57 protein-coding genes and 1 riboswitch (2 of these 58 cut by a window edge) are annotated in these 57,671 nt (G+C 42.6%); of the genes, 17 read left to right on the plus strand and 40 right to left on the minus strand.

Going from position 1 to position 57,671, the window contains the following annotated elements; all coding sequences use genetic code 11:
- Positions 1-50, minus strand: the 5' portion of a protein-coding gene (locus tag PU629_RS17845) for a hypothetical protein (protein WP_275281385.1). 643 nt of this gene lie to the left of the window's left edge; 50 of the gene's 693 nt are visible here — the first part of the coding sequence; it begins with the start codon at positions 48-50; its stop codon lies beyond the left edge, outside the window.
- A gap of 143 nt (positions 51-193) precedes the next feature.
- Positions 194-880, minus strand: a complete 687-nt coding sequence (locus tag PU629_RS17850; RefSeq protein WP_275281386.1) for an MOSC domain-containing protein — start codon at positions 878-880, stop codon at positions 194-196.
- Positions 881-1,027: 147 nt separating this feature from the next.
- Here PU629_RS17850 and PU629_RS17855 point away from each other — a divergent pair, with 147 nt between their 5' ends.
- Together PU629_RS17855 and fabL are read left to right on the plus strand one after the other, a co-directional pair.
- Positions 1,028-2,146, plus strand: coding sequence for a copper resistance D family protein (locus PU629_RS17855; RefSeq protein ID WP_275281387.1), 1,119 nt, complete (start codon positions 1,028-1,030; stop codon positions 2,144-2,146).
- A 52-nt stretch (positions 2,147-2,198) separates the two neighbouring features.
- On the plus strand, positions 2,199-2,945 hold the full coding sequence (fabL, locus tag PU629_RS17860) for an enoyl-[acyl-carrier-protein] reductase FabL (RefSeq protein WP_275281388.1): 747 nt from the start codon (positions 2,199-2,201) through the stop codon (positions 2,943-2,945).
- Between the two features lie 102 nt (positions 2,946-3,047).
- Here fabL and PU629_RS17865 read toward each other — a convergent pair whose 3' ends face one another.
- The 4 genes from PU629_RS17865 to PU629_RS17880 all read right to left on the minus strand — a co-directional run bounded on the left by PU629_RS17865 (position 3,048) and on the right by PU629_RS17880 (position 5,372).
- Positions 3,048-3,332 carry a hypothetical protein gene (locus PU629_RS17865; protein ID WP_275281389.1) on the minus strand — a complete coding sequence of 95 codons (285 nt, stop codon included), beginning with the start codon at positions 3,330-3,332 and terminating at the stop codon, positions 3,048-3,050.
- A gap of 89 nt (positions 3,333-3,421) precedes the next feature.
- Entirely contained in the window at positions 3,422-4,243 is an 822-nt protein-coding gene (locus PU629_RS17870) for a hypothetical protein (RefSeq protein WP_275281390.1), read from the minus strand.
- 2 nt (positions 4,244-4,245) lie between these two features.
- Positions 4,246-4,749, minus strand: a complete 504-nt coding sequence (locus tag PU629_RS17875) for an anti-sigma factor family protein (protein ID WP_275281391.1) — start codon at positions 4,747-4,749, stop codon at positions 4,246-4,248.
- Entirely contained in the window at positions 4,746-5,372 is a 627-nt protein-coding gene (locus PU629_RS17880) for an RNA polymerase sigma factor (protein WP_275281392.1), read from the minus strand. Before PU629_RS17880 ends, PU629_RS17875 begins: the two co-directional genes overlap by 4 nt.
- A 509-nt stretch (positions 5,373-5,881) precedes the next feature.
- Between PU629_RS17880 and PU629_RS17885 the strand changes: the two genes are divergently transcribed.
- Together PU629_RS17885 and PU629_RS17890 are read left to right on the plus strand one after the other, a co-directional pair.
- The gene (locus PU629_RS17885) at positions 5,882-6,805 is read left to right on the plus strand and encodes a DMT family transporter (protein WP_275281393.1); all 924 of its coding nucleotides are present in this window, start codon (positions 5,882-5,884) and stop codon (positions 6,803-6,805) included.
- 267 nt (positions 6,806-7,072) lie between these two features.
- On the plus strand, positions 7,073-7,297 hold the full coding sequence (locus PU629_RS17890; protein ID WP_275281394.1) for a YdbC family protein: 225 nt from the start codon (positions 7,073-7,075) through the stop codon (positions 7,295-7,297).
- Here the strand turns inward: PU629_RS17890 and PU629_RS17895 are convergent.
- A complete protein-coding gene (locus PU629_RS17895; protein ID WP_275284489.1) occupies positions 7,294-8,787 on the minus strand; it encodes an o-succinylbenzoate--CoA ligase in 1,494 nt (497 codons plus the stop codon). The two genes, PU629_RS17890 and PU629_RS17895, sit on opposite strands and share 4 nt — an antisense overlap.
- Positions 8,788-9,160: 373 nt before the next feature.
- On the opposite strand from PU629_RS17895, the gene PU629_RS17900 reads away from it, so the two are divergent.
- Both PU629_RS17900 and PU629_RS17905 read left to right on the plus strand, forming a co-directional pair.
- A complete protein-coding gene (locus tag PU629_RS17900) occupies positions 9,161-9,499 on the plus strand; it encodes a hypothetical protein (RefSeq protein ID WP_275281395.1) in 339 nt (112 codons plus the stop codon).
- Positions 9,500-9,809: 310 nt separating this feature from the next.
- Positions 9,810-10,229 carry a hypothetical protein gene (locus PU629_RS17905; RefSeq protein WP_275281396.1) on the plus strand — a complete coding sequence of 140 codons (420 nt, stop codon included), beginning with the start codon at positions 9,810-9,812 and terminating at the stop codon, positions 10,227-10,229.
- Positions 10,230-10,449: 220 nt separating this feature from the next.
- Here PU629_RS17905 and menB read toward each other — a convergent pair whose 3' ends face one another.
- The 4 genes from menB to PU629_RS17925 are packed head-to-tail and all read right to left on the minus strand — an operon-like array spanning position 10,450 to position 15,286.
- Entirely contained in the window at positions 10,450-11,268 is an 819-nt protein-coding gene (gene menB, locus PU629_RS17910; RefSeq protein WP_275281397.1) for a 1,4-dihydroxy-2-naphthoyl-CoA synthase, read from the minus strand.
- A gap of 28 nt (positions 11,269-11,296) precedes the next feature.
- Positions 11,297-12,142, minus strand: coding sequence for a 2-succinyl-6-hydroxy-2,4-cyclohexadiene-1-carboxylate synthase (menH, locus tag PU629_RS17915; RefSeq protein WP_275281398.1), 846 nt, complete (start codon positions 12,140-12,142; stop codon positions 11,297-11,299).
- A gap of 5 nt (positions 12,143-12,147) precedes the next feature.
- Positions 12,148-13,893 carry a 2-succinyl-5-enolpyruvyl-6-hydroxy-3-cyclohexene-1-carboxylic-acid synthase gene (menD, locus tag PU629_RS17920; protein WP_275281399.1) on the minus strand — a complete coding sequence of 582 codons (1,746 nt, stop codon included), beginning with the start codon at positions 13,891-13,893 and terminating at the stop codon, positions 12,148-12,150.
- On the minus strand, positions 13,880-15,286 hold the full coding sequence (locus tag PU629_RS17925) for an isochorismate synthase (protein ID WP_275281400.1): 1,407 nt from the start codon (positions 15,284-15,286) through the stop codon (positions 13,880-13,882). The genes menD and PU629_RS17925 overlap by 14 nt, the downstream gene beginning before the upstream one ends.
- A gap of 719 nt (positions 15,287-16,005) precedes the next feature.
- On the opposite strand from PU629_RS17925, the gene PU629_RS17930 reads away from it, so the two are divergent.
- Both PU629_RS17930 and PU629_RS17935 read left to right on the plus strand, forming a co-directional pair.
- Positions 16,006-16,923, plus strand: a complete 918-nt coding sequence (locus PU629_RS17930; protein ID WP_275284490.1) for a 1,4-dihydroxy-2-naphthoate polyprenyltransferase — start codon at positions 16,006-16,008, stop codon at positions 16,921-16,923.
- Positions 16,924-17,084: 161 nt separating this feature from the next.
- Positions 17,085-18,020 (plus strand): acetamidase/formamidase family protein, encoded by a 936-nt coding sequence (locus PU629_RS17935; protein WP_275281401.1) that lies wholly within the window; start codon positions 17,085-17,087, stop codon positions 18,018-18,020.
- Between the two features lie 392 nt (positions 18,021-18,412).
- Here PU629_RS17935 and PU629_RS17940 read toward each other — a convergent pair whose 3' ends face one another.
- Entirely contained in the window at positions 18,413-18,880 is a 468-nt protein-coding gene (locus tag PU629_RS17940) for an NUDIX hydrolase (protein WP_275281402.1), read from the minus strand.
- A 118-nt stretch (positions 18,881-18,998) separates the two neighbouring features.
- Positions 18,999-20,369 (minus strand): FAD-binding oxidoreductase, encoded by a 1,371-nt coding sequence (locus PU629_RS17945; protein ID WP_275281403.1) that lies wholly within the window; start codon positions 20,367-20,369, stop codon positions 18,999-19,001.
- Positions 20,370-20,525: 156 nt separating this feature from the next.
- A riboswitch (FMN riboswitch) is annotated at positions 20,526-20,662 on the plus strand.
- Between the two features lie 182 nt (positions 20,663-20,844).
- Here PU629_RS17945 and PU629_RS17950 point away from each other — a divergent pair.
- The gene (locus PU629_RS17950) at positions 20,845-21,447 is read left to right on the plus strand and encodes an ECF transporter S component (RefSeq protein WP_275281404.1); all 603 of its coding nucleotides are present in this window, start codon (positions 20,845-20,847) and stop codon (positions 21,445-21,447) included.
- A 61-nt stretch (positions 21,448-21,508) separates the two neighbouring features.
- Here the strand turns inward: PU629_RS17950 and PU629_RS17955 are convergent, their stop codons facing one another.
- The 10 genes from PU629_RS17955 to PU629_RS18000 form a co-directional block, all read right to left on the minus strand.
- The gene (locus tag PU629_RS17955; RefSeq protein WP_275284491.1) at positions 21,509-23,182 is read right to left on the minus strand and encodes a M3 family oligoendopeptidase; all 1,674 of its coding nucleotides are present in this window, start codon (positions 23,180-23,182) and stop codon (positions 21,509-21,511) included.
- 381 nt (positions 23,183-23,563) lie between these two features.
- Entirely contained in the window at positions 23,564-24,082 is a 519-nt protein-coding gene (locus PU629_RS17960; RefSeq protein WP_275281405.1) for an acyl-CoA thioesterase, read from the minus strand.
- Positions 24,083-24,992: 910 nt separating this feature from the next.
- A complete protein-coding gene (locus PU629_RS17965; protein WP_275281406.1) occupies positions 24,993-25,619 on the minus strand; it encodes a class I SAM-dependent methyltransferase in 627 nt (208 codons plus the stop codon).
- Between the two features lie 529 nt (positions 25,620-26,148).
- A complete protein-coding gene (locus PU629_RS17970) occupies positions 26,149-27,135 on the minus strand; it encodes an ABC transporter ATP-binding protein (RefSeq protein WP_275281407.1) in 987 nt (328 codons plus the stop codon).
- Positions 27,136-28,128, minus strand: coding sequence for an ABC transporter ATP-binding protein (locus PU629_RS17975; protein WP_275281408.1), 993 nt, complete (start codon positions 28,126-28,128; stop codon positions 27,136-27,138).
- Positions 28,094-29,050 (minus strand): ABC transporter permease, encoded by a 957-nt coding sequence (locus tag PU629_RS17980; protein ID WP_275281409.1) that lies wholly within the window; start codon positions 29,048-29,050, stop codon positions 28,094-28,096. The genes PU629_RS17975 and PU629_RS17980 overlap by 35 nt, the downstream gene beginning before the upstream one ends.
- Entirely contained in the window at positions 29,040-30,035 is a 996-nt protein-coding gene (locus tag PU629_RS17985) for an ABC transporter permease (RefSeq protein WP_275281410.1), read from the minus strand. The genes PU629_RS17980 and PU629_RS17985 overlap by 11 nt, the downstream gene beginning before the upstream one ends.
- Before the next feature lie 101 nt (positions 30,036-30,136).
- Entirely contained in the window at positions 30,137-31,825 is a 1,689-nt protein-coding gene (locus PU629_RS17990; protein ID WP_275281411.1) for an ABC transporter substrate-binding protein, read from the minus strand.
- A 139-nt stretch (positions 31,826-31,964) separates the two neighbouring features.
- Positions 31,965-33,008: a LacI family DNA-binding transcriptional regulator gene (locus PU629_RS17995; RefSeq protein ID WP_275281412.1), complete on the minus strand. Its 1,044-nt coding sequence runs from the start codon at positions 33,006-33,008 to the stop codon at positions 31,965-31,967.
- Between the two features lie 310 nt (positions 33,009-33,318).
- Positions 33,319-33,492, minus strand: a complete 174-nt coding sequence (locus tag PU629_RS18000; RefSeq protein WP_275281413.1) for a hypothetical protein — start codon at positions 33,490-33,492, stop codon at positions 33,319-33,321.
- 124 nt (positions 33,493-33,616) lie between these two features.
- Here PU629_RS18000 and PU629_RS18005 point away from each other — a divergent pair, with 124 nt between their 5' ends.
- Positions 33,617-33,820: a DUF1657 domain-containing protein gene (locus PU629_RS18005; protein WP_275281414.1), complete on the plus strand. Its 204-nt coding sequence runs from the start codon at positions 33,617-33,619 to the stop codon at positions 33,818-33,820.
- 228 nt (positions 33,821-34,048) lie between these two features.
- On the opposite strand, the gene rpiA is transcribed toward PU629_RS18005, so the two are convergent.
- The 5 genes from rpiA to PU629_RS18030 form a co-directional block, all read right to left on the minus strand.
- Entirely contained in the window at positions 34,049-34,732 is a 684-nt protein-coding gene (gene rpiA, locus PU629_RS18010) for a ribose-5-phosphate isomerase RpiA (RefSeq protein WP_275281415.1), read from the minus strand.
- A gap of 120 nt (positions 34,733-34,852) precedes the next feature.
- A complete protein-coding gene (locus PU629_RS18015) occupies positions 34,853-36,130 on the minus strand; it encodes a M48 family metallopeptidase (RefSeq protein ID WP_275281416.1) in 1,278 nt (425 codons plus the stop codon).
- Positions 36,131-36,672: 542 nt separating this feature from the next.
- Positions 36,673-36,810, minus strand: a complete 138-nt coding sequence (locus PU629_RS18020) for a hypothetical protein (protein ID WP_275281417.1) — start codon at positions 36,808-36,810, stop codon at positions 36,673-36,675.
- Between the two features lie 98 nt (positions 36,811-36,908).
- Positions 36,909-37,241 (minus strand): AzlD domain-containing protein, encoded by a 333-nt coding sequence (locus PU629_RS18025; protein WP_275281418.1) that lies wholly within the window; start codon positions 37,239-37,241, stop codon positions 36,909-36,911.
- Complete coding sequence (locus tag PU629_RS18030; protein ID WP_275284492.1) at positions 37,231-37,935, minus strand: AzlC family ABC transporter permease; 705 nt, start codon at positions 37,933-37,935, stop codon at positions 37,231-37,233. The genes PU629_RS18025 and PU629_RS18030 overlap by 11 nt, the downstream gene beginning before the upstream one ends.
- Before the next feature lie 100 nt (positions 37,936-38,035).
- On the opposite strand from PU629_RS18030, the gene PU629_RS18035 reads away from it, so the two are divergent.
- Positions 38,036-38,593 carry a helix-turn-helix domain-containing protein gene (locus PU629_RS18035; protein ID WP_275281419.1) on the plus strand — a complete coding sequence of 186 codons (558 nt, stop codon included), beginning with the start codon at positions 38,036-38,038 and terminating at the stop codon, positions 38,591-38,593.
- A 75-nt stretch (positions 38,594-38,668) separates the two neighbouring features.
- Positions 38,669-38,983, plus strand: a complete 315-nt coding sequence (locus PU629_RS18040; protein ID WP_275281420.1) for a zinc ribbon domain-containing protein — start codon at positions 38,669-38,671, stop codon at positions 38,981-38,983.
- A 98-nt stretch (positions 38,984-39,081) separates the two neighbouring features.
- Here the strand turns inward: PU629_RS18040 and PU629_RS18045 are convergent, their stop codons facing one another.
- Positions 39,082-39,858 (minus strand): enoyl-CoA hydratase-related protein, encoded by a 777-nt coding sequence (locus tag PU629_RS18045; RefSeq protein WP_275281421.1) that lies wholly within the window; start codon positions 39,856-39,858, stop codon positions 39,082-39,084.
- A 550-nt stretch (positions 39,859-40,408) separates the two neighbouring features.
- On the opposite strand from PU629_RS18045, the gene PU629_RS18050 reads away from it, so the two are divergent.
- From PU629_RS18050 to PU629_RS18060, 3 genes are all read left to right on the plus strand, one after another.
- Positions 40,409-40,825, plus strand: coding sequence for a DUF4395 domain-containing protein (locus PU629_RS18050; protein ID WP_275281422.1), 417 nt, complete (start codon positions 40,409-40,411; stop codon positions 40,823-40,825).
- 245 nt (positions 40,826-41,070) lie between these two features.
- Positions 41,071-42,201, plus strand: a complete 1,131-nt coding sequence (locus PU629_RS18055; protein WP_275281423.1) for an HAD family hydrolase — start codon at positions 41,071-41,073, stop codon at positions 42,199-42,201.
- A gap of 423 nt (positions 42,202-42,624) precedes the next feature.
- Positions 42,625-44,277 carry an FAD-binding dehydrogenase gene (locus PU629_RS18060; protein ID WP_275281424.1) on the plus strand — a complete coding sequence of 551 codons (1,653 nt, stop codon included), beginning with the start codon at positions 42,625-42,627 and terminating at the stop codon, positions 44,275-44,277.
- 164 nt (positions 44,278-44,441) lie between these two features.
- Here PU629_RS18060 and PU629_RS18065 read toward each other — a convergent pair whose 3' ends face one another.
- From PU629_RS18065 to PU629_RS18085, 5 genes are all read right to left on the minus strand, one after another.
- Positions 44,442-45,776 carry a DUF4179 domain-containing protein gene (locus tag PU629_RS18065; RefSeq protein WP_275281425.1) on the minus strand — a complete coding sequence of 445 codons (1,335 nt, stop codon included), beginning with the start codon at positions 45,774-45,776 and terminating at the stop codon, positions 44,442-44,444.
- Complete coding sequence (locus tag PU629_RS18070) at positions 45,760-46,233, minus strand: sigma-70 family RNA polymerase sigma factor (RefSeq protein ID WP_275281426.1); 474 nt, start codon at positions 46,231-46,233, stop codon at positions 45,760-45,762. Before PU629_RS18070 ends, PU629_RS18065 begins: the two co-directional genes overlap by 17 nt.
- A 265-nt stretch (positions 46,234-46,498) precedes the next feature.
- Positions 46,499-46,969 (minus strand): GNAT family N-acetyltransferase, encoded by a 471-nt coding sequence (locus tag PU629_RS18075; protein ID WP_275281427.1) that lies wholly within the window; start codon positions 46,967-46,969, stop codon positions 46,499-46,501.
- A 2-nt stretch (positions 46,970-46,971) separates the two neighbouring features.
- Positions 46,972-47,616, minus strand: a complete 645-nt coding sequence (locus tag PU629_RS18080; RefSeq protein WP_275281428.1) for an NUDIX hydrolase — start codon at positions 47,614-47,616, stop codon at positions 46,972-46,974.
- Between the two features lie 21 nt (positions 47,617-47,637).
- Complete coding sequence (locus PU629_RS18085) at positions 47,638-48,183, minus strand: GNAT family N-acetyltransferase (RefSeq protein WP_275281429.1); 546 nt, start codon at positions 48,181-48,183, stop codon at positions 47,638-47,640.
- 428 nt (positions 48,184-48,611) lie between these two features.
- On the opposite strand from PU629_RS18085, the gene PU629_RS18090 reads away from it, so the two are divergent.
- Positions 48,612-50,159 carry an APC family permease gene (locus PU629_RS18090; protein ID WP_275281430.1) on the plus strand — a complete coding sequence of 516 codons (1,548 nt, stop codon included), beginning with the start codon at positions 48,612-48,614 and terminating at the stop codon, positions 50,157-50,159.
- A 618-nt stretch (positions 50,160-50,777) separates the two neighbouring features.
- On the opposite strand, the gene PU629_RS18095 is transcribed toward PU629_RS18090, so the two are convergent.
- From PU629_RS18095 to PU629_RS18105, 3 genes are all read right to left on the minus strand, one after another.
- The gene (locus PU629_RS18095; protein ID WP_275281431.1) at positions 50,778-52,346 is read right to left on the minus strand and encodes a glycoside hydrolase family 43 protein; all 1,569 of its coding nucleotides are present in this window, start codon (positions 52,344-52,346) and stop codon (positions 50,778-50,780) included.
- 215 nt (positions 52,347-52,561) lie between these two features.
- Positions 52,562-53,281, minus strand: coding sequence for a YebC/PmpR family DNA-binding transcriptional regulator (locus PU629_RS18100; protein WP_275281432.1), 720 nt, complete (start codon positions 53,279-53,281; stop codon positions 52,562-52,564).
- A 638-nt stretch (positions 53,282-53,919) separates the two neighbouring features.
- Positions 53,920-54,543: a LysE/ArgO family amino acid transporter gene (locus tag PU629_RS18105; RefSeq protein ID WP_275284493.1), complete on the minus strand. Its 624-nt coding sequence runs from the start codon at positions 54,541-54,543 to the stop codon at positions 53,920-53,922.
- 304 nt (positions 54,544-54,847) lie between these two features.
- Here PU629_RS18105 and coaA point away from each other — a divergent pair, with 304 nt between their 5' ends.
- Positions 54,848-55,738 (plus strand): type I pantothenate kinase, encoded by an 891-nt coding sequence (gene coaA, locus PU629_RS18110; RefSeq protein ID WP_275281433.1) that lies wholly within the window; start codon positions 54,848-54,850, stop codon positions 55,736-55,738.
- Positions 55,739-55,783: 45 nt separating this feature from the next.
- On the opposite strand, the gene PU629_RS18115 is transcribed toward coaA, so the two are convergent.
- The 3 genes from PU629_RS18115 to PU629_RS18125 all read right to left on the minus strand — a co-directional run.
- Complete coding sequence (locus PU629_RS18115; protein ID WP_275281434.1) at positions 55,784-56,158, minus strand: hypothetical protein; 375 nt, start codon at positions 56,156-56,158, stop codon at positions 55,784-55,786.
- A gap of 148 nt (positions 56,159-56,306) precedes the next feature.
- A complete protein-coding gene (locus PU629_RS18120; RefSeq protein WP_275281435.1) occupies positions 56,307-57,044 on the minus strand; it encodes an MBL fold metallo-hydrolase in 738 nt (245 codons plus the stop codon).
- Between the two features lie 564 nt (positions 57,045-57,608).
- Positions 57,609-57,671: the end of a GNAT family N-acetyltransferase gene (locus PU629_RS18125; protein ID WP_275281436.1), read on the minus strand. 417 nt of this gene lie beyond the right edge of the window; the window shows 63 of its 480 coding nt (coding positions 418-480); the start codon falls outside the window, past its right edge — the gene reads right to left on this strand; its stop codon occupies positions 57,609-57,611.

The raw sequence follows: 57,671 nt of genomic DNA on the forward strand, positions 1-57,671 counted from the left end.
AGATAAATAGTGAATTCTCTTTGTCTTCTCTGCCTTGTTTCTTCGTCCAATCAAGGCACCCCCTTCGCGTCAGCAGTCCTTAACAGTCTATGCAGGGCTCAAGACAAATGTTTGGGGGGACAATAAGCAAATTCGAGTGTTCATCATACACTATCTTTTTATCCGTTTTTTCTTAAAAAAACTTTAGTATTCATTAACGTCTGGCTTCTTCCTTTGCAATCTTACTGATGAGGTAGTCTTTCAGGGATTGGGCTAGGCCTTCTTCTGCGAGCACACTCTTCAAACCCTCCATTTGAATGGGTTTGGAAACTAACGCTCTATTGATTTTCTCAAGCGTCATGGACCCGCTTCCTTTATGAAGCAGAGTGAACTTTGGTTCTGGCGTGACCCAGCCTTCTTTAAGCACTCTAAAGTAAATACCTGATTTCCCGGTCTCTTCAACCCAAAGCGGCATTGCTTTCACTCGATGCTTATAAGCCAATTTAAAACATGGCTTGCGAGGCTGTGAAACTTGAATAACCGCCTCATCAAGCTGAAATGTATCCCCAATATTGATGGTCGACTCACTTAAACCAGAAAACGTCAGATTCTCACCAAACGCGCCATACTCGATTGGCTGACCTAATTTTTCTTCCCAAAAAGCATAGTGATCAAAGCTGTATCCGAGGACGGCTTTATCAACACCGCCATGATTTTTCTGATCGGCTTGCCTATCTCCTATAAAATGGGTGGTTGTTAAGAAGATGGGATGACTTACGACGGTTTTATTAATGGCCGAACGGACTACATGACCTTGTCCGTCACTCAAGTCTTTTGGCTCCCCGACCAAAATCGCTTTCACTTTTAAATTAGGTTGGACTTGCCCATCTGACAGACTCATGACACCTCTCCTTTATTCACAAACTCATACTAACTTCTAACAATTATACACCCAAAAATGATATCATCATTAATAGAATAAAAGAGTATTGGCGGTTTTGTAAAAAATAATAAAAATACAGAAATCATTTTCGAGAGGAATCCTGCCATGGTCCCAATTACCGAAACACTCACTTACATATGCTTTAGTTGCTTAATGGGAAGTCTTCTATTCGCGAACCTGTCCCCTGCCCAAAAGCCTGATTTGATTTATTCAAGGCGTTTATTGCTGTGGTCAACGGCCGGTATTGGAATCCTGTCTTTCTTCCCGATCTTAACCGTCATTATTGAGCTATCAAAAGATATGGGATTTTGGACGAGCTTCCAAAGTGTCCTTTTCACCTTTCAGATCGGGCAGGCATGGACACTCACACTTGCTATTTCGATCCTGCTCCTCTTCTTAATTTATTTTAACCCCGTTAATGAAGACCCTATTCTTGCCAAACTTGCCTTTTTACTAGGGATTCTCCTCATTGGAACCTATGTTAAAAGCGGACACGCGGCAAGCTTATCACCTGTTTGGGGATTTACCGCCCATTTCTTTCATTTATTGGCCGTCTCGATTTGGGGTGGCGCTCTCCTTATCGCTGCATGGGGAACTAAGAGTGACCGAAATTGGCTCAAGTTTTTGAAATGGTTTACCCCTTTAGCCATGATTTCAATTGTTGTCGTGATTGTAGCTGGTTTTTTTACAATGGTGATTGACATCTCTCCTTCTCTTAACCGAACGATTCCAGGAGCATTAGCTAACTATAAAAATGGGCTCGTTGTTAATTACGGGCAAGCCCTTCTGATTAAGCATTTGCTGATCATTCCACTAATCCTATTAGCTTTTTTTAATGGGATCTATTCTCGCACACAACTTCGTGCCGAGAAACCCTTTACCCCTATAAGGTGGGCACGGCTAGAATCGATTGTTCTTCTCGTCATTTTCGCTGTCACCGCTTATATGGGGCAGCAGAATCCGCCTCACGAACTGAGCCAAGTGCTTCATTTCTATGGCGCTTCTCCTTTGATTCAAAAGATTTATGGGCACACCATTACGCAAGCTTTTACTGTTCATCTTCAATTTGGTATGATTAGCTTTGTGTTTGCACTGATTAGTGTCTTATTGTTAATTCTTATCGGGCTAGGAATTTTAAAAAAGCTGTCCAATGCGATGATAGTCCTCTTTCTATTTGGCTACTTATGCAGCGCTTATTTCGCTGTGAGTCTCGCAATTCAATAATCTGGATGGCTGAAATTTGGTCTAAACAACTATTAATCAAGAGGTGACGATCATGTCAAAGGTTGCTTTGATTACAGGTGGGACAAGGGGTATTGGACGTGCCATTGCAGAGAAGTTTGCTCAGAACGGCTATGACCTTGTCTTAAACTATATGAGGAAAAAAACACCTGCTGAAGAAGCTAAGAAATCACTGGAAGAGGCTTATGGCGTCCGTGTTCATTTAGTGAAAGCGAATGTTGGTGAACAAGAGCAAATAAAAGCTTTATTTGAAGAAATTGAAAAAGAGTTTGGCCGCTTAGATGTCTTCATCAATAATGCGGCATCGGGTGTTCTTCGTCCTCTAATGGAAATTGAGGAACACCATTGGGATTGGACACAAAATATTAATGCCAAAGCTTATCTGTTTATTGCTCAGCAAGCGGCTCTCTTAATGGAGAAAAATGATGGCGGTTATATGGTTGCGATATCAAGTTTAGGCTCAATCCGAGCTTTGCCTAATTATGTGGCTGTTGGAACCTCCAAGGCTGCGGTTGAGGCGATTACCCGCTACTTGGCAATGGAACTTGCGTCAAAGAATATTGTTGTCAATGCTGTTTCCGGCGGTGCTGTGGATACCGATGCCTTGACTCATTTTCCTAACCGCGAGGAATTATTACAAGAGGCTCGCGAACAGAATCCAGCAGGACGGATTGTTGAACCAGAAGACCTCGCCAATGCCGTTTATTTCTTATGCACGAAAGAAGCATGGATGATCCGCGGACAGACCCTTATTGTCGATGGCGGGTTTTCACTAAGATAATTAGCTTCTGAATCGTCTAATCAAACTCACCCGTATATAAAAACAGGACGCACACTAAATAAAGTGAGCGTCCTGTTTTTCAATATAGACTATTTTACTTTATTAATGCTTAATGGAATCGGTCTGGGGCCTGCCTGAGGTAAGCAGGACATCAATTTGGTCGTGCAACCGTTTAATGGCCTCGTCCAAATAACTCACGGCAGATTCCCTGTTTGCTAATTTCATGTAAGCATTTAATACTGAATCTGCCAAGGGGGGATCCCCCACTTCCTGTATGACCTCTAAAACCATGCGGCCCATTTGTTCTGGTTCATTATCAAGTAAGATCGCTGTTCGAAATTCGCCAATAATTTCAGTGATTACTTGTAACCTATGAAGCTGATCCACAGATTAAGTCCCCTTTATGTCTAATTTTCTCTTCCCACTATATCACACTTCATCACTTCTCACCGTGATCCACAACCGCTCCCAATTGCCTAAGCAGTTCTTTTTCGCCTTTGCCAGAAGCCCGCGATGAACAGGATTAAATGGCCCATTGATAAAATCAATAACCCCAAAGCAAGCAAGAAGCCGACAAGTGGAAATTCTAAAAGAGCCGTTAAGAAAAAGGCACCAACCAATGAGGTCAGCCAGTTCTCTGACCTTGCTGGAAGGATTCGTCTCCCTAGCTCTCGGCTCATTCTTCCCGAAACCATAAAAAATCCAAAGGCAGGAAGGAGTAACAGGAGCAAAGCAAATGGGATACCAATAATCGTAATGGCTAAGAGAACTACCAAAATAACAAGCCAGACTCCGGCGATCAAACCGGTCAGCCATAGTTTCCAAGAGCCAAACAGGTCTTCTTTATTAAAGGAATCTGGAACCAACAAGGCGCCAATAGTCGAAACAATAATAATAATCAAGGCAAGGATCAGCTTTACTACCCAGCTAGAAAGTAAAATGGCCCCTCCAAACAGAAAAGCATCCATCACCCTTTTGTTCCAGGCAAAAGCAACTAAATTTTCTGTGACATGAGTGCCCGGATCTTGAATGACAGAGCCGTCTATGACAATAATTAATTCTTTAACCTTTGCCGTTGAGTGGACGTGAAGATCACCGCCAACGACCAAAACAAGATTGCGTACGGTGCCATCAATGACCGCATTATGACCGATTGAAAAGAAGTTATCAACCGTATGCCCCTCAGGTACACGGATCACTTTTGAAGAGTCTGTCTTATCTTTCGCATAGGACAATGAGAGGCCGCTAAATATAAATAAAATAACGAGTCCACAAATACACAAAAGCCGAATTTTCATCGTTACCAGCCTCTCCGTTCCTCGACCGTCATAGAGCGAAGCAATTTCCAAAGTATTGGAAGCGTTAGACCAAGGATGATCGCACCGCTTACCATTACACTGATCGTAGGAAATAGAGGAAACCCAACCAATTGGGGAAGAGCCAGAAGAACGCTTCGAGTCATTCGATAAACAACGACCAAGACATTTAATCCATGATTAAAATAAGGGTGAATCCCAACGAAAAGCGAAATGAGTGCCATAAAGATGACCCCAATCCCTGCTTCGAGCTGATGACTCGCCTTTTGAAGAAGCTGGATCTCAGACATTATTTTTTCACTAAGAAAATCCGGGACAGGTTCTTCATTATAGAGATGAATCGTCCACTCTTTGACCTCTAAAAGAGAGCGGTGTTCATCCCGGCACTCCGAACAAGTAGCAAGATGTTGTTCGACCTGCTCCTCTTCTTTTAGAGACAATTCTCCGTCTATATAGGCATTCAAAAGATCCTCTACATGATGTGTCATCCTTCTTCACCTTCCAGAAGAAAACTTTTTAAACTAGTTCGGGCGATGTTAATTCGCGATTTAACTGTTCCAAGCGGAATGTTAAGCTGATCGGCTATTTCTTGGTAAGAGAACCCTTGAATGTCTCTTAGGATAATCACTTCACGATGTTCAAGGGATAAACGGCTTAGACCTTCTTGAATCATAAGCCGATTAACCGATTGCCCTTCTGATTGAGACGTTGCGGATGATTCAGGCTGTTCGAGCCAAACGTCATCTGTTGTCGTCTCACGTTTCGCCTTTTTTAGATAATCCAGGCAAAGATTGCGAACGATTCGGGTAAGCCATGCCACAAACGCTACCTCTTCTTCAAGCTTTCTGAGCTGAAAGAAAGCCTTCACAAACGCTTCCTGTGTGATATCCTCGGCAGCCAATGGATCTCGAACCATGGCAAGAGCATGTCGATAAACCTTGCCCTTATACAAACGGACGAGCTCTTCAAACGCCTCTCGATTGCCATGCTTGGCTTTACGAATCATCTTTTTTAATTGTTGGTGTTCCACACAGGTCCCGCCCCCAATTTTTGACCCCAGCTCTTCTTTACTTGTCTTATCCACATCTACATGCTCCATTAAAATGATCATTTTTTTAACCTTCATTTTAATCAAATGGCGATTGTTTTTCTATAAGTCCTCGTCATCTGAAACTGACGGGAGAAACAACTTAAATAAAGGCTCTTTTCTAAAAGATTGTTGCTAGTTGATAAAAATAGGTAGAAATAGGCGAGACTCCTGCGGGAATAGCAAGCCAGGTGAGAACCCGCAGGCGTATTTTGCCGAGGAGGCTCACGGATTGCCCGCGGAAAGCGAGCTTATTGGAGCCTAAAAAAACAACAAAGTTTACGAAAACAGCCTAAATAAAAGACATGCCAATTGCCTAAAAAGTTCATCTGATAACGGATGGGTTTAAAAAGGAACTATTGGATCATTAAATGGACCCCTTTTTCGTCCAAAAATAAAAAAATGAATGACAGATGCAAAGCTGAAAGAGTAAGATGAATTTTGATAGTCTTGTTTTGCCATGGTCACTCTCACACCACTTTTGCACTAAGTCTAGCCTGTCCATACAGATTAACATGAATTGAGGAACATCTATGAAATCACCCACTTACCTTAAAGCTTATATAGGCTTATTTATAGGCATTATTACGGTGTCTGCTTCTGCTATATTGGTTAAACTTGCTGATGCACCGGCCGGCATAACTGCTTTTTACCGGCTATTCTTTACGGTAGTCGTTATGTTGCCATTGTTTCCTCGCTACGCCTCAACCTTTCGAAGGATACCTATGAAAGTTTGGTTCGGGTCTGCACTTGCCGGAATCAGCTTAGCCTTGCATTTTATTTTATGGTTTCGATCATTGGATCTCACCTCTGTCACAAGCTCAGTAGTTCTCGTGACGCTCCAGCCTCTATTTGCTTTTTTGGGCTCTATGATCGTTTTCAAAACCCGGCACACGTTAGGAGCAAGCCTTGGTGTTCTCTTTTCAATTCTTGGAAGTGTCCTCATTAGCTGGGGTGATTTTGAATTGAGCACCGTCGCTTTTTGGGGAGATGCACTTGCTCTAGCAGCTTGTTTGGCCGTAACAGTTTACCTGATGATCGGTGAACGCATTCGCCAAGATAGACCGCTTTATACGTATACCTTCATTGTTTATTGCTTTTCTATGGTCACCTTGCTGATCTATAACTGCCTAACAAGTCAAGACTTCTTCCATTATCCAACAAAAGACTGGGTCCTTTTTTTGCTACTAGCTATCTTCCCTACTTTGCTCGGCCATACCATTTTCAATGGGGTCGTCAAATGGCTCGGAGTCACAACGGTGTCAATGAGTATTCTAGGCGAACCAATAGGGGCTTCCATCTTGGCCTATTTTATTTTTGGAGAAACCTTATCCGTTCTGCAAATTATAGGAAGCCTTATTATTTTGGGAGGAATCGCTGTCTATTTAATTTTTGAGAGTCGGATTCACCGTCGAACCAACCCCGCATTAGATAACGTGACTGCTGCAACAAAATAACTGGTGTAAAAAAAGGAGTCGATTCAAGCTTCTTCTTTTTACATAAATGTTTTTTAAGAAATTTGAAGGAAACGAAGGAAGGGTGTCGAATTATAGAAATAGGTATTTTTTCGAGCCCTTCCGTTACTTCTCCATCTTTTTATCCTCTTTTTTAAGCCTTCCCTATCAACCGATTCTCGCTTCTCAATCCCTGTTTCCTTATCTTTTTTCTTTACGATACGCCTTAGTCTTAACTCTGTTGGCCTTCCATGAAAGGAGGTGATAATCATGCCGGATACATTTAGCTATGAGGTTCTCGAATCATTTGGTACCTTATCAGAAGCTGAGAACGGGTGGCAAAAGGAGCTGACAATGGTGCGTTGGAACGATCGAGAGCCTAAATATGACATTCGCATTTGGTCTCCACGAAAAGAAAGGATGGGCCGCGGTGTCACGTTCTCCAAAGAAGAGCTCATCACACTTAAATCCATCCTCAATCAAATCCAGCTTTAATCCTCTTGAAAGCCCTTAGGCAAGAAAGTCATTAATTCTCGTCGCAATAGCTTTCTTGAAGCATTTCTGGGCAAATCTGTTTCCATCAAAAAGAGCTGTTTCGGAACCTTGTACCCTGCTAAACGTTCTCGACAGAAGCGAATGAGCTGTTCCTCGTCAAAAATCTTCCCCTCACGAAGAACGACAAATCCAACCGGCACACGTCCCCAACGTTCATCCGGTACGCCTATAACTCCCGCTTCTTGGACATCAGGGTGCTCCATCAGAACCGATTCCACCTCAGCTGGGTAGATATTTTCTCCCCCGGAAACGATCATATCCTTACGACGATCCAACACATAAAGAAACCCTTCTTCATCCAATCGCCCCATGTCACCCGTATGGAGCCAGCCGTCTTCAAACGCGTCTTTTGTAGCTGTCGGAAGATGGTCGTATCCTTCTGTGACATTGGGGCCTTTTACTAGAATTTCCCCCTCTTGATTGGGACCGAGCAGTTCTCCATCCTTCATAATTTTAATTTGGGCCGGAAACAGCGGCTTGCCTGCCGATCCTAGCTTTGAAAACATGTACTCTGGGGAAAGCGTCACAATTTGTGAAGACGTTTCGGTTAATCCATACGTTTGATAAACAGGGATATTTCTGTCTTTACATTTATTTAAAATAGGCAAAGGGGCAGGTCCCCCGCCTAACAAAACGCAGCGCAAAGTTTCTGGAGCGTTTAAAGGGACCTCCTGATCCTCAAGCATGGCCTGAAGCATCGTCCCAACAACTGAAACATGGGTAATTCCTTCCTGAATGATCGCCTTATTCGCACAGCTAGAGTCAAATTTGTGTAAGAGCGTCATTTTCATTCCATAGATGACGCTTTTCATCAAAATAGACAGCCCGCTCACATGAAACATTGGAACCATACATAACCAGTTATCCTGTTCACTTAACCCTAGGTTCAAAACAGAACCAATAGCACTCCACCAGTGATTGCCTAAAGTAAGGCGCACCCCTTTAGGATGACCCGTTGTCCCGGAAGTATAGATAATCGTATGCAAAGCACTTAAATCAATCTCATCTTGAAAAACATAAGCACTTACCTTCTCACTTTCTCGCCGCACTTCATGAATCGATGAACATAAGAGTGAGGATTGGTGCTCCTTTACTTGTTTTGCCTTGTCCACATGATCTTGATCATACAGCAAATAATCAGCCTCTGAATCATTTAACTGCCAGACCCATTCATTTACCGTCAAACGGATATTTAACGGGATGGTCACAGCTTCTAAATAAATCAAGGCATGGTAAGTAATAATCATTTCTATTGAATTTTGTTGTAAGAGGGCTACTCGAGAGCCTTTTTTAATCCCTTTTTTATAAAGGACTGTCGCGGCCCGTGACGCTTGTTCCTCTAACTCTTCAAAAGTGAGCGTCCGATTCTCGGTTTGTACTGCTATTCTTTTCGGCGTGAGCTGTGCACGCTGCTTGAGCCAATTTGGCATACTAGTAGAAGACAACACAGATGCAATCTCCCTTCATTCATAACCTGCCTCCATTTATCTCTATCCCTCTTATTTTACTTAAAGTGATAGGGAAAAACCAACAAGGGGACTCGGCGAAAACTCTACTCCATTCTTTCTTAGCACGAAATTAACCTTGCTAAGCGATTAAAAAACGCATCTTCACATTTTCACCCTTTTTTGATAGGAACAATCGCACACGCCGCGACTCCCTTCTTCCCAAGTATAGATTTAACCTATGAGTTTTTCTCGGGCACTGCTTTTATGTTTAAACACTTAACAAAAATGGGTGGTTGTTTAACCAATGTGGAAAATCGTCCCGTTTTAACTTTAGAAGCGTAACTAGGATACGTTATTGATCAACTTCCTGGGTAAAATGGGCCGTTCCGAGTTAAATAGAGAATGCTCGTTACGCCTAACGACTCAAATGGGCAATTGGGAGAGGAATAGCGTATTTTCGTTACCCTCAACCGAATTAGGCGTAACCTCAGTCCTTTATTTCGGCATTCTGGCCCATTTGCAAGCGGATAGCGTATTCTCGTTACGCTCAACTGAAATAGGCGTAACGACAGTCCTTTATTTCGGCATTCCGGCCGGATTCGCGGCGGATAGCGGATCCTCGTTACGCTCAACTGAAATAGGCGTAACCTCAGTCCTTTATTTCGGCATTCTGGCCCCGTTTAGCGGCGGATAGCGTATTCTCGTTACGCTCAACTGAAATAGGCGTAACCTCAGTCCTTTATTTCGGCATTCCAGCCCATTTCGCGACGGATAGCGGATCCTCGTTACCCTCAACCGAAATAGGCGTAACCTCAGTCCTTTATTTCGGCATTCTGGCCGGATTCGCGGCGGATAGCGGATCCTCGTTACGCTCAACCGAAATAGGCGTAACCTCAGTCCTTTATTTCGGCATTCCAGCCCATTTCGCGGCGGATAGCGGATCCTCGTTACGCTCAACTGAAATAGGCGTAACCTCAGTCCTTTATTTCGGCATTCCGGCCCATTTGCAAGCGGATAGCGTATTCTCGTTACGCTCAACTGAAATAGGCGTAACCTCAGTCCTTTATTTCGGCATTCTGGCCGGATTCGCGGCGGATAGCGTATTCTCGTTACGCTCAACTGAAATAGGCGTAACCTCAGTCCTTTATTTCGGCATTCTGGCCCATTTCGCGGAGGATAGCGTATTCTCGTTACCCTCAACTGAAATAGGCGTAACGACAGTCCTTTATTTCGGCATTCTGGCCCATTTGCAAGCGGATAGCGTATTCTCGTTACGCTCAATCAAAATAGGCGTAACCTCAGTCCTTTATTTCGGCATTCCGGCCCATTTGCAAGCGGATAGCGTATTCTCGTTACGCTCAACTGAAATAGGCGTAACGCCAGTCCTTTATTTCGGCATTCTGGCCCCGTTTAGCGGCGGATAGCGTATTCTCGTTACGCCTAATCGTTTGACCTGTAACGACGATTCCCTCGCTTTGCGCGGACGTATTGCCGTGCCCGCGCAAAGCGAGGTTATTTTCCACTAAAAAACGACGTTTCAATGGCGATGTATCCACAAATCCGATTTTTTTGATTTCATAAACAATAAAAAAGCACAAGTCCTCTTAACTTAAGACTTGTGCTTTTACAACTGTTAGAAATAGTTTATGGGAAACGAGGGAATTTATCGAATTGCGGCGAACGTTTTTCCTTAAACGCATCGCGGCCTTCTTTCGCTTCATCCGTTGTGTAATAGAGAAGCGTAGCGTCTCCACCAAATTGCTGCAAACCAGCGAGACCGTCTGTATCCGCATTAAAAGAGGCTTTTAAGAAGCGGATAGCTGTTGGACTTTTATCAAGTATTTCCTGACACCATTTTACCGTTTCCTCTTCTAATTGCTCAAGAGGAACAACCGCATTCACAAGCCCCATATCTAAGGCTTCTTGCGCACTGTATTGACGGCAAAGATACCAGATTTCCCGAGCCTTTTTATGTCCAACGATGCGGGCAAGATAACCGGCGCCGTAACCTGCGTCAAAGCTCCCTACTTTTGGTCCAGTTTGTCCAAAAATAGCGTTCTCTGATGCAATCGAAAGGTCACATACGACATGAAGAACATGTCCGCCTCCAATCGCATAACCATTCACCATTGCAATAACCGGCTTAGGAATAGTACGGATCAATCGTTGCAAGTCCAAAACGTTTAAGCGAGGAATTTGGTCATCCCCAACATAACCCCCATGACCGCGAACCTTTTGGTCACCGCCGGAACAAAACGCTTTGTCCCCTGCTCCTGTTAAAATAATCACGCCAATGCTTGAATCATCGCGGGCACGTGCAAAGGCATCGATCATCTCATTAACCGTTTTTGGAGTAAAGGCATTATGAACGCTTGGACGGTTCATTGTTATTTTTGCAATACCGTCATAAGTTTCGAACAAAATTTCATCATATGTACGAACTGTCTTCCATTCAATTGTCATCTTTCTGACTCCCTTTCTTTCTGAAAAATTAATCCTGGTTTAAGTAGCCAATAACCGGATAAACCTCATCCTTTATTATTTTAGCAAAAATCTCAAATTGTTCCACATGAACGGCATGTCCAGCCTCTGGGACAATCGACATATACACATGTGTAAGCCGCCCATACATCTCTTTCGCAATGTCAATAAACTTCTTATCCCATTCACCTGTAATTAACCAAACAGGCGGCTCCACCAGTTCTAAATCCTCCCATAGCGAGGGTTGAGACCCTGTGCCCATCCCTCTTAAGCTTCCTGCCAATCCTTCTGCTGTTTGGCCGAGACGTTCGCTTCGAACAGCTTCTTGAACAGGAAGAGGAAGCCGTTTCTGAGTCTCGAAAAGAGGGATCGACTCCCAGTCATTCACAAAAGAAAGAACCCCTTCATTTAAGATACGCTCAGCAAGCTCTTCGTCCCTTCGCTTACGTTCTAAGCGTTCTTCTTCTGTTTTCAAACCAGGTGAGCCGCTTTCCATGACAAGACCAATGACACGATTGGGATGGCGGCAAGTAAAATAGAGACCAAGCCTTGCCCCCATGGAATAACCGATAACAAGTACATGGTTAACCTTAAGATGTTCAAGCAGCTTAATGAGCGCAGAAGCCATCTCTTCCATGGTGTAGAAGTGCGAGTTACAAGAATCCTCGCCCTGTACTTGGCTTTCTCCATGTCCGACAATATCGACACAAATGAGTTGAAACTGGTCTTTCCATTCTTCTACAAAGGGATCCCAGGTGTGATGGGTGCCTGTAAATCCATGTAAAAGGAGAAGGGGGATTCCCTCTCCTTCCACTTTGTAAAATAAAGAAAAAGAAGAATTGATAGGAAGCTTCATCACTCTCACCTCGTCAAAAATCCCACTTTATTTTTCACTTCATTCCAATACGCCTGATGACTCGCCACATTGTCAGGACGATTCGTCACACACTCAATGAATTTAAGCCCTTTTTCATGATTGACTTTCTCGAGTGTCAATTGGTAGTCATCGCGATTGGTCACTCGATAATAACGCCCCTTGTATAGCCTTGCCACATCCGCTACTTCTAAGTCAAGAGGAGTTGCAAACAGTTCCTCAAAATGAGTGGCTGACTCAGCTTGCGGTAGAAATGAGAAAATTCCGCCGCCGTTATTATTCACAACGATGAGCGTCAAATCTAGATCATACTGTTTTCCAGCCATTAGCCCATTCGTATCGTGGAAAAAGGAGAGGTCTCCAATAACGAGATAGGTTGGCTTTTGTGAAGTCGAAAGGCCAAGTACTGTGGAGTTAATCCCATCAATACCATTCGCCCCTCGATTTCCGTAGGTTCTAATTGACTGCTCAGTGGTTTGAAAAAAGCTGTCCAAATCACGTATCGGCATGCTGTTGCCTGTGAAGAGCTTTGCCTCACTCGGTAATTTGGGAATGAGGTCCGCTATAACATGACCTTCAAACCATGCGCTAGAAGCGAGCTTTTCATTGGTCACTTCTTTTGTAAGCTCATTTACCTGTAACCATTTTTCAGACCAGACTTTATCCGTGTGCACCTCTTGATGATCCATTTCTTTTACTAGAGCATCCACGAAAGAAAGCGGGGAAGCTTTCACCCAATCTGTCACTTGCTGTGTCGGATCACTTGTCCTCCCGCCATGACTGACAACGATCGACGTCTTAAGATCAAGTCGCTCCATATACTTTAAAAATGGTTTAGAGACCGGCAGCGGACCAAATCGAATGATCCCATCTGCCTTATAAGCTTCAACCCATTCCGCTGAGCGCAAAAAAGCATCATAGCCATCCACGATCCATTTCTTAGGATGAGCCCCCGATCGCAGCTGCGATAATGGATCAGCAAGAACGGGCGCTTGCAACTTCTCCGCGAGGTCATGGATTTTAAACCCTAGCTGCTCTTCTTGTTCAGGCCCCGCGACAATAAGCGGTTTCTTTAACTTGGAAAGCTTCTCGGCAAGAATTCTCATACTTTCTTCATTTAAATGAGATTCAGAATAATGGTTCGTTATTTCCCGCCTTGTCTCTTCGTTCCATGGAATGGGCTCTCTGACTTCCGGCATTAAAGGCTCCCTAAATGGTAAATTCAAATGAACGGGGCCTTTAGGTGCCTCCATGGCCACTCGCATAGCCTTTGAAGCCTGAAGTCCCATAAAGTCATGAATGCCGCGGTTTTCTTCAGGAAGAGGTAAGTCCACTGCAAATTTTACATGATCCCCGTACAGCTTAACCTGGTCGATCGCTTGCGGTGCTCCTACCTCTCGAAGCTCATGAGGACGGTCGGCGGTCAACACGATCAAAGGGATCTCACTATATTTTGCTTCAATAATAGCTGGGTAAAAATTGGCAGATGCCGTCCCCGATGAACAGACAAGAGCCACAGGGGCTTGTTTTCCTTTTGCAATTCCTAGTGCAAAGAAAGCCGCTGACCGCTCATCCACATTCATCCAGATTTTAATATTAGGATGTTCCTTGAATAAAACAGTGAGCGGAGTACTCCTTGACCCGGGGCTGATCACGACATCTCGAACACCTGAGACATAAAGCTGATGTATGAAAGGGGCAAGAAAACTTGTAAGCATTTTAGAGTGATTCATTAAGACCTCCCCCTTCTAACGCCGCTAACATCGGCCGGAATTTCAAATGCGTTTCCTCAAGCTCATCTATTGGATTAGAGGCTTCAACCACACCGCAGCCTGCAAATAAACGCGCTTCTGCTTGATGAATGAGACCGGATCGAATGGCCACTGCAAATTCACCTTCGCCACTCGCATCCATCCAGCCAACCGGTGAAGCAAACCAGCCGCGATTAAAGGTTTCTAACTCCTTAATTAAGTTTAAAGCCTTTTCTCTCGGCTGTCCCCCTAATGCCGGGGTCGGATGAAGTCGTTCAACAATATCAAAGAGCGTTGCCCCGCTTCGAGCCTTTCCTTTAATCGGTGTATACAAATGTTGAACATCCTTCACTTTCAAGAGTTCAGGTCTATCAGGAATCATTAAATCCTCACAATACTGTTCCATCGCCTGTTGAATCATTTGGACCACAAACTGATGCTCTTCACGATTCTTATGGCTTTCAAGCAGTGTCTGTCCAAGCAACTGATCTTCTTCTTCTGTTTTGCCTCGCCCAATTGTTCCTGCGACAGCTCCCGTGAGAAGAAAAGCCCCTTGTCGCTCAATTAGCCGCTCAGGCGTTGCCCCAACAAAGGCCGCTCCGCCTCTTTCTACAGCAAAAATATAACTATTCTTCTGATCCTGACAAAGACGAGTTAAAACCGCCTTCAAATCAAAATCTGTTGTTCCCTTAACAGCGACTTCTCTTGATAAAACGACCTTATTCAGTTCACCGTTTGCAATTTTTTCTGTCGCTAATTGAACACGCTCAAGCCATGTATCGACATCAAGATCTTCTATTGACTGAATCGATACAGGATGAGGAGCGGTTACAGCCTTGTCGTCAAACAACTTCTGGACTCTCTCTTCAACTTGTTTAACAATTGTTTCAGCCTGACTTGTCGCTTGAACCAAACGATTTATGGATAAAAAAGCTTGTCCGCCTTTTAAAGTCAATAAAATTTCTGGAACAATAAAGCTTGAGTCTGAAAAGCCATCCCATAAAGAAGAACGCTTATCAGAAGGATCAAAAGAAAAGCCTCCCATAACAACAGGTCCAGTCGCTCTTTCTTCTTGATTCCAATTCGTGTTTTTTAAAAGCTCTAACCATTTAGACTTTATCTCTTGAGCACGGTTGCTGCTCTTGCCTTCTAATTGGTCGGCTGCCCCTAGCCCGACTAATGTTAATTGGTCGCCATGTGACCAAAAGAATCGATTTCCCGCATAAAAAGAACGCCCATTCTCAAAGAATAGGAGCGGATCTATATATTCTACAGCCTCAACATGCGTCACTAAGAAAGATGAGTGCAAAGCGTCAGCCTGACGAATCCCATCTAATACCGAGTGACGTAGTGTGCGTTGATTCACACTAATCACAACCTCTTCCTCCTGACCCTCACATTTTATTAATAGCCGGTTTCGGCCGCCTTGTTGTTTTTTGATGAATTCCTTTTAAAAACAGCATTATTAATAGAATGTGATGACATAAAGTAGACTTTTTTCATTAAAGGTGCCCATCGGCCCCAAAACTGAATGTTCGTTTTTTTGCTGCTCTATTAAGAATGTGCACGCTTATAGTTCTGAGCTAATCGTTACTGAATCGGACCAACAATCCCTTTGCTTGCATTAAAAAATGGCCCATGATGACCGCCTTAAAGCCGGGATCAATCCTATTGGTCATGCCACTCTATAAAGAAAACAGACTTCTATTTACTAGTTCCCGTTCATTTCAAAACAAAAACCTATTCTCTAAATTGTTTGCACATAAAAACCAGTACAACATGTGCATTCTTTCACATAATCCTTGACTTTAATAGCCATATGACCAATCCATTCAAGAATACACCTCATTGATTTACAGTGTCAATTTAACCACTCTCCGCTTTATAAATAAGAAAGAAATTGTAAAAACAGTAGAATCTTGTAAGCTGTGTTTTAAGCGAATGCCTATTTCAAACATATTTTCCATGGTAAGTCAGTTGACAGGTGATAGTGATTCTCATAAACTTGTAAGTGGCTTAGACTGTTCTTCGCGCATAAATCTTTATGCGGCAAGAACTATATTATATATTGAAGGGTGATCCCTTGTGGAAGTCATGAATAAAGAATCCATTGAGAAAAATACAGGGTGGAAAATATGGTGGCGTCTTTTACGACCTCATACATTAACCGCCTCTTTTACGCCTGTCATTCTTGGAACGGCTATGGCACTCTCGTCAGGCTCCTTCCATCTTGTTTTATTCTTAGCGATGACAGTCGCATCCTTACTCATTCAGTCCGCTACTAATATGTTTAACGAATACTTTGATTATAAACGCGGATTAGATGATGCGAATTCAATTGGTATTGGCGGTACGATTGTAAGAGATGGCATCAAACCTGAAACCGTCTTGCGCCTTGCGTTTATCTTTTGTGGGGTATCGACACTGATTGGGGTTTATATTTGTGCAGAGAGCAGCTGGTGGTTAGCCGCAATCGGTATTGTTTGTATGCTTGCTGGCTATTTTTACACTGGCGGTCCTTATCCTATTGCCTATACACCATTTGGTGAACTCGTTGCGGGAACATTCATGGGGCTTGTTCTTGTCCTTATTTCTTATTTTATCCAAGCGGGTACCGTTACCCTTTCGAGCTTTCTCTTATCCGTTCCCATTGCGTTTACTTGCGGCGGAATATTAATGGCCAACAACATTCGTGATTTGGACGGGGATAAAGAAAAAGGACGTCATACGCTTGCCATCCTTCTTGGACGAAACCAAGCGATTCGATTCCTTGCAGGTATGTTTGCCTTTTCGTACATTTGGGTAGTCGGATTAACATTATTCCATGTCGAATCATTTTGGCTACTATTTGTCTTTATCAGCATTCCAAAAGCTTTTCAGGCAACCAAACTGTTTAAAGGAAAGACAAAATCGATTCAAATGATGCCCGCCATGCAGGCAACGGCTCAAATGCATACACTATTTGGTTGCTTGTTAACCATCGGGCTCCTTCTTGACCGTCTCGTATCCTAAATGTTCAACCGGCTTATTTGTAGCAAATACAAATAGGCCGGTTTTTTTCATCGTTTAGATTTTTAAATTTTGAAAGAGTTTTAAATTATGAAGCGTGATAAGTTATCCATAATCCGATAAAATAGGTGGGAAAGAGAAAACGGATTGGGGAGGGAAACACCATGACAGAATATTGGATACGACCAGAGCAAGGGACCTTACACGGATCATTTTCAAGAGAGGCTGAACCTGTTTTAACTATTGATTCAGGTGACATTGTCCGGTTTCAAACTCTGGATGCAGGTTGGGGAGTAGAGCCGCATCCATATGGTGGAGGAAGCCGTAAACAATTTGAGCCAAGAAATCCAGAGCGAGATCGCGGTCACGCCCTTTGTGGCCCTGTTAAAATAAGAGGGGCAGAGCCTGGCATGACGCTCGAAGTTAAAATTAATGAAATTCTCCCTGGAAGCTTTGGTTGGACGAGTGCTGGCGGCTTTTCGCATCCCATCAACATTAGTTTAGGTCTTGTTGAGGGCGAGTCCTACCATCTCAATTGGAGTCTAGATACTCAAAAAATGATTGGTACAAGTGATAAGGGGCATAAGGTGACCCTTCGTCCGTTTATGGGATTAATGGGGATGCCTCCGGACGAACCGGGAATTCATCCAACAAGTCCGCCACGGTTTTGCGGGGGCAATATTGATTGTAAAGAACTCGTGGCGGGAAGTACACTCTATCTCCCTATTGCCGTATCAGGCGGACTTTTTTCAACAGGCGATGGACATGGTGTGCAAGGGGACGGGGAAGTCGCGTGTCCGGCATTGGAATGTCCGATGGATTTGGTTGAACTCAAATTGACTGTTCGTGAAGAAATGCATTTAAAAATGCCACGTGCCAACACGCCTGCTGGATGGATCACAATGGGGTTTGATGAGGACCTTAACAAAGCAATGGTACAAGCGCTCGATGGCATGCTTGATTTAATGACCGAATTTTTCGGCTATGAACGCAAGGAAGCTTTAGCGCTTGCAAGCTTAGTTGTCGACCTTAGAGTGACACAAGTTGTTAACGGCGTTCGAGGCGTCCATGCGGTTCTCCCACATGGCGCAATTAAATAATTAACTTATTTATATAAAGGGCCAGCTCTCATTGATAACAAGTTCCGTTTCGGTGGAGCAACATAACCAGAGATAAGCTGAAGTTTTCCGGTTAAACAGCAGAATCAAGCTCAGATGCGGATAAATAAGCGGAAGTTTTCCGGTTAAGCAGCAGAATCGTGCTCAGATGCGGATAAATAAGCGGAAGTTTTCCGGTTAAGCAAGGAAAAATCACTCCGATCCACCCTTTCCGGAGTCAATAGACGGAAATCTTCCGGCTATTTTAGCTATTTTCAGCGAAATTTCTTAAATAAAGGAAATTTCTCCGCTTATTTATCAAATCCGCGGAAAGCTCTCCTATTAAAGACCAACGCTTGGGGAAAATCCCAAGCGTTGGTCTGCTAATTATAGTGCTAGTTAACTTGCGCTTTTAGATTTTCTCCCACGTTTTTGGACGTCTTACATTTTTTACAGCCCACAATTGGAAACACCTGATTGGCTTCAAAATCAGCCAGAATATTGCGAGGGAGCCGTGCCATTATTTGGTTCCTATTCGCCCAGAGTGAATCGGAATGCTCATGAGACAATGAAACAGCCCTATCTTGGCAGCGGCATAAGTAAGTGAGCAGGACAACCTGTCTTAAGGGATGCGTCTTAAAAGCCGTGGCATACAGCAGCCTCTCTATGGACACCGAGAGTCCGGTTTCCTCCTTCACCTCTCGCTTTAGGGCTTTTTCAAGACTTTCACCGAAATCCAGCTTTCCGCCAGGACACTCCCATGTCCCTGCTCCGAACTCGTCGTCATCGGCCCGTTTAACAAGGAGTATCTCACCATTCGATACGATCACAGCCTTAACCGCTACAACCGTCTCTTCGTCCAATAAAGTACCCCCTTTTCCCCCAACCATCATTAGCTTCTATTTTTCATATCATGCTAAAGCGGGATTAATTAGATCCGTATCAACTGGCAAATAGCCCAAGTGTCTCGCCTTCTCATCATCAATTCTTAAATATCTTCCCAGGATTAAGGCGATTTAAAGGATCAAGGGCTTGCTTAATGAGTTTCATCGTTTGAATTGTTTCCTCATCATGCTCTTTGTAGAAATAGTCCTTCTTCCCCATGCCAATTCCATGCTCACCTGTGCACGTTCCTCCGACTGACAGGGCATAGGCAATAATTTCACCGTTAAGCTTCTTGTATTGAGCGACTTCTTCTTGTGAGTCTCGATCCACCGCGACCACAACGTGAAAGTTTCCATCCCCGACATGACCGAACAAGGCGGATACAATCGGGTAACGGTCAAGTATTTTTCGTGTTTCAATAATCGCTTTTGTCAATTCGGATATAGGAACACAGACATCTGTAGACGTCAATTGTTTACCAGGAGTTAAGCCTATAACGGACATCGCAGCTTCATGACGCGCATGCCACATTTCTTGGCGCTTCTTTTCATCCCTCTCAAAGGTAACGGATAAACAATTTTCATCCTGAAACAATTGCTTAATAAGCTCCACTTGCTCGTTTACAGCTTGTTCAGCACCATCCAATTCGATAAAAAGGGAAGGCACCTCTTCATAAGAGGTTTGACTAAAACGATTGACCGCTACGATGGTCTGTTCGTCAACAAGTTCGATCCGTTTAACCTCAACACCCGCTCTTAACAATAGTTCAGCTGCACGGCCGGCTGATGCCACATCTGAAAAAAGCGCCTTTCCTGCTTGAACGACTTCCGGGATACCATGGACTCGCAAACTAATTTCCGTAATAATTCCTAAGGTGCCTTCAGAACCGATAAAAAGGTCTTTGAGCGCATAGCCGCTCGACGACTTAAACGATAATCCGCCTGGAGTTATCACCTTTCCGCTTGCTAATACAACTTCGAGCCCCAAGACATGCTGATGCATGCCTCCATAACCCACTGTATTTGTACCGCTCGCATTAGTGGCCGTCATCCCGCCAATCGTGGCATCAGCGCCTGGGTCAACCGGAAAAAACAAGCCGTACTTCTTCAACGCTTTTCCTAACTGACGACGGGTCACTCCCGGTTCTACAATGACGATAAAGTCGTCTTCACGAATCTCCTTTATTTGATTCATCCGGCTCATGTCAAGCGTAATCCCGCCTTCAACTGGGATCGTATGACCTTCTAAACTGCTCCCAACCCCATAAGGCGTGATCGCGACATTATAGGTATTCGCAATTTTCACCACTTGTTGAACTTCTTCTACGTTTACAGGAAAAACAACCACTTCCGGCTCACTCGCGGGGTGATAAGTCAGATCTCTCCCATGATTATATCGCACCGTTTCATTGGTGCTCACCCGATCCTGATCTTTTATAAGTTGCTTCAATTCATCTAGTAAGCTCATGTCCGACACCTCAGATTTATTTGTCTAATAAGTCATTCTATATAAAACATTCTAAATGAAACCTCGAATATCCTGCTAAATCCCCTTGTTTTTCCGATAAATGTTTTTTCCTTGTTATTTTTTTTAATGGTTATTATAATATAGTTACAATTAAAGACGTTCCTTCAGGGCAGGGTGAAATTCCCGACCGGCGGTGTTGAGTCTTATAAGACTTTAAGTCCGCGAGCCGTTTTTTGGCAGGATTCGGTGCAATTCCGAAACCGACAGTACAGTCTGGATGGGAGAAGGATGATGACTCACGATTAGTCGGCTTATTTCTTATGAGCTAATTGTTGTCGTGTATGAAAGGCAAACTCCAAAAGCGCCCTGGAAACCATTTGTTTCCTAGGCGCTTTTTTAAATGATCGTGCATACTAGTCATATCTCCATCAGATACGCCCACAAAGAGAACGAAAACATTAATGAGGTGAAACTGATGAAAAACACGTCTTTAAGAAAAAACATTACGGTTGCTTTTTTGGCGGCGATCTCTTTTCTTATTATGTTAGTTCAATTTCCATTGCCCTTATTTCCATCGTTCTTACAATTTGATTTAAGTGATATTCCAGCCATCATCGGAGCGATTATTTTCGGGCCTCTTGCAGGCATTGCTATTGAAGCCATCAAGAATTTGCTTCATTGGTTAATCATTGGCTCCCCTACTGGTGTACCAGTTGGAGAAATCGCTAATTTCATTGCAGGTGCAATCTTCATTTATGTTACAACCTACTTTTACCGCCGTAAGAGAACCACGGGGCGCCTAGCACTCGGTATGGCAGTCGGTACCATAATCATGACTGTACTTATGAGTATTGCGAATTACTTCATTATCTTTCCGAGCTATGCCCTATTCCTTGGCTTTAGTGTTGACACAGCGGTAAAACTGGCCAGTGCAGCGAATCACTCCATCCATAACTTGCTCACTCTAATAGTGCTTGGCGTCTTACCTTACAACATTATCAAAGGTATTTTTGTAATTATCGTTGCTGTTCCGATTTATACACGCCTTCGCCCGCGTCTCGGCATAGCCAAACACTGATAGTAAAATAAAGTGGGGACAGACCTCTGCGAAAGAGTTCTGTCCCCACTTTGCGTTTCAATTAAGCCTTTAACTCTTCAATCTCCGTTTCAAGGAAGGCCATGAGCTCTTGAATCATATCTCCAGAGAAATCAAAACGGATTCCGGCCGCTTCATAAACTTCAGGCAATGATTTTGAGCAGCCCAATGCAAGTGCTTTTTTATAGTTTTCCAAGGCTTGTTCTGGATTTTCTTTGTATTGTTTATACATCTGCACGGCACCGAGTTGCGCAATGACATACTCCACGTAGTAGAAAGGCACCTCAAAGATATGAAGGACAAACATCCAACTGTTCTTCCGCCACTCTTCAACCCCTGACCAATCGACCACATTCGAGTTGTAAGTTTTGGACAGTTCCTCATATTTTGCGTTACGTTCTTCAGCAGAGTGATTCGGGTTTTCATATAACCAATGTTGGAAGAGATCGATGATAATCCCATTCGGCAAAAATTCAATGATGCCTTCTAACTGCTCTCGTTTGGCCCGCTTTAATTCATCCTCATCTTTATAAAAACGCTCCCATTTGTCTAAAGTTAAAAGCTCCATCGACATGCTGGCAAGCTCTGAAGATTCCATTGGCGTATCCTTATACTCATATAATGGGAGGGACTTTTTAAAATCATTATGAATGCAATGGCCCATTTCGTGAAGCAGCGTTGTCACCGCATCCTGTGTATTGGATGCATTGTTAAAAATAAAAGAAAGCTCAGTCACAGGGAGATTTGAACAAAAGCCGCCTGGTGATTTACCTTTGCGCGTTTCAAGGTCAAGCATCCCTTCACGATTCATGGTGTCAATTAACTCCGAGAAACGAGGATCCAATGTTCCAAGTATATCCGAAACACCGTCAATGAGTTCACTCACTTTTTGGAAAGGCTCAAGCGGTTTTTTCCCAGCAGGAACAGCTCCTGTATCCCATGGTCGATACGTCTCAACGCCTATTTCCGCTTGATGAGACCGCTGGATTTTCTCCTTCAATGGGACCACATATTTTCGAATAGCTTCTCCTAATTTCTTACAATCCTCAGGTGTGTAATCAAAGCGCTCATACTTTTTAAACATATAGTCCCGATAATTAGATAGACCAGCATTCTTAGCTTTTTCTTCACGGATCTTCATGAGCTGATCCATAATGGTCTGCAGCTCATCCTTTACACTTAAGAGGGCATTGTATTGCAGCGCGGTCGCTTTCTCCCTGACAGCACGATCGGCATCCTGCCTGTATTTGATGAGCTCACTTAAGGTTTTCTCCTCACCATGCCAATCAACCGTTAAATTCCCGGTAATTTCAAAATACTGAGTAGCCAAGCGGTCTTCTTCAACTTCAAGCGCGACATTTGCCTCTCTAAATAAAGAAATCGCATTCTCTTTCTTTTTAATAAACAAGGCATAAAAGGTTGGATCCAGCTCATCGCGGTAAGGAGATTGGGCAAATTTCTCATCAAAAAGCGCTTCATATTTCTTTAAAAGCGGCTGAATTTCCTCCTGATCATGCTCAAAGGCTTGTTTGGCCAACGGATCATGATTATGACATTGGAAATCAATATAGTGGCCAGATAAGGCTTCTTCGATCTCTTCAAAAATCCTTGATCGTTCTATAAGCCAAACTTCCAACTCTTCAACTGAATGAATTTCTGTCTCAAGTATCGTTCTCAAAGCCGATTCAACGCGCTCTGTTTGACTAAAATCAATCATTTCCTTGTAGAACTTTTTCACTCTAAATCCTCCATTCTATTGATTCTAATTATCACCAGACACCATTCCCTTATTTTGAGTAAACCGATTTCTCACACTCTTTGATTCTACATGGTGCATCAAGCATCGTTTTTTTGAAAAACTCGGCTTTCCATAAAGGATAACAGATTATGACATCAAGGCTGTTACAAACAGAGGGAACCGCCAAATTTTTAATGGTGAAAACCCTCGCTTTTCTTATACTATCATCCTTAATTGCTTAAGCGAAACTGTATTTCAGAAAGTAAAAAAAATAAGACGAAAAAGGCTCGCTTTTTTAAAGCGTCTCACCCTTTTCGCCTATTGAATTAGCCTTTCATATGGAAAGGCCACTTATAATGGTTAATCTCTTTCCCAAGGTTTCTTCAAGGTAAAAACACTGGCAAATTTCCGGCTGTTTTCTTTCCGAACTTTCCTGACTTCATGTCGATCTGGCCCGCTTTCATGGAGCATAATCTCCTCATCTGACTGCGGGATAACAGGCGGCACTTCAGTTGGACGGCCATTTTCATCAAGTGCCACAAAGGTTAAGAAAGAAGTGGTCGCAATTTTTCGTTCACCCGATATAAGATCCTCCGCAATGACCTTTACAAAGATCTCCATTGAACTGCGATGTGTCCAAGAGACAAAGGCTTCGAGACAAACGGATGAACCTGGCTTAATGGGATACAAAAAATCAACGGAATCCGTAGAAGCCGTTACAACCGGTCTTCTTGCATGACGAGTAGCTGTAATAGCTGCAATATCATCTATGTAAGACATGAGCTTTCCACCAAACATTGTTCCATGAGCATTCGTATCTTGGGGCATTACCCATGCCGATTTAACCGCTCTTGACTCATTCACATATTTACCTTCCATAATTAATACTTCCTTTCTAGAGTAATAACTCTAACCTTAAATCTATACTCAGCCTTATTATGTTAATAAACTCTAGCGCTTTATTCAATGTTCAGGCTCATTTTAGAAAGAGACCCACTAAAGGGATAATTACAAATAATATGACTATAAAAAAGAGGCTTTCTCGAAAAAAGTTAAAACCACCCGTTATCAAACTAACGGATTCGTTTCAGAAGTGCAAAACTCTAATTATCACTTTAAACCACACTACTATTCACAATAAAATGACAGAAAGAAAAGACTAGTAAACGTCAAAACAACCGAATCTTTTGAGATTCGGTTTGATTATTTTCATAAAAGGCAATCGATTACCTCTTTCATTAAATGGCTAGAGCGAACTTTCTAAATAAGCGGAGAAATTCCTCTTATTTAGAAATCGACATTAAAAATAGCTAAAATAGACGGAGAAATTCCGACTATTGACTCGAAAAATATGAAAATGGGTCATTTCTTTTTGTTTAAACGGAAAAACTCCGCTTATTTACGACGAACTGAACGCTACTTTGGTTGATAACGGAAAAATCTCCGCTTATTTCGACGATCGCAGGTGACTCTAAAATTTCTTGTCAAGTCCGTTTTTTACTTTAAGAACAATTCGATAATCTAACTTTTAATTTAACATATATATCCAAATGACTTGGTAATCAACCTACCTTTCACTTGCTCAATCACCGGTTAATTCACACACCTTCAATAATTATATCCACCCATGTAAATTACTCTGTGATTTGATAGGTGATTTACGGATGAAATGGTCAATAAACATTGATATTACAATAAAAATCGCAACGGTGAATGTACGTTTTTTATGTTCTCACTATCTAACTCGGTCATATTCCTAATAATCATTCCTTTTTTTACCCCTAACCCGTTATTTTGAAATAACAAATACCCCACCGCAATGAGAAATTTGATGAAAATCACAATTACATTCAGTTTTTAAGGAGGACTTGATTTCTTCATAGACAAGATAAAACTCGTCACTATCCCAGTGACCTATATTATCTTTTTGACATAGTTCAAGTTTTTCTCGATTTTCAAATGCTATGTCACCAATGAAAATCTTTCCGTTATCCTCAAGGAGCGTAAGTAACTGTTTTATGAAAACAATTTTTTGGTCATCTGATAAATGATGTATTGCATATGTACTAACGATAAAATCATATTTATTTTCCTTGAATTCAGGTGGCAAACCATTTGTAATGTCACATTCAATTAAGATGGCTTTTGGCATTTTAATCTTAGCAATTTCAATCATTTTGTCTGAAAAATCCACACCATCAATTTGGTGTTCATTATTATACAACTTACTTGTTAAAACACCTGTACCAAATCCTATATCTAAGACTTTAGAATTCTGTTTTTGCATAACCTCGTTGAAAATTATATTTAAAATGGTTTTATACCCAGCAAAAGGATAACTGTCATTTTCCTCACTGTTCTGTACAGTTTTGTCGTAGTCATCAGCCCATAAATTAAATCCTTGTTTATTTAACAAAAATGGCTCCCCCTTTTTTTATTGAACTATACTGAATTGCCCGAGAACACAATATTCTAAATATTATATACTTATTTTAACATAAATAACCAAATACCTATGTAATCACAACTTATTTCACCTACTCATTCACACCATAAATCACATACCCACCAATATTTATTTCTGTCTATGAGAATTACCCTGTGATTTTTTATGTGAATTCTGAGAAAAAGGGTTAGAATTCATCGATATAAAAGCAAAAATCGCACGGTTAATTTCAGTGTGAACTACCTTGCGATTTGCCTTGATATTTAGTTGATTGCACCCCTTCAACTGAACCCGTTATTATGAAACCTAACGGGTTCAGTTGAATTTAGGAAGAAATCATAAGGATTCTAAGATTATAGAAAAAGGCTTAGAGATGGAATTTCTCTAGCCCTTTTTTCTACGTGATAATCCTGTGAATTGTATTGCAAAATTTGTGTGATGTACTATGTGATTTGGTCTATGATTGTCTTTTAATTTTTCTCAGGAATTAAACATTGAATTAACTCGAGTGATGGCAGGCAAGATGGTGATCTTCAATCCCCTTGGTTTCAAGCGTTGGCATTTCCTCTCTACAGATGTCTGTTGCAAGTGGACATCTGAAGGCAAACGGGCAGCCTTTTCTTTCGATAGACAGATTAGGAGGCTCATTGGAATGTTCCGTAAGATTAGCATCTTGCTGACTGCCTGGTGTTGCCGCTAACAAAAGTCTTGTATAAGGGTGACGCGGATTTTTAATCAACTCTTTGGATTCGGCGACTTCCATGACTTTCCCGCCGTACATAACCATGATCCGATCGCCAAAATAACGTGCAGAAGCTAAGTCATGGGTAATATAAAGATAAGAAAGTCCGAACTCCTCTTTAAGATGATTCATCAATTGTAAGATACCCGCTCGAATCGACACATCGAGCATAGAGATCGGCTCATCTGCCACAACAAATTTAGGATTGACAGCTAATGCCCTTGCAATGGCAAGGCGCTGACGTTGTCCCCCAGACAATTCATGTGGAAATTTTGTCCTTATCTCATTGACAGGCGTTAAGCCGACTTGCTCTAATAACTCGCCTACTTTTTGATAAAGATCGGTCCCTCTGATTCCTTGATGCTTTTTCAATGGAAACGTTAAATGATTTTCAATCGTTTTAACCGGATTGAGAGAGCCAAACGGATCTTGAAAGACCATTTGCGCCTCTTTTCGAAACGCTTTTAACTCCGCACCGCGAATAGTGGTAACGTCTTTTCCGGCTACCTTTATAGTTCCTCCATTTGGACGCAGAATCCGCACTAGGGAACGGCCGATGGTGGTCTTGCCGCTTCCTGACTCTCCCACTAATGACAAAACCTCGCCTTTTCGAATGAAGAAGCTGACATGGTCAACAGGAATAATCGTTTGCTTGCCTGATTCTCCGCGGACTTGGAAGGTGATGACGAGATCGTCCACCTCAATTAATTTATCTGATTCAGATTGTGGTTGATTCATAGCCATCTATTTCACCGCCTCTTCTTCATAAAGGTGACAGGCAATCAGCCGGCCTTCAACATCGCGCTCTACAGGGGGCAATGTCTTACACGATTCCATCGCATATTTACAACGCGGGTGATAGGCGCAGCCAGTCGGAAGATTAATAAGGTCTGGAGGATTACCTGGGATCCCCTCAATCGTCACCGTTTCAGCAGTCAGTTCAGGGATAGCGCGCAATAATCCTTCCGTATAAGGATGGTGGCGTTCATTAAGATTAAGCTTTCGGCTATCCGTTATTTCAACAAAACGTCCGGCATACATAATCGCCACTTTTTCTGCCAATTCCGCGACAAGGCTAAAATCGTGGCTGATAAAAAGGACTGCAAAACCTTTTTGCCGTTGCAGTTCTTTAATCTTATCCAAAATAGACTTTTGAACGACGACATCAAGAGCGGTCGTCGGTTCGTCCATGATGACTAGATCAGGTTCTAAGGCCACGGCAATAGCTATGACAACTCTTTGCCGCATCCCCCCTGAAAGCTCGTGAGGATAGCTCCTCAGATGCTTAGGATCAATACTGACAAGATGCATCAGTTCAACCGCTTTTTCATGGATTTCTTTCTTTGACAGATTAGGACGGTGATTGGAGAACACATCGGCAATTTGCTGCTCAACCGTTAGAACGGGATTAAGGGCGTTCATGGCACTTTGAAAAACCATGCTCATCCTATTCCAGCGAAATTTCCTTAACTCTTTTTTGCTCATTTCATACACATTTTGTCCTTGAACAATGACTTCTCCTTCTAACAGTCTGGCATTATTCTTTAGGAGATTCATTATGGCGTTAGCAAGTGTACTCTTACCTGAACCGGATTCACCAATTAGACCTACAATCGTATTTGGATAGATTTTAAGAGAGACATTTCGAACGGCCTGAACCGTTCCGTGCGCCGAATCATAGCCTACAGAGACATTCCGAAGTTCAAGCACGGGCTGTTGTTGAGTTTGATTTTGCACGACGTTTCCTCCTCTTCTGCCCTGCTAGACGAGGGTTGGTGATACTATCAATAGCAAAGTTCATCAAAACGAGACTGAGGCCGACAAGGCCGATTCCAATACCAGGCGGAATAAACCACCACCATTCCCCAGTTAGCATAGCTCCGTTTGTACTTGACCAGTACAACATTGTCCCCCAGCTCACTGAGTTAATATCCTCTAATCCCAAGAAAGCAAGACCGGATTCAGCCAGAACCGCTCCTAAAGTGGCATAAATAACATTGGAAGCGATGATCGACATCATATTCGGGCAAATTTCCGTCAGCATGATATTTAAATCGGATTTTCCAGACATCTTGGCTGCCATAACGAAATCTCGATTTGCCAGTGACAGGGTTTGGGCACGAAAGACGCGAGCCCCCCAAGCCCAGCCCGTTAGCCCTATGATTAATCCATTGATATAAGGCGTTGAGTTTTTAACATAAGATTCAATAACAATTAACAAGGCAAGGCCAGGAAGAACTAAAAAGAGGTTCATTAAGAAGGTCAAGATAGAGTCGACGATTCCACCTCTATACCCCGCTGTTACGCCAAATAACAATCCAAGAATCGTGGCAATGATCCCCGCTCCAAAACCAACGATAATGGTCGTCCGGGCCCCAACAATGAATTGCGAATAGATGTCTTGTCCTGAATTCGTCGTTCCAAGCCAATGCTTTGCAGAAGGAGGAAGCTGCATCATGAAGTCCGTCGCCTTTGGATTATAAGGAGCAATTTGATTCGCAAAGATCGCGACAATAACAAAAATGATAAAAATGATTAAACCGGTTAAGGCTTTACCGTTTCTAAGGAAGGGAGCCAAAAAACCAGATCGATCAATCCAACTTCTCTTAGCTTTCTTATAAATAACTGTTTCTTTTTGGGTTTCCGTATTAAGACTCATTGGCAGCACCTCCCGTTCTAACACGTGGGTCTAAGCGACTGTAGAGCATATCCACTATAAAGTTAGCTACTAAGACTGAAACGGCTATAAGCAAAAACGAGGATTGAATGAGAGGAAAGTCCTCCTGAAGTACCCCGTTAGTTAACTGACCGCCTATGCCTGGATAAGAAAAGACCTGTTCGGTTAGAATCGATCCACTTACCACGTTTCCGATTGCAATCGCAAAGCTAGTCAACTGCGGCAGGATCGCATTTCTCGCCGCATAAGTAAACATAAGACGCGAGGTACTGACCCCTTTTGCCTCAGCAAATACGACATAATCTTCACCTAGAGTATTGATCATATTATTGCGCATCCCGACCAGCCATCCACTTAATGAACCAAGCAGAATCGTAATGCCAGGGAGAAAGGCATGATAAAGCATGCTCGAGAAAAACGGCCAATTAAAGCCGGCTGTCACACTCGTATCATAACCATGAGCCATTGGAAACCAATTAAGCTTAAACCCAAAAACAAACAAGAATAATAAGGCAACCCAGAAATAAGGAAGCGATTGAATGCCCATCGTTAAAAGCGGTAACGTGTTATCTAAAATCCCTTGGCGCTTCCAAGATATATATATCCCGGCAGATGTTCCAATGATGACGGCTAAAACAGTCGCCACTCCGACGAGTCCGATCGTCCATGGAACACTATGTTTGATGATGTCCATAACCGGTGTCGGATAATTGGAAAAGGAAAGCCCCCAGTTCCCTATGAAAAGACCTCTTAAGTATTCAAAATATTGGACAATAACCGGCTTATCCGTTAATCCGAATGCCTTTTTCATCGCGGCCATCGCAGCAGGATCTAATTGTCCTTTAAACTTGGCAAACATGATATCTGCGGGGTCCCCAGGCATGAGGCGAGGTAAAATAAAATTAATTGTTATCGCGGCCCACAAGGATAAGACAAAGAAACCAAGTCGATTTAACACATAACGCATGTGGTTCCCTCCTCCTTAAATTAATGAAATGAAATCGGTTTAGCTAAACAGTGAGAAGAAAGGGGGAAGATAGGTTGCTTCTTCCCCCTTCACCTTTTCACTTAATTACTTACTGGCTTCAATTTTGAAAGGACAACGGCTGGTGCTGGCCAGCTGTATGGAGATGGATGCGAATACGTATTAGATTGATCTGGGAATCCTGTGTATTTCTTAGAGGAGTATTCAAACCAAACTGGACCATAGAACAAAGGAATCGCAGGCAGTTGGTTCACCATGACATCCTCAATTTTCGACATCGCTTCTTTTTGTTTAGCAGGATCCGTTGTCGATTGGTATTCAGCTAAAGCCGCATCGGTTGCGGGGTCGCTGTATTTCTCAATATTCCAAGCCCCATGAGAATTCAAGAGATCTTGGAAGGTTTTGTATGGGGTCGGACCGCCATTTGTCCAACCAATAGCAAGATCGTACTTATCGCCTTGAATGGTTGTCATATAAGCTCCATATTGCGGTTGCTGGACCTTAACTTGAATGCCGATTTTTTTAAGGTCCTGCGTAATAACCATACAGCTCGTGACCCAGTCGGACCACCCGGAAACCACTTGCAGCGTAAAGCTTAACTTCTTACCTGTTGGTGAAACAAAAATGCCGTCGCTTCCTTTTTTGTAACCCGCATCTTGAAGAAGCTTAATGGCGCCTGCATCATCCACCGTGAATTTAGCGTCTTTATATTTAGGATCAATAAAATCTTTAAATTGCGGCAGCATGCCAGTTGGGTTAGCCACTTGCGCATAGCCATCCTCTGCCTGCTGACTTATTTTATTTCGGTCAATCGCCATGCTGATCGCTTTACGTACATTAATATCTTTAAGAATTGGATTCTTTAGGTTTGGATACAACATCACTGGGTTGCTGGGCGGGAACCAGTAATGATTATGATCTTTATCTTGATCGACATAGACTTTATCGACGTTTGGAATAAACATCCCTGTCCAGTCAATATCGCCTTTAACAAGGGCCAATTGAGCGCTTTCATTCGAATCATAAGCAGGGTAGTTTAATTCAGGAACTGCGTAACTATCGGCATCATAGTACTTAGGATTCTTTTTAAGTTTATAATCTTGTGGTGTAAAGCTATCCAGCATGTAAGGACCCGTACCAACCGGATTAGTTACTTTTGCTTTAGAAGGGTCACCAAGATCTTTCCAGATATGTTGAGGGACAATTGGTTGCTGAAGAATGTAAACCCCAAATGGAACATTCGGCTGACTGAAGTTAAAGTCAATGACATTATCGCTTTTCTTCTCAAATGAAGTGACTTCCTTCATAATGCCAGAGGTATCAGCTGCCGGATATTTTTTCAGCAAATTAAAGGTAAACATAACATCATCTGCAGTAAAAGGCTGTCCGTCCGACCATTTCACGCCATCACGCAAGGTCACTTCAAGTGTTTTGTTATCATTAATCCATTCATATTTCGTTGCAAGGAAGGGATATTCATTCGTACTAACGGTATCTAAGTAGTACATGGGTTGATAGATCAGGCCATTGGTTCCTCCCATTGCGCTGGTCGAAAAGGGGTTGAAATTGTCTTGCCAGTTCCCGCCGATGGTTGCCACGATGTTGAGCGGTTGGCCGGTTGCAGCAGTACTAGAATTACCACCGCCTGTGTTTGTTTTCGTTGAGCCTGTGTCTGTTTTAGTTTCGGTCGTCTTGCTTCCACAACCGACTAGAAAGACGCTTAGAGCAAACACAAGAGCCAAAAATAAAGTTAAGCCGCGTTTCACCTTCATCATTTACACTCCTTAATTTGGAATTTCCGTCTCTGAAAACGGTTACACAAAATGACTAAAAGATAAACCCCAACTGGCTTCTATATTTCTATTAGGAATGCCTCACCCCCCTAAACGCCCTCACTTACTCTTCCCAAAACTACACCCATTCGATATTCTTGTTGATCCTTGGCTTCGTAACGGTTTCTCTTAAAACAAGTTCAGTTTCGACTAAAGCAGAACTGGCTGGAAAATAGTTAGCGTCTTTCATCATTTTAAGCAGTTCGACGCCTGCACGCTTCCCCAATTCCTCCTTGTTCTGGCGAATGGTGGTCAGTCCTGGTTTGACATATTTTAATAAAGCGAGATCGTCAAAACCGATGACAGACATATCGCCTGGTACTTGAATGCCGTTCTCATGCAAGGCTCGAATGACTCCTAGTGCCATCATATCCCCCGCACAAAAAATAGCGGTTGGAAGCTGCTCCATTTTTAACAGACGATTGGCTGACTGATAACCGCCTTGTTCAGTGAAATCGCCGTTAAGAATCCATTCTGATTTGACTGGGAGTTGATGTTTTTGCATGCCTGCTCGAAATCCTATTAAGCGATCTTGACCTGGTTTTGTAGAAAATACGTCCGAGATGAAGGCGATTTCCTTGTGACCTTGCTCCACTAAATGATTGACCGCTTTGATTGCTCCGCCGATATTATCGGACATAATGAATCCTGCTCGTGGGCCAATAAGGTCCAAGTCAATCGCTATACAGGGTAAATGACTATGGGCTAAATTATGTAGGTTCGGATCTGTTCTCGGAACCCCCATTAGAAATACGCCATCGACATTGCGATGTCTTGCACGTTCATAAAAACTGTTAAGATGATTGTTTGGGCTATCGTCTGAGAAGAAAATAAGATCATATCCAGCTAATCCAACAACTTCCTTAAAACTAGCTAATATATCTTGTAAGAAGGGATGCCGAAATCCTGAGTTGAGGTGATCTGTAAAAAAGATGCCTATCGTAGATGATTTTTTGGTTGCGAGTCCTCTTGCAACTGAATTAGGTCGATATCCCATATCGTCACAAATTTTTTGTACTTTAACCATTGTTCTTTGACTGACGTCAGGATACCCATTTAGAACCTTTGAAACAGTCGCTGCAGAAACACCCGCCTTTTTTGCAATATCATAGATCGTGACCATGCTATCTGCTCCTTAATGATCAGCTTAACGAAAACGGTTTCAATACATGGTAAAAAAAACAGAAGAGGAATGTGTGATTTCGTGGTGTTTTTGGAGTATATCCAACTATTTGTCTAAATTATAACTCTATTTCATTAATTGTAAAGCGCTTTCAGTGAAAAATTTTAATCTTTTTTTAACATGAGTTCGAAAGCGGTTAAGACCGGCTAAACGGAGGCCGATCACTCCAAGCCGTTATTTTTTCAGCAAGGCATGAAACCAGAAAAAAACAAGCCGAATTGGCTTGTCCTTAGTGGTTGATCATTGATAGTTAGTAATCGTAATTGTCTTCCTGTAAAGACTTTGAGATCAAGTGTTCAATCCCTGAGCCTTTAGCACCGCCTGTCTGATCTTGTTGAGACTGTTGCCGCTTGGATAAGCTTCTGGCTACCGCGACACCAATCCCTGCTCCAACTGCCATTGAAACTAAACTAATTCGTGCCATTCATAACGACCTCCCTTAATTTTAGTGTTGGTTTCCTCTCAAATTTCATACCAAAAACAGCAAATTTTTTTACAGTATTATTTTTTCTCTGTGAGGAATTATAGAGGCGTAGGAGGTGATAAGGATGACCGTAGGAACTAAAATTCAACAAACGATTGCGAGCTGTGAATCAGCATTAGCAAGCCTCGATTCATTTGCCCTTGAAACAAATGACCAAGCAGCAAAAACGATGTTTAAATCACTTGCCCAGCAACAAAAAACAATTCTTGATCAATTGAACTCCCGTCTTCAATATGTCCAACAAGAAGAGCCTCAATATAATCAGTAAACAAAAGTCTTGAGCGCCTTCTTAAAATAAGGTAAAAAAACAGGGCAGTCCATCGTACGGACTGTCCTGTATTCAGGAGGCATGACATGATCTTGATTAAAACAGCGAGGAGGTATTCCGTGCGACATAACTCTGCGTTGCAGTTATGTCACTAATACACTATTCACCGAATCTAGATCTGTAAAGGACAAACGTTTAATTCAGGATAAAATGGGTTAACGCGTCCTGTTAAGCGTTCACCTCTTCAATTGAACCATCCGCCTTTGGATAAATTACACGGTCAGCAATCCCTAAAAACAATCCGTTTTCCACCACGCCAGGAAGACTATTCAACCAAATGGATAACCCTTCAGGATCCTCAATCTGGCTAAGATGCAAATCAACGACAAGGTTTTGACTATCCGTAATAAAAACAGAGCCATCTGCTTTTTTCCGAATACTAGGGTTTAGCCCTTCTTTCTCAAATTTTCTTATTGTATGTGAAGAACCAAAAGTTAAGACCTCCACAGGAAGCGGGAAGGCACCTAAGACTTCCACCTTTTTGGAGCGGTCGGCCACCCATATGTTTTGTTTGGAAGAAGTCGCAATAATTTTTTCAAATAATAAAGCGCCGCCTCCACCTTTTATCCCTTTAAGCTGAGGATCAAACTCATCACAGCCATCAATCGTCAAGTCTACTTCAGGTACATCATTTATATTATGAATCGTTAGACCGAGAGTTTGGGCAAGCTTAGTTGTTCGGGTAGAAGTCGAGACAAAGGTCAACTTCATTCCCTCCTCCTTCACTCTTTGGGCAATCTTATGTATTGTATAATAAGCCGTAGACCCCGTCCCAAGGCCAACAATCATTCCGTCCTCAACATATTTTGCTGCATATTCTCCAACTAACTGCTTCTCTTGAACTTGCTCCACCTGACATTCTCCTTTAAGTCTCAAAGTTAATCTGAAGTTATTTTATCACAAAAGTTCAAGTTATACTTACTTAGACAAAAACCAGCCCCAAATACAGGACTGGTTTTTCTCGCTTATTAACTAGTTTGATTTAGATTTCCCTAGAACTTTTTCTTCTTTTTGAAGATAAGCAATTCGCTCTAGCATCGTCGGATGATCATAGGTAAGGAACCGAATGAGACCAGGAGGATTCACATCGCTTAATCCAACCTTTGTTAGTTCTTGGAAGGCTTTAATTCCTGCCTCCGGATCTTTCGTCATTTTGACGGCATAGGCATCCGCCTCATGCTCATAATGCCTAGACACGGCACTCTCAATTGGCGATCCCACAAACGAAAGAACGGAAAAGATCAACAAAATAATCGGAATCGAAGCAAGATCCCCAACATGACTTATGCCTAATCGCGCCCCCCACTTATCCACAATTTTCAGATGGATCTTAGAGGTGATATAAAGCCCAACAAGGATCATAACAATCGTGCCAAGCATACTCAGCAATAAATGATGCATGACATAGTGCCCCATCTCATGGGCCATTACAAAGAGCACCTCTGACTTTTGAAGGCGATTTACCGTCGTATCCCAAAGAACAATTCGGAGATTAGACCCGATTCCATTTACATAAGCATTCATGGCATTTGTTTTTCCGGACATATCCACTTCATAGACATTATGTGCAGGAATATGCGCTTGTGCAGCAAGCTGCAAAATATCGGTTTTTAACGGCGACGCCTTAAGCGCATGAAAGTCATTATATAACGGATCAATCACTACCGGTTGAATAAACATTAAGAAAATAGTAAAAGGAATGGCAAGCAGCCAGACAGGCAGCCACCATCTTCTAGGTGATCGGCGGATAAAATAATAAATGACAACCATCATAATAAAGGTGATCACCCAGTTCACCCAAAACGATGTCAAACTGTCCTTCAACCAACTGTTCAAAGGCTGTACAGAAACCCCATAATGAACCGAAACATAATGCGCAATTAGATCAATGGGCAATGTCACGATCCAAGTCACGATTGAAAGAGAAAGCCAATAAACAGCCGTATGAACAATCGAAAAACGCGTTACCTCTGATGCACGATTTCTAAGCCAATAAGAAAAACCAAAAATAAGAATAAAAAGATACATGCCCCACTCAAACGGAATATTAATAAAATAAATCCAATCTTGAATCCGAGAATACGATTGACTCAAAAGAACCTGATGTGAATTTAAAAACGTATTAGGATCAGCCGGCGTCCCTTTAAAAGCATCCGGAACCCCAGGATGAGTAAACACAAATAAATATAACCAAGACAAAAGAATATATAAGACATACAACCCAACAAACGAACCAGCCAGCTTTTTCATCGAATCCTCCCTTTTCATGATGAAAATCTTCTCATTATAGTTTAAGCCTTTGTCCACAAAATTAGAACGAGCCTACATCCTTGAAGAAGCATCATGAGTCACTTCCTCGAATTTTCTTCGTGCTGGCTTGCGCGAAATCCCCGTCTTTTCACACAGGATTTTAAGCAAGAGCAAGTTGTCCATTCCATATGTTGTTTTACCATTTATCCAGCATCGTGCTGGCTTGCGCATAAATAAAAGTCAATACACAGGTTTTTAAGATAGTTATCTTCTCAACTAAATAACTTTGACGAGTTAAATGCAACGACAATTCGTTATTCTCTGGCTAGAGCTTTATTTTTGGCCTTGATTGATCATTTAGCGTATTCTCGTTACGCCTATCCAAATTAGGCGTAACGACATTCACTTATTTCCGCTTTCTCACCTCGTTTTTGAACTTAAGCGTAACGACAATTCGTTATCTGCATAAAATGTAAGCCAACCAAAGGAAGGGCTTACGATTAAAACAAGCCCCAAAAATTTGGGGCTTAACCTTGAGTTAATTAAGTTTTATTGTGAAGCAGATCCCGGATTAAGTCTGAAATGGCACTTCCAAACTCAACCCCTTGAAAAGTAAGAAGGATGAAAGCTGTGGCCGAGAAAAAGGCGGTAACGCCCATCATGATAAAACGGATCCACACGTCTGATCACTCCCTTTCTCTCTATAAACCATCTTATTAGAGAAAAGAGTGAATATGCAGTGTCCCCTCATTTAGTGACACAATACCTATTAAAATTACTAAAACCAAATAGAATAAATCATCAGCACCACAATGGCTGACAATACAACAAACACAATATTCCACTCTAGAAACGCCGTGATAAAAGCCACACCACCGCCGAGCACCCCAAATAGGAAATCGCTCATGGTGATCCCGCTTAGATGTCCGGATTGGATGACCAAAATACCGGGGAAAATCAGCGCACCTAGGACCGCAAATGGAACATTTTTCAGCACAGCCTGAACAAATGGAGGAATTCGATCTGTTTGAATCGCAACAAGAGGCAACATTCGCGGAATGTATGTAACAAGCCCCATCCCGACGATGATCCACATCACATTATGAGCCATGCTTCAAACGCCCCTTTTTGTAAAAAATAGCTTCGACCCCGATGCTGGACACAAGGGTAGCCCCGACAATCGCCCAACCCATTGAAAGAAAGAGAGAAAAAATAGACGAAAGAAGTGCTGAACCAATAAAAAGGAACACGACTTTACGCTGCTTTTTCAAGGAAGGGACAACCAAGCCAATGAACATGGCATATAAGGCAATACTCATGCTTTTTTGGAGAACATGTGGTAAATTAGCCCCAATAATAAAACCAAGAGCTGTATTAACAACCCAACTTCCATAGGCCATTGTAATGAGCCCAAACATATAAGAGGACGAAATCGTTTCATCCGACAAGGAAGCCACTGAGAAGGTCTCATCCGTTATACCGAAAGCATAAATGGCTTTTTTCCACTTCGGTTCGGGACAAGCCTTTTCATTAATTGAAGCACTCATTAACAGATGGCGGATATTAATAATAAATGTGGCAAGGATGAGTTCAATACCGCTTGAGCCCATCGCAATCATCGGTAATGCCATAAGCTGTGAAGCACCCGCAAAAACCATAAGACTCATCCCGACACTATCATACAAAGACAAATGATAAGTCTTGGATAAGAGTCCAAAGGTTAAAGCGATCGGCAAATACCCGATGGCAATAGGAAGACCTGCCTTCAACCCTTTCTGATAACCTGCTCTAGGCTTCTGAGTCATAGTTTGATAAGATAGCACTGTACCACCTCTAAAAAACATCGTATGTTATATTATATAGATTGTATGTTATATTTAACACCTTTGCAAGGAGTTATTAATTATGGATAAAGAACAGCTTAATACCCTAATTGGGGAACGACTTAAAACAATACGGGTGAACAAAGGGTTAAGTCTCGATCAAGTATCCGAATTAACCGGTGTCAGTAAACCTATGCTTGGACAAATTGAGCGCGCCCAATCCAACCCTACTGTCAGTACACTTTGGAAAATTGCAGAGGGCTTAAAGGTTCCTTTCTCCACTTTTATCGAGGAAAAATCAGAAAGCATCAAGATTGTCAAAGAAATAGACATTACTCCAATCAATGAGGATGATGAGCGTTTTTCTGTCTACCCTTTATTTCCAACTGAAGATGGAAAGCCGTTTGAAATCTTTAACGTGAAAGTCATGCCGGGCTGCAGCTATTCATCCAACCCGCACCCAAATGGCGTTGAAGAATATCTATGGGTGACAGAAGGAACTTTAGCCTTAACCTGTCACCATCAAACCCGCATTCTGAATCAATCTGAAGGCATTCGTTTCAGGGCCGATACACGTCATCGCTATGAGAATCTAACCAAGCACATGACGAGTCTAGTGATGATCATCTATTACCCTTAAAGTTTGACGAAATAAGCGGCACATTTTTCACTTTTCACCGTCTCAAACATAACCTATCAGTAGAGGTGATTGTAAATGGCAGACGATAAAGATGAAAAAATCCTATGTTACCGCTGCGGGTATTCTGCCGATAAAGGTGATAAACACTGCGTATTGTGCGGTGCTCCTTTAGAAAATCTTTGCATGGATGAACCTGGACTCGTCCATAGCGGGTGCGGTGCGAAAAATGACCCCCATGCTGCTTTCTGTAAAAAATGTGGTCATCCTACACTGTTCCACCATCATGGTATTGTAACCCCTCATCCTTCAGCATCAGGCATTAAGACCTTTCCATTTGGAGGCTTCTCTCAGCCAAATGGCGGCCCCCAAGCCCCCTTAAATCAAGGATGAGTTCAAGGAATTTACGAACACTTATACTTAACATTAAAAAGACACCCAGGTCTCTCTGAGAAAGAGCCTGGGTGTTTCTATTAGTCTTTTAAACCCGATTATTTACCTGTAAACTTCGGAGGCCTTTTTTCATTAAAAGCTTTTAGAGCCTCTACACGGTCCGCTGTCGGTATGGTCACCTCATAGGCTTTGGATTCAATCTTCAAACCAGTGGCAAGGTCGACATTCATACCATTTTTAATGGCGAACTTCGCCTGTTGGACAGCAATTGGTCCGTTTTTCATGACGGCTGCGGCAAGCTCCTTACATGAGTCCAATAGCTGGTCGGCTTTAACAACCTTATTCACAAGACCATATTGGAGGGCTTCCTCCGCTGTTAGCCGCTTTGCTGTTAGAATAAGTTCCATGGCTTTCGCCTCACCAATTAAGCGGGGTAACCGCTGTGTGCCCCCGGCTCCCGGGATAATGGCCATACTTGTTTCAGTCAGTCCCAAATAAGCGCCCTCAGCCGCATAGCGAAAGTCACAAGCAAGAGCGAGCTCCAAGCCTCCGCCAAGTGCATAGCCATTGATCGCGGCAATGGTTGGTTGAGGAAGCTCTGCCACTTGATTAAACACGTCACCAATCTTTTTCACACTTCGACGGACTTCCTGAGGGGCTAAGGTACGTCGTTCTTTAAGATCAGCGCCAGCACTAAAAGCCTTTGGTCCAGCCCCTGTAATCACAACCGCCCGAACGCTTTTGTCCGTATGAATGTCCTGGATAATGGCTTCTAATTCTAATAATGTGTCATAGTTAAAACAATTCATAACCTCTGGCCAATTTAACGTTATAGACGCCATATGATCCTGACAGTCATAGATGACTCGTTTCACCTTCGACTCCTCCTTTTTAATCCACCCTGTTACCTAATTCGGTACTTAAGAGATTCGTCATACTTAACCCATGTGGCGATGCCTTGCCCGCTGCCAATGCTCATAGCGGCTAATCCCCAGTTTGCTCCACGCTTTCATTTCCAAATTAAGCTCAGGCAAAGTCGACTATCAAACTTATTAACTGAACTCTCACTTTAGATAAAAGGTGGCGATATTTCGTTATTCATTATTCTGATACGTTTCTAGAATATGGTCAATCATAAAATGAAAAACAAGTTGAAGCGGTCTCCCGTTAACTGGCGGGGCGCCTTCAAAATTGCTAAATAAACCGGCCGTTTTCTAACCAGCAGGGAGTCCTGAAAACGTCAATTTTAGCAAACAAAGAGTCCATTTGAAGCAAAGCTGGCAAGTATCGGCCTGAATGTCGGCTATTGGGAAGGCATGGTGCCGATCAAAAGCTTCGGCATTTTTTATCAAAGCGAATTGCTTTATCCCGAGTAAACAACTATGTATAATATGAATACTAAGAGTTATTGAGGAGGTTTTACTTATGGGTATTCCTAGACCGCTCGTTCGGACCAATCAATGGTTTATTGTCATTACGGCTCTTGCCGGCGTTTTTATCACTCCCTTTATTTTAATCCTGCCTTTTGTCATAGGCGTTTTGACACTTATATTCAAGAAAAATCCAATCATCCTTCTATCTAAAAAGTTTCTAAAAAAACCATTAGCTTCTTACATTATGGAGGATAAAGATCAGCAGTTGTTTAATCAGTGGATTGCCACCATTTGTTTAGGACTCTCTCTCGCCTTTTATGCTCTGAACATTCCAGTGGTTGGCATTATTTTCAGTATCATGGTGATTTTGGCTGCAGGTATTGCCATAATGGGTTACTGCATCGGCTGTACAATTCGCTTCCGCTATAAAATGTGGCGTTACCACCGCCAGGAAGCACGCGCAAAATGATAATCGAATTTAAAAGGCTAACTCGGGCTCTCTATGAAGGGACTGAAGTTAGCCTTTTTAGTTACTTGTTTGAAAAGGTAAAGTGTCTTTAGTCTTTTGTGACAAAATCTTTTAAAAACACATATTTTAGTAGTCATTTATACTATAATGATTAGAAAGTAATAGCTTGTTACTTTATCTTGATAAAACATTAAAGCAATGATAGACTTTTAAAAAAATAGAGTGATGAATAAAGGATGGATGAGATGATCAGCACAATACTGTTTGACGTTGATGGTGTGATTTTAAGTGAGGAAAGATGTTTTGATGCTTCAGCCTTGACCTTGCATGAACTCCTTTTCAGCTCAAATTATTTAGGGCTTAAAGGAGAGGTTTTCACCACAGATTTGACCAATTCGGAAATAACAGCAATAAGAGAACATGTCTTTCAAAACGATGACGTACTGAATTTCATGAAATCACTTGGAACCAACTCGAACTGGGATATGGTCTATCTCACCTTTTCCTACCAGCTTATTTTACTATTAGATGCTTTAAAAAACGCTAGAAAAGAACTCATCGATACAGCATTTGAGTCAGGTTTTGATCAGCCGTTTTTAAAACAACTTGGCGAGGCGGCTAATCAGGAATTGTTTCACCCTCAATTCAATTCATTTGTTTCCGACTTAAGCCGTTTTTCAGAGGAACCTGATTTATTTAAACGGCTTGATGCCTTTACCGAGGAGCGTCTCGGGAAAACAACGAACCGGTTTTCAGCACGTGAACCGTTGTGGACAATTGGTCAACAGGCTTATCAGGAATACTACCTTGGGAGCAGGCGCTTTGAAGAACTAACTGGCACCCAAGCAATCGATTCGACTAAATCTGGGTTTCTCGATGATGAAATTCCGCTGCTTCCTCCAGAAGAACTCGTAAGCCTTTTTAGTTCATTAAAATCAAAGGGCTTTACAATCGGCGTCGGCACAGGACGACCTTTTATTGAGACCGAAGTTCCGCTTCGTCTGCTGGGGATTTGGGAGCTTTTTGAGTCCGACCGGATTGTAACCGCCACTGACATGGAAACCTATAAAGAGAAGCATCCGGAATGGGGGGCACTCTCGAAACCTCATCCATTGACCTACTTAATCGGTTATTTTAAATGGCAGCCTGATGTGGAGACGATTTACTCCCTTCCTCTTCCCATCGAACAGGCCCAGGACCTCTTAATCGTCGGAGATTCGTTAGCCGACCTAATCGCTGCCCGGGCCATTGGGGCTCAATTTGCCGCCGTCTTAACCGGCTTATCTGGACAAACAGCACGAAGCACCTTCGAGAAACATCAAGCCGACTTCATTTTAAATGATCTCAGTGAATTGCCGACCATTTTACCAAAATAAGCGTTTTAAAAACTCGCCTTGTCCTGGATTCTCTGGTACCTATTTATTAGAAACGAGCATCAAGGCGAGGCTCTTTTCTATCTGAACCTTTGAAAATAAGCGGAGAAATTCCTTTTAAATTGGTAAATACCCCTATTTCCTTAAAAATAAGAGGATTTTTTCCGTTTATAAGTTTCCAACGCTTTCGATTTTGTTCAATTTCGAGTTGTTAAGCGGAAAACTTCCGCTTATATCTGTTCTTTAAACTCGCTCTTCATACATTAGCCGGAAATTCTCCGCCTATTCGACCACTTCTACCTCAACCAAGAACCTCAGCAAATTTTGAATAATCTGTTTCACTGGCCTTTAAATTGGAAATGATTAATAAAACGATAGCGACAAATAGTATAATTAAAGTACTTTTAAGCGTGGGAAGTGATCTTTATGAACTATGATGTCATTGTAGTTGGGGCTGGACTCTCCGGTCTTGTTGGAGCGGCAGAACTCGCGAAGGCCAATAAAAAGGTTCTCCTATTAGATCAAGAACCGGAAGCTTCTTTTGGCGGGCAGGCTTTTTGGTCGTTTGGCGGGCTGTTCTTAATAGATTCTCCCGAGCAAAGACGAATGGGCATCAAAGATTCTAGGGAGCTGGCCTGGCAAGATTGGCTCGGAACAGCAGGGTTTGACCGCCTGGAGGATGAGGACGTGTGGGCCTACAAATGGGCAGAGGCTTACATCGATTTTGCTTCTGGGGAAAAACGAAGCTGGCTTCGTGAACATGGAATCCGCTTCTTTCCAGTCGTTGGCTGGGCTGAGCGCGGTGGCTATTTAGCAGATGGGCATGGCAATTCCGTTCCTCGCTTTCATGTTGTATGGGGGACAGGACCTGCTATTGTGAAGCCATTTGAAGAGCATGTCCGAGAAGCTATGATGAAAGGATTAATAGACTATCGCCCGCGGCATCGCGTCAATGAGTTAATTGTGGCTAATGGTGCGGTTAAAGGGGTTCATGGTGACCGCCTGGTTGAAAGCGCTGTCCCAAGAGGAGAAAAAAGCTCACGTGATGTCATTGGCGATTTTGAGTTTTTTGCAGAAGCTGTACTGGTAACAAGCGGCGGAATCGGCGGGAATCATGAGTTAGTCCGGCAAAATTGGCCCGCAAGACTCGGGAAACCGCCTGAACATATGCTTTCGGGTGTCCCGCACCATGTTGACGGAAGAATGCTCGGCATTACAGAAAAAGCAGGCGGACGCATTGTGAACCGTGACCGTATGTGGCACTACACGGAGGGCATAAAAAATTGGCAGTCGATTTGGCCAAATCATGGGATCCGCATTCTGCCAGGACCTTCTTCCATTTGGTTGAGCGCAACAGGTGAACGTTTTTCTTCACCTAATTTCCCTGGGTTTGACACACTTGGGACGCTAAAGGCCATCACGGATACAGGATATGATTACTCTTGGTTTATTCTGACGCAAAAAATAATAGAAAAAGAGTTTACCCTTTCCGGCTCTGAACAAAACCCTGATCTTACAGGCAAAAGCATTAAGCGCGTCTTATCCAGAGTACTCCCCGGCGCCCCTCCACCCGTCCAAGCCTTCCTGGATCATGGCGAGGATTTTATCATGGCGAATACGATTGATGAGCTTGTCGCACAAATGAATCAGTTATCCGGACAAAACCTGCTTGATGTGGAGAAAATTCGCAATCAATTGCTGGCCCGCGACCGTGAGATGGAGAACGCCTTCACCAAAGATCTCCAAATTGCCGCCATTCATGTGGCCAGAAAGTATCGCGGCGATCGCTTATCCCGTGTTGCCTCGCCGCACAAGCTACTCGATCCAAAAAACGGCCCGTTAATTGCGGTCAGGCTTCATATTGTCAGTCGAAAGACCCTTGGCGGACTCCAAACGGATTTAGCGGGTCGCGTTCTAGATCTTCACGGTAATCCTGTTCCCGGCCTCTATGCCGCAGGAGAAGTCTCAGGATTTGGCGGCGGCGGTGTTCACGGCTATCGGGCACTCGAAGGCACCTTCCTTGGCGGCTGTTTATTTTCAGGAAGGCAAGCGGGGAGATCCCTCGCGAAGGAGCTTTAAAGAAAGCAAAGCTCTTCCCCAGGCCTTTAGTCGTTGGCGGTCACCTAGTTGCACATAAAAAAGACAAACGTGGTTAACCCCCTTTCGAATCTTGGGGTGACCACGTTCTTTTAGTTGTCTCCATTTTTAAAAAAGCTTTGACAACAGTCCCATGCCGCGCTTAATTATTTTATTTTAATATCGACATTACCATGAAGGCGTGTTGGATAGTCAATGATATGGAAGGTGACGGGCTCCTTAAATGATTTTTTTGGCAAATGGAGTTCGATTTGTTCTGTGGATGGGTCATTATCTGCCTTTTCACTAACCTCAGTGGTTTTAATCCGAAACGATTTGCCTGAAGCATCTGTAAAATTTGAATCAAAAATTTGATAATCTCTATTCGGATTATCCTCTTTTGTCCTTTTCAACTCGAAGACAGCCCTGCCTTCCCCTGCATTTTGTAAGGTTAGCAGATGATCCGCGGGTGCTTGAATCAGTTTCTTTGTTTTGAGATTGACCACAACATCCTTGTCTTTTTTATCAATGGCTCTCACCTTTGTTAATTTTAAGTGAAGCGATTGAGGGGTCGTAAAATAGTTGCTGTCTAGAAATAACACTTGATGTCCGTCTTCAGGAATACCGAATGCCGAAACACCATTTTTAATGGATGCATAAGATTTTCCATTCTCGTCTACTAGGCGCAAATCTTCCAAATCAGTAATCTGCATCGCATTAGTCGGATCATACGAGACATCAACCGCAACACCGGTAGGGTAAAGTGTCACTTTGTTAACTGTCATTTTTTGATTCTTGATCGAAACGGTTTGATTCAACTTGTAGACTTTTTTAGCTGCCTGTATTTTTTTTAGATCAATAGGGAGATCGAACAAATACGTCTGATCATGGACTTTTAATTTGAGCACGAGCGTGTCTGTTAAATCATCCGTAACATTTTCTGGAAAATTAACATCTAGTTCTTGGTAATGAATAGCCTCTTTCTTCTTAGATTCCGGAAAATTATATTCAACAGTCCCCTCTATTACCTTTTTATGACTATTATAAAGGTGAGGAGCTGTATCAAGTTCAATTTTTTTATCTGAGACAGATGACTGGATTGTATAAAAAATAACCATTCGATGCTCATCTGCGACCATCTGTTTTAGAGTTACGGTTGTGTTCCCTTTTGTTTCCGATAAGTTTAATGGAGTGCCGTAATGATTACTAAAGGCGTCTTCAACACTCTGGTCACCACGAATATAATCCACAAACGGGGCAAGGCCGGGAATATGACTAACCGTATCAGCAAAGGCAGGTGAGATGCGAACCGCAAAAGAAACGAACAGCAAGAAAACCGCTACGGCAAGGAGTGGTCGATAGCTCTTTTTAAATCGCTGACGCCTCTTTTCACGCTTTCCTTTCTCTATTCCCAATTGAACCGAGTGAGTAAGCTGTTCAGGAATTGAAAGTTCCTTCATAGACTCCCCTAATCTTTCTAACTCTTTATCGGTAGGATTCATGGGCTGCACCTCCTTTACTAAGATCCTTTCTTAATAGTTCCAGAGCCTTATGGAGCCGCGTCTTCACTGTTCCGAGCGGAATCCCCAAACTATTCGCCACCTCGCTTAAGGTCATATCATGAAAATATTTTAATAGGATTATCAGTTGATAGGATTCATCAAGCTGCTGAACCGCGTCTTCAAGCAGCAATCGATCGGATACATCAAGGTTGGACGGCGCTTCAGGTTCTTTAAGCCCCTCTAGCCCAACCTGCGCTCTTCCACGTTTTCTCAGCTCATCAAGACAATAGTTCATCATGATCCGAATCAACCAGGTTTTGGCGTATTCTGACTTCTTGACCTTGTGAATATTCATGTAGGCGCGGTAAGTCACCTCTTGGACGGCTTCAAGTGCATCGGTTTCATTTTTCAAATAAGAAAAGGCGATCCGATACAACTGGGCCTGATGTTCAGACATGAACTACTCAAAAGCACCCTCTTCCCGTTTTTTAACTCGTTGAAACAAAAGGTTCATGGCATCACTTCCATCTGTTAGCTTGGATTCTACTCATTAGACCCGTGAGTCCTGCAATCGGTTTTCACATTTTTTTTAAAGGAAAGTAAAATAAGTGGTTTTGCCAAAAAAAGTTCGTTTTGAAACGAGAGAACCGTCCCTCTGTTTCAAGTGAAAAAGGAACCCCGTTAGAGAGTTCCTTTTGAAACGAGAGAACCGTCCCCGCGTTTCATTTTTGGATCATGGTTATGAATTCGTCTTGGTCGCGTTTAAAGTGTTTGTAGGTTTTAAAGCCTAATTTTTCGTATAGATGAATGGCACGGGTATTAAAGGTGGCAACGGTTAGTCGTAGCGGTTTCTTCTTATATTTCTTTTTTACGTCGGCAATTATAAAGGAACAAAAAGCGGTACCGTTGCCTTGTCCTGTTAAATCAGGCCGCATGCCGAAGCCTATGTCCGTGCAGGGTTCGTCATAAACCCCAACAAGGACGCCTGCAAAAACTTGAGCTGGTCCTCCGACACAGAAGAAGCCCACCAACTCGTCTTCTGAATTCAGAACGACCTCATACCCGCCGTAGATCAGCTCACGGATCGCGGAATCGGATACTTCATTATTGTAAAAATCGTATGGTGGTTCATACTGCCAATTCAAAATTTCTACAGCCAGGTTCTTCGTCATAACCCCTTTATGTAGATCCATTTTCAATCCTCCTGGCTCGTCCCTATCACAGACTCGTTAAGATAATTAAATAATAATTGATAATAAGTTTCACCCTTATTAACTAGATCAGAAAGGGTGATCGATTTTTCAGAGAGTGCCTTCTTGCCTGTGTCATCCCATGTAAATCCTTGGACTTGTACCGGTTGAACGGAATGTTCCATCACCTGTCTCAGTTCATCTACCTCGATCAGAAATAGCCCGCTCACCTCATCTAACTGAGGCTGATAGTCTTCAAGAGGCTCCGAATCTCTAACATAAAGAAAGACGTGACAAAACTCATTATCTCTAATGCCGTCTGTCCCTTCATCCGACCCCTTATACATGCCTAGTGGATGTAAGTCATCAAATGCGACCTCAAGCCCCAACTCTTCTTTCAGTTCTCGAATTCCCTCTTTTACCGTTTCACCTGCAGATAAATGCCCGGCACAGCTCACATCTAATTGATTTGGGTGCGTATCTTTAGTCGGATGGCGCAATTGGAGAAGCAAATAAGTGCCCTGGTCAGTTTGATGCAGAACCCAACAGTGAAAGGTTTGATGCCAATACCCCTTCTCGTGGACCTCTCTTCGCGTCGCCTGACCGATCCATTCCCTTTCCTCCGTATAAATATCAAAGCATTCTTCCACGAAAACATCCTCTCCCCATTATTAGGACATTGGCCGATATTCCATTAGCAGACAATCGTGCAGCTCTCCTTCATGCTGCTCACGTTTTGGTAGAAGCTTCACTTTTTGAAATCCGCATTTTTCATAACAACGGATGGCTCTCCCATTTTCAACCCGCGGATCGAGTACGACCCGGTCAGCGCCGTGGGAATGAATTAAGTAACCCACCAACATGTTCACCGCCTGTGTTCCAAAGCCTTTATTCCAATAGCTTGGTTCGCCAATAAATTGGTCCATTCCATAAATCGTTTCATCCAAACCCGTATATCCATAAAGAGAGCATTCCTCATCATCAATTAAATAATATTGCATGTATCCAATCGGTGACCCCTGCCAATCGAGTAAACAACGACTAGTGTCATCCCCTTCTTTGAAAAACGTCTCTCTCACTAGTTCCTCATTAAAAGGGTGATCACGTCCCTCATAATACTCTAAAACAGCAGGATCGGCTAACCATTTTGTAAGACTCGGAATATCAATTTCATCCAGCCATCGAATTCGAAGATCGTTCTTTTCGATTATAATCATGATTTCCTCCACTAATGGTATAAATCAAAAATGAATGATTGAGTAAGGTGAATGGCAACGTCTCCTGCCAACATGAGTTTTCCAGGAAACGATAGGCTTGAACGAATAGAAAGAATGCTCTGCCCTCACCGCCTGGCCATCACGTCCTAATTTAAAACCAATAGTCTATTTGAACATATCATAGTTTCTTCACTTTTTTCTATAAAAGTTTCTAGCTGCTTAGAATTTTGTTTTTAGAGCGAATTCCCACCAATTCAACAAATGAAATCGCCATCAAAAAATGCCCTAACGTTTATTGAAAACCCAAGCTTGAATTTTCTAAAAAAAGGTGTTGAAAAATGTCGAAAAGGTAGGTATAGTTAATTTATCGACAAGTCCTCACTGAATATTCAGAATTGGATTATACATCAAGAATCGGAGGAAAAGACATGGCATCAGGAAAACTCAAACGTCAATTATCTTTTTTAGATCTTACTTTTATTGGTTTAGGATCCATCGTTGGATCAGGCTGGCTCTTTGCTTCACAAAAAGGAGCCATAACAGCAGGGCCTGCCGCTTGGCTCTCATGGGTCATCGGTGCAGTTGCTGTCTTATTACTCGGCTTTGTATACGCTGAGCTTGGAGGAGCGATTCCTCGTGCAGGCGGAAGTGTCCGATATGGAGAATTCTCTCACGGACCGCTCCTTGGTTATCTTTCAGGCTTTGCTTCGATCATTGCTTTTTCAAGTGTCGCTGGAATTGAAGTAGAAGCTGTCCGTCAATATGCGGAAACATGGTTTCCACAGCTTGGGAGCAGTTCTCCAACCGTTCTAGGCTGGTTCGTCCAATTTATTTTACTGCTGATCTTCTTCTTTTTAAATATGAAGTCTGTATCACTCTTTGGTAAAACCAATACGATCATTACAGCGATCAAGTTCATTGTCCCTGTTCTAACGATCATTGTTCTTCTTACACAATTAAAAGTGTCTAACTTTACATCTCACGGCTTTGCCCCAATGGGTTTCTCAGGGATTGAGCAGGCCGTCTCAACATCTGGTATTATCTTTGCATTCCTAGGCTTTCAACAAGCCGTTAGTTTTGCATCTGAAGCGAAGAACCCGCAGAAGTCTCTGCCATTATCTCTATTAACGGCGGTCTTCTTATCTGCTGCTCTTTATATTTTGCTTCAGCTTACCTTTATTGGGGCAACCCCAACGTCAGCATTAAGCGGCGGCTGGGCAGGCTTACACTATACGTCACCATTTGCTAACGTGGCTGCAGCTCTAGGTCTCGGCTGGTTATCTAATGTGATTTTAGCGGATGCTGTCGTTTCACCAAGCGGTACTGCTAACATCTATCTTTCTGCTACTTCACGTGTCATTTTTGCTTGGGCAAAGGGTGGAACCTTCTTCAAAAAGTTTGGAGAAATCGATGACAAAACAGGTGTTCCAAGACCCGCTCTTATCCTAGCTTTTATTTTATCTGTATTCTTTACACTCCCATTTCCATCATGGGATCAGCTGGTTGGAGTTGTCTCCTCAGCAACCGTCTTAACTTATATTATGGGCCCTGTTTCTATGCATGCCTTCCGCAAAACAGCCCCAGACTTATATCGTCCTTATAAACTAAAAGGCTACCAAGTTATTTCACCGCTTGCCTTTGTCATTGCGTCACTAATTGTCTATTGGACAGGCTGGCACACTGATTCGTGGTTACTCGGCATGTCAATCGTCATGTATGCAATCTTTTTCTTTATCAAAAATAGCCATTCCAAGGTGACAATGCGTCAACAAATTAAATCCTCGGCTTGGTTAATGGCCTACTATATAGCCATGTTCATCCTGTCTTACCTTGGCACCTTTGACGGCGGTCAGAACATCATTCAAGGGCCGTATGATCAAATCATTGTCGCTGTTGTATCACTCATCATCTACTATTGGGGCGTCAACACAGGCCTTCCTCAAGCAAACTTTGAAACAGAGGAAGAAGCGGCCTAAATCGAATAAGAAAGCCCCTCTCCCCTATGATAAGTCGTTCCAAATACGTGGGAGAAAAATAAAAATTGAAAGTTGACTACCACTATAAATTGCAGACAAAAGCTTGGGGGATTCCCAAGCTTTTTGTCTTTAATAGGAGACCCTTGTGATACCCTTTCTCCGATTGCGGCCCCTTTTGGAGTGCGCAAACACCATTTCTCCGGCCGCGGCCTCCGTTGTCGGGTCCAAACAACCACTTGCGCACTGAAACTAGCTCAAATAAGCGGAGAAATTCCCCTTAATTAGGAAATCTCGCTAAAAATAGCTTAAATAGACGGAGAAATTCCGCTTATTGACTCCAGAAAGCATTTATTGGAGTCCTTTTACCCTGCTTAACCGGAAAAACTCCGCTTATATTGCCGCATCTGAGCTCGATTCTGCAGTTTAACCGGAAAACTTCCGCTTATTTCTGGTGACTCTATTACCTGGCTTAGAAAAAAATCAACTTAGCCAACGATTGTAAAAATGTTTTTTAGATTGCGATTTTGCTGACCAATTGAAGAAAATAACAGACCAAAACAAATGCGATTTGGTCTCTATCTCAACCGAATTGGAGTGCCCGGGGTGCTTTTCTCTAATTTACTTTTCCTTATAGATAAAATAATCAAAATCGGCTTCCTTCATTCGCCCGCTTAAGTCCTGTACACAAAGCCCTACATAAGTTCCAGTAAAACGAATATAGGTACTGCCTTCATCCGATAAATGGGTCAGATCGATAAGTTCACCTGCAGCTTGCCACTCTCCGTCAGCCTCTCCATAGAAAAAGCTCACAAAAGCGCCATCAACAACCGCTTTTAATCTATAAGAAACCGAACTTTTCAGCGGGATAGCTTGAGCCAAAAGCTCATCGTAAACGCCTGCTTTGGATTGAATAATTCCTAGATTCACTCCAAGGTCATCATCGTGACTTACTCTAAGGTAAATGTAATCTTCCGTATCATAGTAGAGAATTAAACCGGCCATTTGCTGAAACGTGTCAGGATTGAATTCGAGGCTGGTTTCAATTTCAGCCTGAAAGCTTTGAAGTCTTCTTGCGACAAGGCTCTGCTTATGCGTCGAGTTCATCGACTCGCGGCCTCGCAACCTCAAAAAGCCAGGGCGCTCTTTTAAGGTAAGCCATGACTCATCGTGCGGAACTCGAAGTGTATTCCAATGAACGGATAAAGCTTGCGTATTAAAATCATCTTTTTCTGGATCAGGCGCAAACGGATGAGGCTCTAAGTTAGGTGCTTTCACCTCTACTTGCGGTCCTCCCCCTTCCACTCGGAGCCAACCTTCTTCATCCCAGTAACAACGCTGAATAGCGGTTTCTCTTCCAAGCGTACAGAACTTTTCTTTAACGGGCCGTCCGCATAAATGAGCGAGATACCACTCCCCTGTTTGGGTTTCAACAAGACTTCCATGCCCCGCTTTTTGTAAACGTAAGCTGGGGTCATGAACTGAGGTTAAGATCGGGTTTTCCGGATCCACTTCATAAGGTCCAAACAAAGATTTAGAGCGGCACATCGTCACCGCATGCTCATACCCGGTTCCCCCTTCTGCTGTCATCAGATAATAATAGCCATTGTGCTTATAAAGGTGAGGAGCTTCAGTGACACGAAGCTCGGTCCCTTTAAAGATGTTGCGGATAGGTCCGACAAGCTTCTCTTCCACGACAGAATATTCTTGAAGCACGATCCCTGCAAAGGAATTTTTCCCTTTGCGATAATCCCACAGCATATTGACTAGCCATTTTCTGCCATCCTCATCATGAAACAGCGATGGATCGAAGCCGCTGCTATTCAAATAAATTGGCTCAGACCACGGCCCCATGATATCAGGACTTGTCACTAAATAATTATGTGTATCCTTAAAAGTAGCAAAACGGCTTTTCACATCCGTGTAAATAAGATAAAAAAGGCCATCTGAATAACTCAAACAAGGAGCCCAAACGCCCCCGCTATTAATATTCCCTTCCATGTCCAGCTGAGATTGCCTCGTTAATGGATACGTCAAAAGCTCCCAGTTCACTAAATCCTTGGAATGATGAATCGCTACACCTGGAAACCATTCAAATGTGGACGTTGCAATATAATAATCTTCACCAACACGCAGAATAGATGGATCAGGATTAAACCCTTTTAAAACAGGATTGACTATCGTATGCACAAAAACCCCTCCTAAAACCGCACCCACTTAGTTTATTTATTAAACTAATTATACTAAGCCTCCGCCCAAAATACAAACGCTTTCATTTTTTAAACCAAAAAAGGATCATCCCTGTAAGTTCCTCCCATTCTCACAGTGCTTCTTGTACTTAAAAGCACGAGCTTTGAAAAAATGGGTGTCTTCTTAAGGATGACCCCTGATTCTATCTAACTTTTTTAACCTTCTAAATCAACGTTGTGATACACTTGTTGAACGTCATCGAGATCCTCGAGAGTATCAATCAGTTTTTCAAATTGGGTGAGTGTATCACCGCTTAATGTGACTTCGTTTTGCGGCAGCATGGTGATTTCCGCAACCGTAAATTCAGTAATTCCCGCACTCTTTAAAGCTTCTTGGACCGCATGGAATTGATCAGGCTCTGCGTAAACGATAACCGAATCCTCTTCTTCAAGAATATCTCGGGCATCGAGATCGGCTTCCATTAAAAGTTCCAATACATCATCAGCCGTTTTACCTTCAAAACCAATAACAGCTGTCTCGTCAAACATGTAATTAACGGAACCTGTAACGCCAAGGTTGCCCCCGTTTTTACTGAAAGCTGCCCGAACATCAGAAGCGGTTCGGTTAACATTATTCGTTAAGGCATCGACGATAACCATCGAACCGCTTGGACCGAAACCTTCATACCGAAGCTCAGCATAATTTTCATCCGATCCGCCTTTTGCTTTATCAATCGCCTTATCAATAATATGACGCGGTACATTATAAGTTTTCGCTCTTTCAATAACAAACCTTAGAGCTTGGTTGCTCTCAGGGTCAGGCTCTCCTTGCTTGGCGGCTACATAAATTTCAATACCAAATTTGGCATAGATACGACTTGTATTAGCATCTTTATTGGCTTTCTTTTCTTTAATGTTATTCCATTTACGTCCCATTTAGTTCCACTCGCTTTCAAAATATATAGAACTTCGAAGCTCTCCTTGACAACAGAGGAAGACTGACTGTTGCCTATCATTTTTATTATAACGTATTTTCACTGTGCAGTTCGAGTATTTCTTTATAATCAGGCATGCGCTTAACTTGTGGCCAGAAGAAATCACTTCTACTCGATCCCATTTCGTGACATAATAGGCATAATGGCCGAAAAGCCACCCTACATCCCTTATGCTCCTTATGCGTCTGATGAAGCCAATGAAATAAATCGATTTAAACTTGTATACTAGGAATTCCAAGGCTCATTCAGAAGACTAAAGGCAACGCTTTAGACGACAAAATGGCTGTACTTCAGAATTCCCAATCTCTTACATTAACACAAATAACCAATTAATCGGAATCCTATTCCATTAAAAGGACAACATTTGATCCTAGAATCGAGGAACTAACATGCGAAAACTAGTCTATCTTTTCATACTTTTATATCTTGTAATGGCCTTTTGTCCGGTTCTCTTCCAGCCCGTAGGCTTCTTTCGGACAAGGTTTTGGTTCTATCTTGAAAATGCGTTTATCCTGGCTGCTGTTGTTTTATCCATTCTTCGCTTACGGAGAAGGTAAGACTTCTCGCCAAAGACCGTAACTAGACGACTCTTAGGGCGTGCAGAATCATCCATCCAAAATAAACAGCTACTAATAGAATAATGAGAGCGGACACCTTGTTTAGTAACCGAATGACACGTCCTTCTTTGTCTAACCCCTTTAAAAGCTTCCCTAGTATGGCCAAAAAGAAAAACCATAACCAAGATACAAGAACACAGGCCACCAAATAGCTCCATTTCGCCGATCCGTGATAGATGAGGGAACCGGTTCCGATAACCCCAATCGTGTCTAACAAGGCATGCGGATTCAATAAAGAAGCGGATAGGGCAAAGGAAACTTGTTTCCACAGGCTGACGCTTTCAACCTCTGTATTTTGCTTGGAAGCGTCTCTCCATATCCGCCATCCCATAAAGACTAGGAAAACGAACCCAACCAAATAAATCCCGACCGTTAGCCAAGGGATTTCAAAGACAATCACGGAAAGTCCGAACACCTCAACAAGGATTAAAACAGTATCACAAAGGCCAGCTGTAATGACAGCTGGCAAGGCTCTTACAAAGGTCGCCTGACTAGCTCCTTGATTAAAAACGAACACATTTTGCGCGCCTAAAGGAAGGATTAGGCCAATTGCCAAAATAAATCCATGAATAAATGCTTCAATCATCATTTAGCTGCTTTCTGTAAAGTATAGTGTGGAAACTTCATTTTAAGCTCTTTTCATTCGGAATTATAAGTACAATCTTAATTATATAATCAATCAGCCTAACTAATAAAGTTTTATCTATTCCGTTTGAAAAAACTAAAGCGTTTTACTCCTCGTACTTTTTAGGTATAATGAAAAGCGGTTATGAACTGCGTTTACTCGGTATAAAAACGACTAGTCTTATGAATGGGTCCAAAAATAAGTGAAAGCCTTTATTTATACATTTTATCTGAGAACCTATTACTTTTTTAAAAAGGAGCCTCTCATGTCTATTGACTCTCTTTATACGCGCTCAGAATGGCAAGCCTGTTTTAAAAATAAGCTGACTTTTGACGGACGGTTGTTAAACTTAAAAGTGCCTCAAGCAGAACTGGAATCAATCTATTTGCCGCTCATCACTTTTATTTTGAAGTGGAGACAGTCAAGCGGTTTATGGGAGAAGAACATCAGACAATCTCTCAACCTTCGTGATGACACCCAAACGCCTTTTCTAATTGGGGTTGCGGGAAGTGTGGCAGCAGGCAAAAGCACCACCTCCCATTTAATTGCAACCTTGCTTAGTGCACAGGATCCCAGTCTAAACGTTGAAACGCTCTCAACTGACCATTTTCTTTTTCCAAATGCTGAACTTCAAACACGCGGGATGATGAACCGTAAAGGGTTTCCAGAATCCTATGATTGGGACCGTTTACACCATGTTTTGACACAGTTGAAAAAAGGGGAAGAGTGTGTCCATACCCCAATCTATTCCCATGAAGTCTATGACATTACGGGTGAAATCTATGAAGTCAAGAAGCCTGACGTGGTTATTTTAGAAGGGATTAATGTCCTTCAGGCGGGTCACGGGTTCAGACCCATTTCGGATTGGCTGGACCTTAAGATTTATGTAGACGCTGAAGAAGATTCCGTATTTAACTGGTACTGGGAACGCATCCAGAATCTTGTCGCAACCGCTGATCAGAATCCTCATTCTTATTTCCATCAGTTTAAAAATATGGATCAGGAAGCTCTGTTTGCCTTCGCTCAACGAATTTGGCGGGATATTAATGCCGTTAATCTGCACGACTATATTTTACCTTCTCGAGAACGTGCGGACCTCATCCTGAAAAAAGGACCCAACCATGAAATCCAATCGATTAAAGTTCAAATAAATTAACGAAGAAAGGGATAGCTAAAATAAAGCTGTCCTTTTTTATTCGGCTCACTTCTCTTTGGGTGATGGCGCTTCTGGAGCGCTGGCTGATGTCTCCAACTTTGTTCCCTTTCTTTCAGATACCTTTCGGCGAACAGGCGATGGCGTTTCCTTTTCTTCACCATCCGTCTTGGCTTCTCCCTTGTCTTCTATTGGCAGCCATTCCAGCATTTCCTTAACCACCGAATTGACTTTCTTGTCAACAAACGACTCACCGTATTTTTCCTTCACCCTTGTAATTAACTCCACCACGTCCTGATCAAATTGAATGACGGGGTGATCCGGTTCTAGATCGTTATATAAATTAATTATCGATTCAATTCCATTGTTTATTAAATCAACCGCATCACTAAAAATCTGGCCTTCTTGGGGTGTTGCCTTCATGCATCTGCCTCCCTGACCTTTTTAATTAGCTTTTGCGAGCCTACTTCTTGGTATTCATACGGAACGTGCCGTTTCACTGTCTTTTCCTTAAATATTGCAACTGAGTTTAACTTACTTGATAAAAAAAGACTAACTCAGGGTCAATGAGTTAGCCTTCCCACTTCCAGCCTGTTTCAGCCAGTGACACTTGTCCGCCTTTATGCTGTTGCTTAACCCGCTGAAGCAACTCCTGATGGTCGCCATAGTGAGGAAGATGTGTCAATAAAACATCTTTCACTTTTGCTTTTTCGGCAAGCTCTGCGACTTCAGCACTTGTCATATGACCGAAAGCGGCCCCATCCTGACCTTCGTAAAGGCTGCATTCAGCAATCAATAAATCGGCCCCTTCTGCGAAAGAATAAAGCTCTGGGAAAATAGCCGTATCCGCAGTATAGACAATTACTTTTTCATTATATGTAATTCGCGCCGCATAGCAAGGAGCAGGGTGGATGGTTTTAACAAATGTGAGTTGAAACGGTCCAATCGTTAACGTATCCGTCCCCTCATACGCAACCCCTTTTGTTACCTCTTCGTTTGTCAGAAGTTGAAAGCCTTCTTGATCGAGTGTGTGTCCGTAAATCGGAAATGGTCCCTTCTTATCCTGAAGCTGACCTTTTATTAAACGGGCAAAATAAAGCGGGCCTAAGTCAGCGATATGATCATGATGATAATGAGACAACCAAAGCGCATCAAGGTTCTCAATCTCTGTAAAATGCTGCAGCTTAGATAAAACCCCGCTTCCGCAATCCAAAAGAAGAGAGAACCCATCCGCCTCTAACAAATAACCTGAAGTGGCTTCATCCTTTCCCGGAAAGCCTCCCCAAAATCCAACAACCGTTAGTTTCATACTGTTACTCCTTTTATAGTAAGTTTTTCCTGTCCTTACTATGTCACAATTAAGAGATAAATTTCAACCCAAAGCTAGCCCCTTAGCCAATAAACTGCTTTGGGGCTCCATCTCAACAATTTTCGGCGGGGGCGTTCCTTCTTTCGTGTGGTGGGGGCTCCATCTCATCAAATATCAGCGGGGGCTCCCCTTTTTCGTGCGTTGGAGCCTCCATCTCACCAATTTTCACCTGGGACGTCCCTTTTTTGTGCGCAAGTGTGGCCTTGCCCACCGTTTCCCCTGGAGGCGCCACCTTTGATGCTGCCACAAGCTGTAAATGGGCCATTTTTTTCCGTGTCCGCAAAGTTCTTTCACAAAAAAAAGAACCCTCCAAAAAAGGGCTAACGGGTTCACTTGTGAGGTGCAAAACGGTAATTATCTCCTCGAATTATATTACTTTTCATAATAGAAATCACAGGCAAAAACACAATAGAAAACGTAAAAAAGACCGAATCATTTTAGTTTCGGTCTTTTTGTTTTACATAAAATGTCACCTTCAACTAACTTTCTCGTTAGTTGAAGATACTAATCAGTTATCTTAAACGAAAATATTGTGTCTCCACCTTCATTTTTGTTTTCTGTATAAGA

Source organism: Pullulanibacillus sp. KACC 23026 (assembly GCF_029094525.1).
Classification (GTDB): domain Bacteria; phylum Bacillota; class Bacilli; order Bacillales; family Sporolactobacillaceae; genus KACC-23026.

Excerpts from the sequence above, each read along its gene's own strand:
- PU629_RS18015 (WP_275281416.1), bottom strand. The coding sequence starts at position 36,130 with ATGAAAAAGCTGGCTGGTTCGTTTGTTGGGTTGTATGTCTTATATATT.
- PU629_RS17945 (WP_275281403.1), bottom strand. The coding sequence starts at position 20,369 with ATGAGCTTACTAGATGAATTGAAGCAACTTATAAAAGATCAGGATCGG.
- PU629_RS17930 (WP_275284490.1), top strand. The coding sequence starts at position 16,006 with ATGAATAAAGAATCCATTGAGAAAAATACAGGGTGGAAAATATGGTGG.
- PU629_RS17960 (WP_275281405.1), bottom strand. The coding sequence starts at position 24,082 with ATGGAAGGTAAATATGTGAATGAGTCAAGAGCGGTTAAATCGGCATGG.
- PU629_RS18030 (WP_275284492.1), bottom strand. The coding sequence starts at position 37,935 with ATGACTCAGAAGCCTAGAGCAGGTTATCAGAAAGGGTTGAAGGCAGGT.
- PU629_RS17870 (WP_275281390.1), bottom strand. The coding sequence starts at position 4,243 with ATGAAAATTCGGCTTTTGTGTATTTGTGGACTCGTTATTTTATTTATA.
- PU629_RS18025 (WP_275281418.1), bottom strand. The coding sequence starts at position 37,241 with ATGGCTCATAATGTGATGTGGATCATCGTCGGGATGGGGCTTGTTACA.
- PU629_RS17885 (WP_275281393.1), top strand. The coding sequence starts at position 5,882 with ATGAAATCACCCACTTACCTTAAAGCTTATATAGGCTTATTTATAGGC.
- PU629_RS17895 (WP_275284489.1), bottom strand. The coding sequence starts at position 8,787 with ATGCCAAATTGGCTCAAGCAGCGTGCACAGCTCACGCCGAAAAGAATA.
- PU629_RS17985 (WP_275281410.1), bottom strand. The coding sequence starts at position 30,035 with ATGCGTTATGTGTTAAATCGACTTGGTTTCTTTGTCTTATCCTTGTGG.
- PU629_RS18050 (WP_275281422.1), top strand. The coding sequence starts at position 40,409 with ATGGGTATTCCTAGACCGCTCGTTCGGACCAATCAATGGTTTATTGTC.
- menH (WP_275281398.1), bottom strand. The coding sequence starts at position 12,142 with ATGAAGCTTCCTATCAATTCTTCTTTTTCTTTATTTTACAAAGTGGAA.
- PU629_RS17880 (WP_275281392.1), bottom strand. The coding sequence starts at position 5,372 with ATGATCATTTTAATGGAGCATGTAGATGTGGATAAGACAAGTAAAGAA.
- PU629_RS17875 (WP_275281391.1), bottom strand. The coding sequence starts at position 4,749 with ATGACACATCATGTAGAGGATCTTTTGAATGCCTATATAGACGGAGAA.
- PU629_RS18005 (WP_275281414.1), top strand. The coding sequence starts at position 33,617 with ATGACCGTAGGAACTAAAATTCAACAAACGATTGCGAGCTGTGAATCA.
- PU629_RS17970 (WP_275281407.1), bottom strand. The coding sequence starts at position 27,135 with ATGGCTATGAATCAACCACAATCTGAATCAGATAAATTAATTGAGGTG.
- menB (WP_275281397.1), bottom strand. The coding sequence starts at position 11,268 with ATGACAATTGAATGGAAGACAGTTCGTACATATGATGAAATTTTGTTC.
- PU629_RS18070 (WP_275281426.1), bottom strand. The coding sequence starts at position 46,233 with ATGTCTGAACATCAGGCCCAGTTGTATCGGATCGCCTTTTCTTATTTG.
- PU629_RS17890 (WP_275281394.1), top strand. The coding sequence starts at position 7,073 with ATGCCGGATACATTTAGCTATGAGGTTCTCGAATCATTTGGTACCTTA.
- PU629_RS18120 (WP_275281435.1), bottom strand. The coding sequence starts at position 57,044 with ATGAAACTAACGGTTGTTGGATTTTGGGGAGGCTTTCCGGGAAAGGAT.
- PU629_RS17990 (WP_275281411.1), bottom strand. The coding sequence starts at position 31,825 with ATGAAGGTGAAACGCGGCTTAACTTTATTTTTGGCTCTTGTGTTTGCT.
- PU629_RS18065 (WP_275281425.1), bottom strand. The coding sequence starts at position 45,776 with ATGAATCCTACCGATAAAGAGTTAGAAAGATTAGGGGAGTCTATGAAG.
- PU629_RS18075 (WP_275281427.1), bottom strand. The coding sequence starts at position 46,969 with ATGGATCTACATAAAGGGGTTATGACGAAGAACCTGGCTGTAGAAATT.
- PU629_RS17950 (WP_275281404.1), top strand. The coding sequence starts at position 20,845 with ATGAAAAACACGTCTTTAAGAAAAAACATTACGGTTGCTTTTTTGGCG.
- PU629_RS18100 (WP_275281432.1), bottom strand. The coding sequence starts at position 53,281 with ATGGGACGTAAATGGAATAACATTAAAGAAAAGAAAGCCAATAAAGAT.
- PU629_RS18035 (WP_275281419.1), top strand. The coding sequence starts at position 38,036 with ATGGATAAAGAACAGCTTAATACCCTAATTGGGGAACGACTTAAAACA.
- coaA (WP_275281433.1), top strand. The coding sequence starts at position 54,848 with ATGTCTATTGACTCTCTTTATACGCGCTCAGAATGGCAAGCCTGTTTT.
- PU629_RS17850 (WP_275281386.1), bottom strand. The coding sequence starts at position 880 with ATGAGTCTGTCAGATGGGCAAGTCCAACCTAATTTAAAAGTGAAAGCG.
- PU629_RS18085 (WP_275281429.1), bottom strand. The coding sequence starts at position 48,183 with ATGATTATAATCGAAAAGAACGATCTTCGAATTCGATGGCTGGATGAA.
- PU629_RS18060 (WP_275281424.1), top strand. The coding sequence starts at position 42,625 with ATGAACTATGATGTCATTGTAGTTGGGGCTGGACTCTCCGGTCTTGTT.
- PU629_RS17855 (WP_275281387.1), top strand. The coding sequence starts at position 1,028 with ATGGTCCCAATTACCGAAACACTCACTTACATATGCTTTAGTTGCTTA.
- PU629_RS17995 (WP_275281412.1), bottom strand. The coding sequence starts at position 33,008 with ATGGTCACGATCTATGATATTGCAAAAAAGGCGGGTGTTTCTGCAGCG.
- PU629_RS18040 (WP_275281420.1), top strand. The coding sequence starts at position 38,669 with ATGGCAGACGATAAAGATGAAAAAATCCTATGTTACCGCTGCGGGTAT.
- PU629_RS17980 (WP_275281409.1), bottom strand. The coding sequence starts at position 29,050 with ATGAGTCTTAATACGGAAACCCAAAAAGAAACAGTTATTTATAAGAAA.
- fabL (WP_275281388.1), top strand. The coding sequence starts at position 2,199 with ATGTCAAAGGTTGCTTTGATTACAGGTGGGACAAGGGGTATTGGACGT.
- PU629_RS18115 (WP_275281434.1), bottom strand. The coding sequence starts at position 56,158 with ATGAAGGCAACACCCCAAGAAGGCCAGATTTTTAGTGATGCGGTTGAT.
- menD (WP_275281399.1), bottom strand. The coding sequence starts at position 13,893 with ATGAATCACTCTAAAATGCTTACAAGTTTTCTTGCCCCTTTCATACAT.
- PU629_RS18105 (WP_275284493.1), bottom strand. The coding sequence starts at position 54,543 with ATGATTGAAGCATTTATTCATGGATTTATTTTGGCAATTGGCCTAATC.
- PU629_RS18090 (WP_275281430.1), top strand. The coding sequence starts at position 48,612 with ATGGCATCAGGAAAACTCAAACGTCAATTATCTTTTTTAGATCTTACT.
- PU629_RS17935 (WP_275281401.1), top strand. The coding sequence starts at position 17,085 with ATGACAGAATATTGGATACGACCAGAGCAAGGGACCTTACACGGATCA.
- PU629_RS17955 (WP_275284491.1), bottom strand. The coding sequence starts at position 23,182 with ATGATTGATTTTAGTCAAACAGAGCGCGTTGAATCGGCTTTGAGAACG.
- PU629_RS18055 (WP_275281423.1), top strand. The coding sequence starts at position 41,071 with ATGATCAGCACAATACTGTTTGACGTTGATGGTGTGATTTTAAGTGAG.
- PU629_RS18000 (WP_275281413.1), bottom strand. The coding sequence starts at position 33,492 with ATGGCACGAATTAGTTTAGTTTCAATGGCAGTTGGAGCAGGGATTGGT.